This window comes from Halalkalibacter lacteus (genome assembly GCF_036663595.1).
Taxonomy (GTDB): domain Bacteria; phylum Bacillota; class Bacilli; order Bacillales; family Bacillaceae_D; genus Halalkalibacter; species Halalkalibacter lacteus.
The window spans coordinates 56,993-114,663 of record NZ_JAWRVL010000004.1; the positions used below are offsets into that span (position 1 = coordinate 56,993).

General features: G+C 37.3%; 47 protein-coding genes, 3 pseudogenes and 1 riboswitch (1 of these 51 cut by a window edge). Of the genes and pseudogenes, 2 read left to right on the forward strand and 48 right to left on the reverse strand.

Annotation, left to right across the window (positions count from 1 at the left end; translation table 11 throughout):
- The 35 genes and pseudogenes from SAZ04_RS04290 to gnd all read right to left on the reverse strand — a co-directional run.
- Positions 1-800, reverse strand: the 5' portion of a protein-coding gene (locus SAZ04_RS04290; RefSeq protein ID WP_332691586.1) for a PTS fructose transporter subunit IIABC. Its footprint begins 1,057 nt before the window's first position; 800 of the gene's 1,857 nt are visible here — the first part of the coding sequence; the start codon lies at positions 798-800; the stop codon falls past the left edge of the window.
- A gap of 1 nt (position 801) precedes the next feature.
- Positions 802-1,725, reverse strand: a complete 924-nt coding sequence (gene pfkB / locus SAZ04_RS04295) for a 1-phosphofructokinase (protein WP_332691588.1) — start codon at positions 1,723-1,725, stop codon at positions 802-804.
- Positions 1,722-2,477 carry a DeoR/GlpR family DNA-binding transcription regulator gene (locus SAZ04_RS04300; RefSeq protein WP_332691591.1) on the reverse strand — a complete coding sequence of 252 codons (756 nt, stop codon included), beginning with the start codon at positions 2,475-2,477 and terminating at the stop codon, positions 1,722-1,724. The genes pfkB and SAZ04_RS04300 overlap by 4 nt, the downstream gene beginning before the upstream one ends.
- Positions 2,478-2,646: 169 nt before the next feature.
- Positions 2,647-4,551: an ABC-F family ATP-binding cassette domain-containing protein gene (locus SAZ04_RS04305; protein WP_332691594.1), complete on the reverse strand. Its 1,905-nt coding sequence runs from the start codon at positions 4,549-4,551 to the stop codon at positions 2,647-2,649.
- A 187-nt stretch (positions 4,552-4,738) separates the two neighbouring features.
- Positions 4,739-5,044, reverse strand: coding sequence for a MerR family transcriptional regulator (locus tag SAZ04_RS04310; protein WP_332691597.1), 306 nt, complete (start codon positions 5,042-5,044; stop codon positions 4,739-4,741).
- Positions 5,045-5,230: 186 nt separating this feature from the next.
- Positions 5,231-5,710: a glutathione peroxidase gene (locus SAZ04_RS04315; RefSeq protein WP_332691600.1), complete on the reverse strand. Its 480-nt coding sequence runs from the start codon at positions 5,708-5,710 to the stop codon at positions 5,231-5,233.
- Positions 5,711-5,751: 41 nt separating this feature from the next.
- Positions 5,752-6,468 (reverse strand): trehalose operon repressor, encoded by a 717-nt coding sequence (gene treR, locus SAZ04_RS04320; RefSeq protein WP_332691603.1) that lies wholly within the window; start codon positions 6,466-6,468, stop codon positions 5,752-5,754.
- Between the two features lie 29 nt (positions 6,469-6,497).
- The gene (treC, locus tag SAZ04_RS04325) at positions 6,498-8,180 is read right to left on the reverse strand and encodes an alpha,alpha-phosphotrehalase (RefSeq protein ID WP_431308955.1); all 1,683 of its coding nucleotides are present in this window, start codon (positions 8,178-8,180) and stop codon (positions 6,498-6,500) included.
- A 214-nt stretch (positions 8,181-8,394) separates the two neighbouring features.
- The gene (gene treP / locus SAZ04_RS04330; RefSeq protein WP_332691609.1) at positions 8,395-9,804 is read right to left on the reverse strand and encodes a PTS system trehalose-specific EIIBC component; all 1,410 of its coding nucleotides are present in this window, start codon (positions 9,802-9,804) and stop codon (positions 8,395-8,397) included.
- Between the two features lie 317 nt (positions 9,805-10,121).
- Positions 10,122-11,435, reverse strand: a complete 1,314-nt coding sequence (locus SAZ04_RS04335; protein WP_332691612.1) for an oligosaccharide flippase family protein — start codon at positions 11,433-11,435, stop codon at positions 10,122-10,124.
- Positions 11,436-11,552: 117 nt separating this feature from the next.
- Positions 11,553-12,857: a HAMP domain-containing sensor histidine kinase gene (locus SAZ04_RS04340; RefSeq protein ID WP_332691615.1), complete on the reverse strand. Its 1,305-nt coding sequence runs from the start codon at positions 12,855-12,857 to the stop codon at positions 11,553-11,555.
- Between the two features lie 266 nt (positions 12,858-13,123).
- Positions 13,124-14,725: a PucR family transcriptional regulator gene (locus SAZ04_RS04345; RefSeq protein ID WP_332691618.1), complete on the reverse strand. Its 1,602-nt coding sequence runs from the start codon at positions 14,723-14,725 to the stop codon at positions 13,124-13,126.
- Between the two features lie 260 nt (positions 14,726-14,985).
- Positions 14,986-15,207, reverse strand: coding sequence for a hypothetical protein (locus SAZ04_RS04350; protein WP_332691621.1), 222 nt, complete (start codon positions 15,205-15,207; stop codon positions 14,986-14,988).
- Between the two features lie 28 nt (positions 15,208-15,235).
- Positions 15,236-16,654 (reverse strand): dihydropyrimidinase, encoded by a 1,419-nt coding sequence (hydA, locus tag SAZ04_RS04355; RefSeq protein WP_332691624.1) that lies wholly within the window; start codon positions 16,652-16,654, stop codon positions 15,236-15,238.
- A 15-nt stretch (positions 16,655-16,669) separates the two neighbouring features.
- Positions 16,670-17,947, reverse strand: a complete 1,278-nt coding sequence (gene preA, locus SAZ04_RS04360) for an NAD-dependent dihydropyrimidine dehydrogenase subunit PreA (protein WP_332691627.1) — start codon at positions 17,945-17,947, stop codon at positions 16,670-16,672.
- A 23-nt stretch (positions 17,948-17,970) separates the two neighbouring features.
- The gene (locus SAZ04_RS04365) at positions 17,971-19,341 is read right to left on the reverse strand and encodes an NAD(P)-dependent oxidoreductase (protein WP_332691630.1); all 1,371 of its coding nucleotides are present in this window, start codon (positions 19,339-19,341) and stop codon (positions 17,971-17,973) included.
- 360 nt (positions 19,342-19,701) lie between these two features.
- Positions 19,702-20,235, reverse strand: a complete 534-nt coding sequence (locus tag SAZ04_RS04370) for a chromate transporter (RefSeq protein WP_332691633.1) — start codon at positions 20,233-20,235, stop codon at positions 19,702-19,704.
- Positions 20,236-20,811 carry a chromate transporter gene (locus tag SAZ04_RS04375; RefSeq protein ID WP_332691636.1) on the reverse strand — a complete coding sequence of 192 codons (576 nt, stop codon included), beginning with the start codon at positions 20,809-20,811 and terminating at the stop codon, positions 20,236-20,238.
- A gap of 30 nt (positions 20,812-20,841) precedes the next feature.
- Positions 20,842-22,494 (reverse strand): gamma-glutamyltransferase, encoded by a 1,653-nt coding sequence (gene ggt, locus SAZ04_RS04380; RefSeq protein ID WP_332691639.1) that lies wholly within the window; start codon positions 22,492-22,494, stop codon positions 20,842-20,844.
- Between the two features lie 361 nt (positions 22,495-22,855).
- The gene (locus SAZ04_RS04385; protein ID WP_332691642.1) at positions 22,856-23,932 is read right to left on the reverse strand and encodes an alanine/ornithine racemase family PLP-dependent enzyme; all 1,077 of its coding nucleotides are present in this window, start codon (positions 23,930-23,932) and stop codon (positions 22,856-22,858) included.
- Positions 23,929-25,017 carry an N-acetyltransferase DgcN family protein gene (locus SAZ04_RS04390; protein WP_332691645.1) on the reverse strand — a complete coding sequence of 363 codons (1,089 nt, stop codon included), beginning with the start codon at positions 25,015-25,017 and terminating at the stop codon, positions 23,929-23,931. The genes SAZ04_RS04385 and SAZ04_RS04390 overlap by 4 nt, the downstream gene beginning before the upstream one ends.
- A gap of 539 nt (positions 25,018-25,556) precedes the next feature.
- Positions 25,557-26,402 carry a transglutaminase family protein gene (locus tag SAZ04_RS04395; protein ID WP_332691648.1) on the reverse strand — a complete coding sequence of 282 codons (846 nt, stop codon included), beginning with the start codon at positions 26,400-26,402 and terminating at the stop codon, positions 25,557-25,559.
- Complete coding sequence (locus tag SAZ04_RS04400; protein WP_332691651.1) at positions 26,399-27,361, reverse strand: alpha-E domain-containing protein; 963 nt, start codon at positions 27,359-27,361, stop codon at positions 26,399-26,401. Before SAZ04_RS04400 ends, SAZ04_RS04395 begins: the two co-directional genes overlap by 4 nt.
- Before the next feature lie 25 nt (positions 27,362-27,386).
- Complete coding sequence (locus tag SAZ04_RS04405) at positions 27,387-28,826, reverse strand: circularly permuted type 2 ATP-grasp protein (RefSeq protein WP_431308956.1); 1,440 nt, start codon at positions 28,824-28,826, stop codon at positions 27,387-27,389.
- A gap of 235 nt (positions 28,827-29,061) precedes the next feature.
- Positions 29,062-30,575, reverse strand: a pseudogene (locus tag SAZ04_RS04410) (ABC transporter ATP-binding protein).
- Entirely contained in the window at positions 30,568-32,304 is a 1,737-nt protein-coding gene (locus SAZ04_RS04415) for an ABC transporter ATP-binding protein (RefSeq protein WP_332691656.1), read from the reverse strand. The pseudogene SAZ04_RS04410 and the gene SAZ04_RS04415 overlap by 8 nt, the downstream one beginning before the upstream one ends.
- A gap of 172 nt (positions 32,305-32,476) precedes the next feature.
- Complete coding sequence (locus SAZ04_RS04420; protein WP_332691659.1) at positions 32,477-33,478, reverse strand: C-terminal binding protein; 1,002 nt, start codon at positions 33,476-33,478, stop codon at positions 32,477-32,479.
- A gap of 28 nt (positions 33,479-33,506) precedes the next feature.
- A pseudogene (locus SAZ04_RS04425) lies at positions 33,507-33,695 on the reverse strand (galactonate dehydratase); the annotation flags it as partial.
- Positions 33,696-33,726: 31 nt separating this feature from the next.
- Positions 33,727-34,362: a bifunctional 4-hydroxy-2-oxoglutarate aldolase/2-dehydro-3-deoxy-phosphogluconate aldolase gene (locus tag SAZ04_RS04430; RefSeq protein WP_332691662.1), complete on the reverse strand. Its 636-nt coding sequence runs from the start codon at positions 34,360-34,362 to the stop codon at positions 33,727-33,729.
- Positions 34,363-34,386: 24 nt separating this feature from the next.
- Positions 34,387-35,337 (reverse strand): annotated as a pseudogene (locus tag SAZ04_RS04435) (sugar kinase).
- Between the two features lie 70 nt (positions 35,338-35,407).
- Entirely contained in the window at positions 35,408-35,668 is a 261-nt protein-coding gene (locus SAZ04_RS04440; protein WP_332691665.1) for an HPr family phosphocarrier protein, read from the reverse strand.
- A gap of 219 nt (positions 35,669-35,887) precedes the next feature.
- The gene (locus SAZ04_RS04445; protein ID WP_332691668.1) at positions 35,888-37,159 is read right to left on the reverse strand and encodes a TRAP transporter large permease; all 1,272 of its coding nucleotides are present in this window, start codon (positions 37,157-37,159) and stop codon (positions 35,888-35,890) included.
- 13 nt (positions 37,160-37,172) lie between these two features.
- The gene (locus SAZ04_RS04450; RefSeq protein WP_332691671.1) at positions 37,173-37,724 is read right to left on the reverse strand and encodes a TRAP transporter small permease; all 552 of its coding nucleotides are present in this window, start codon (positions 37,722-37,724) and stop codon (positions 37,173-37,175) included.
- Positions 37,725-37,865: 141 nt separating this feature from the next.
- Complete coding sequence (locus SAZ04_RS04455; protein ID WP_332691674.1) at positions 37,866-38,906, reverse strand: TRAP transporter substrate-binding protein; 1,041 nt, start codon at positions 38,904-38,906, stop codon at positions 37,866-37,868.
- Between the two features lie 532 nt (positions 38,907-39,438).
- Positions 39,439-40,332: a phosphogluconate dehydrogenase (NAD(+)-dependent, decarboxylating) gene (gnd, locus tag SAZ04_RS04460; RefSeq protein WP_332691677.1), complete on the reverse strand. Its 894-nt coding sequence runs from the start codon at positions 40,330-40,332 to the stop codon at positions 39,439-39,441.
- Between the two features lie 295 nt (positions 40,333-40,627).
- On the opposite strand from gnd, the gene SAZ04_RS04465 reads away from it, so the two are divergent.
- On the forward strand, positions 40,628-41,485 hold the full coding sequence (locus SAZ04_RS04465) for a MurR/RpiR family transcriptional regulator (protein ID WP_332691680.1): 858 nt from the start codon (positions 40,628-40,630) through the stop codon (positions 41,483-41,485).
- A gap of 27 nt (positions 41,486-41,512) precedes the next feature.
- Positions 41,513-43,054: a gluconokinase gene (locus SAZ04_RS04470; protein ID WP_332691683.1), complete on the forward strand. Its 1,542-nt coding sequence runs from the start codon at positions 41,513-41,515 to the stop codon at positions 43,052-43,054.
- Positions 43,055-43,109: 55 nt separating this feature from the next.
- Here the strand turns inward: SAZ04_RS04470 and SAZ04_RS04475 are convergent, their stop codons facing one another.
- From SAZ04_RS04475 to uraD, 13 genes are all read right to left on the reverse strand, one after another.
- Complete coding sequence (locus SAZ04_RS04475; RefSeq protein WP_332691685.1) at positions 43,110-44,294, reverse strand: ATP-binding protein; 1,185 nt, start codon at positions 44,292-44,294, stop codon at positions 43,110-43,112.
- Between the two features lie 104 nt (positions 44,295-44,398).
- The gene (locus SAZ04_RS04480; protein ID WP_332691687.1) at positions 44,399-45,085 is read right to left on the reverse strand and encodes a Na-translocating system protein MpsC family protein; all 687 of its coding nucleotides are present in this window, start codon (positions 45,083-45,085) and stop codon (positions 44,399-44,401) included.
- Positions 45,086-45,454: 369 nt separating this feature from the next.
- A complete protein-coding gene (locus SAZ04_RS04485; protein WP_332691690.1) occupies positions 45,455-46,150 on the reverse strand; it encodes a Na-translocating system protein MpsC family protein in 696 nt (231 codons plus the stop codon).
- 233 nt (positions 46,151-46,383) lie between these two features.
- Entirely contained in the window at positions 46,384-47,379 is a 996-nt protein-coding gene (locus SAZ04_RS04490; RefSeq protein WP_332691693.1) for an ABC transporter permease, read from the reverse strand.
- A 3-nt stretch (positions 47,380-47,382) separates the two neighbouring features.
- Complete coding sequence (locus SAZ04_RS04495; RefSeq protein ID WP_332691696.1) at positions 47,383-48,888, reverse strand: sugar ABC transporter ATP-binding protein; 1,506 nt, start codon at positions 48,886-48,888, stop codon at positions 47,383-47,385.
- Between the two features lie 175 nt (positions 48,889-49,063).
- Entirely contained in the window at positions 49,064-50,176 is a 1,113-nt protein-coding gene (locus SAZ04_RS04500; protein ID WP_332691699.1) for a sugar ABC transporter substrate-binding protein, read from the reverse strand.
- Positions 50,177-50,306: 130 nt separating this feature from the next.
- Positions 50,307-50,413: riboswitch (SAM riboswitch) on the reverse strand.
- Positions 50,414-50,620: 207 nt separating this feature from the next.
- A complete protein-coding gene (locus SAZ04_RS04505; RefSeq protein WP_332691702.1) occupies positions 50,621-51,478 on the reverse strand; it encodes a fumarylacetoacetate hydrolase family protein in 858 nt (285 codons plus the stop codon).
- 16 nt (positions 51,479-51,494) lie between these two features.
- Positions 51,495-52,685 (reverse strand): amidase, encoded by a 1,191-nt coding sequence (locus SAZ04_RS04510; RefSeq protein WP_332691705.1) that lies wholly within the window; start codon positions 52,683-52,685, stop codon positions 51,495-51,497.
- A gap of 18 nt (positions 52,686-52,703) precedes the next feature.
- Complete coding sequence (locus SAZ04_RS04515) at positions 52,704-53,948, reverse strand: pyridoxal-phosphate-dependent aminotransferase family protein (RefSeq protein WP_332691708.1); 1,245 nt, start codon at positions 53,946-53,948, stop codon at positions 52,704-52,706.
- Positions 53,949-53,977: 29 nt separating this feature from the next.
- Positions 53,978-55,222 (reverse strand): Zn-dependent hydrolase, encoded by a 1,245-nt coding sequence (locus SAZ04_RS04520; RefSeq protein ID WP_332691711.1) that lies wholly within the window; start codon positions 55,220-55,222, stop codon positions 53,978-53,980.
- Positions 55,223-55,500: 278 nt separating this feature from the next.
- Positions 55,501-56,496, reverse strand: a complete 996-nt coding sequence (locus SAZ04_RS04525; protein WP_332691713.1) for an ABC transporter substrate-binding protein — start codon at positions 56,494-56,496, stop codon at positions 55,501-55,503.
- A gap of 54 nt (positions 56,497-56,550) precedes the next feature.
- Positions 56,551-56,907, reverse strand: coding sequence for a hydroxyisourate hydrolase (gene uraH / locus SAZ04_RS04530; RefSeq protein WP_332691715.1), 357 nt, complete (start codon positions 56,905-56,907; stop codon positions 56,551-56,553).
- Positions 56,908-56,951: 44 nt separating this feature from the next.
- Positions 56,952-57,479: a 2-oxo-4-hydroxy-4-carboxy-5-ureidoimidazoline decarboxylase gene (uraD, locus tag SAZ04_RS04535; protein WP_332691717.1), complete on the reverse strand. Its 528-nt coding sequence runs from the start codon at positions 57,477-57,479 to the stop codon at positions 56,952-56,954.
- Between the last annotated feature and the right edge of the window lie 192 nt (positions 57,480-57,671).

The window sequence follows — 57,671 nt, forward strand, 5'->3', positions numbered from 1 at the left end:
TTTCCTGACTTCGCTTGTTCCACTAGCTCTTTAGGACGTCTGATCCCATCCGTTACAGGCACTTCAATGACTTTTTTGCCCGAAAAACGATCCATTTCAACTTTCGTACTTGCTGCAACTATGATGGCTTGCGCGTTCTTAATTTCATCCGGTGTCAATTGATCCTTTACTCCACCTGAGCCATTTGTTTCAACTTTTATGGTAAGCCCTTGCTTTTTCGCTTCATCTTTTAACGCATCTGCAGCCATAAATGTATGGGCAATCCCTGTAGGACATCCAGTAACGGCTAGAATATCATAGCCATCTTTGGCAGGTGCTTTTTCTGCAGCTTCTTTTTCTAATTGCTCTTGCTCTTTCTTATCAATTGCAGCTATGATGTCCTCTTCTGACTGAGCTTTTAATAAAGCTTCACGAAAAGCTTCGTCCATTAGGAAAGTAGATAAACGTGAAAGTGTAGCAAGATGAGCTTCATTGGCCCCTGCTGATGCAGCGATCATAAAGAATAGATGAGTTGGTTGCCCATCAAGCGCTTCATAATCTAATCCACTCTCTGAACGTCCAAAAGCAATTGCTGGCGTTTTCACCGCTTCACTTTTTGCATGTGGAATAGCAATTCCTTCGCCAAGACCTGTTGTACTTTGCTCTTCCCTTGCCAAAATCGCTTTCTTATAGTCAGCTGCATTGTTTAATCTTCCGGCTTTATCTAAATTTTTTACTAACTCGTCAATTGCAGACGCCTTATCATTCGCACTCATATTAAGTATGATTGTATCTCTTTTTAATAAATCGGAAATTCTCACACTACTCACCCTTCCCTATATCAACTATTTTAATTTCCTTCATAAGTGTCTCTATCTCTTCTCTTTGAGCAAATCCTTTTGAAAATGCCGTTGCACTTCCTGTCGCCACCGCAAATTTAAATGCATCTTCTAAGGACAATTTTTCTTCTTTCGCAGCCAAGAAACCAGCTACGACCGAATCACCTGCACCTACTGAGTTTTTCACAACCCCTTTAGGTGTATTAGCATACAAAATTTGTTCTTTCGTTCCTAAGATCGCTCCATCTCCAGCAAACGAAACAAGAACATAGGTAATTCCTTTCTCTACCAGTTTTCGAACGTACGGAACAGCTTCTTTCGGCTCTTTCAATTCCACCGAGAATAATTCTCCAAGCTCATGATGATTTGGCTTGATGAACGTAGGTCTTTTCTCAAGAGCCTTCTTCATTGGCTCCCCACTTGAATCAATGAAAACTTCTGCTTTTCGATCAAGAGCCCCTTGGCATAATGTTTCATAAAAATCATCAGGAATAGTCGATGGTACACTTCCAGCAAGTACTAGTGCATCTCCTTCGGTAAGAACAGATAATTGTTTTTGCAATTGCTCTAAGTGACCCTTTGTAATGTCTGGTGACACACCATTTATTTCCGACTCAATTTCCCCCTTTACCTTAATATTAATTCGTGTATCCCCATTAACTTGAATAAAATCCGTTTCGATGTCTTCTTTTTCAATAACATCTCTTACATATTCACCGGTAAATCCGCCGATAAAGCCTAGCGCCTCACTTTTGTGTCCGAATCTTTTTAAGACTCTTGAAACATTGATTCCTTTTCCACCTGGAGCTTTGTAATCATAGGTTGAACGGTTTAATCCACCTACGTTCAACTCGTCAATCTCGACAAAATAATCAAGTGCAGGATTTAATGTGACAGTATAAATCATAAGGTAACCACCTCTACGTTTGTAATTGTACGAAAATCGTTGTAATATTCATCATCTAATTGTTTGCTTGTGATAATTGTGACATTTTCAGCATTGCTAAATTTGCTAAAAGACACTTCACCGAACTTGGAATGATCCGCCAAAATATAACTTTGGCGTGAACGCTTTATTGCATGTTCTTTGATAAACGCCTCTTCCGGATCAGGTGTTGTACACCCATCCTGCACCGTTAGTCCATTTACCCCGAGAAATGCTTTATCAAATCGAAATGACTCAAGTGTTTGAATGGCACTCCGTCCAACAAATGCTCTTGTTCCTGACTTAACATATCCACCAATAACATGTGTCTCAATATTTAGATCAATTAATAAGGAGATATTCGTAAGTCCATTCGTAACTACAACCACTTCCTTCCCTTCTAAAAAAGGAATGATCTCAACTGTTGTTGTACCCGCATCAAGAAAGATACACTCTCCATCTTCTATTAACGAAGCAGCTTTTTCAGCAATTCTCTTTTTTTCATGACTGTTTTTTATTGTTTTTTCTGCTATTGTTGGTTCATCTAATTTCTTTTGAAGAAGTGTTGCCCCTCCATGAATACGCTTTAATTTTTTCCCCTTTTCAAGGTCGGTTAGATCCCTTCTAATAGTTGATTCAGAAGCGTTCGTTTCATCAACTAGTTCTTGCATTTTTACCGTCATTTTTTCTTTTAATAGCGAAAGGATCTTTTGATGCCGTTCAATTGTGAGCAATCTTTATCACCTCATCTACAAGTCTATTATACAATCAAAAACATTTATAATCAATCATTTTCGTCCATTTGTCGAAAAAAAGAAAGCGTTACCCATCCTATAGGTTACCGCTTCAAGAAAATTATTATAAGTATCACCACCAACTTTCTTCGACACCATTCTACTTTACTCAATTTTTACGACCGTTTTCTATTTCTTCAACTAAGAGTGATAATTCTGTCCATCGTTCAATTGTCGTTTCTAGATCCTTTTCTAGCTGTTCCTTTTCTTTCATCCGATCTTGAATGACTCCATAATCACTACCCGCATTAATAATTTGTTGCTCAACTGTTTCAATTTTCATTTCAAGTTCGCTGATCGTATTTTCAATTTCATTCCATTCCAATTGATCTTTATACGAGAGCTTTTTACGCGTTTCTTTTTCCGACACTTCTTGACGACGAGATTCTTTTTCCTCTATTTTTGAATGCTCTAATTCAATCTGCTTTTGCGCTAGATAATCTGTATAATGCCCTTGAAATCTAGATACGATACCTTCTCCTTCAAAAACGAGCAAATGATCGACTACACGATCAAGAAAATAGCGATCATGAGAAACCGTAATCACAACGCCTGGAAATTGCTCTAAATAATCTTCAAGCACCGATAGTGTTTCTGTATCTAAATCATTGGTTGGTTCATCTAAAAACAATACATTCGGCTCTGTCATTAACACTTTTAGCAAATAAAGTCGCCTGCGTTCTCCTCCTGACAACCGACGAATATACGTATATTGTACCGACCTCGGAAAGAGAAAGCGTTCTAACATTTGTTCTGCCGTAACAACCGTCCCATCAACTGTATAAACAACTTCTGCAATTTCTTTTATATAATCGATCATACGTAAAGAATCGTCTATTTCTCCATCCTCTTGCGTGTAATAACCGATCTTAACGGTTTCACCTGTTGTGATTGTCCCGTAATCAGGAGTAATTCGACCAGCTAACATATTTAATAACGTTGTTTTCCCACTTCCATTCGGTCCAACAATACCTAAGCGTTCTCCCTTAACGATTAAATAATCTAATGACTGAATGAGCACGCTTTGATCATAGCTTTTGGTTACATCAGTAAGTTCGAGCACTTGCTTTCCTAGCCGTTTTGACCCAATGGCAAAATCAAATTCTCCTCGTTTCGATACACTTTCTTCCTCTTGTAATGATTCAACCCTTCCAATACGTGCTTTTTGCTTTGTTGTTCTCGCCTTGGCTCCTCTTTTTAACCAAGCTAATTCGCGCCTTAAAATGTTTGCACGCTTCTGATCTCTTTGCACTTCCTGTAACTCACGCTCAGCTTTTTTCTCTAAAAACAATTCATAATTGCCGACGTATGTAAATAACCTCCCTTGGTCAAGCTCATACATATTGTTAGTAACTCGATTTAAAAAATAACGATCATGCGTAATAAGGATAATCGACCCTTTATATGTAGATAAGAAACTTTCAAGCCACTCAATCGTTTCATGATCAAGGTGGTTAGTAGGTTCATCTAATAGGAGCAGATCTGCTGGTTGAATCAATGCTTTCGCAATTGCAACACGCTTCTTTTGTCCACCAGAAAGTTGGTTAATGGTGACTTCAAAGTTCGTTATGCCAAGTTTCGAAAGTATTGTTTTGGCAAGTGTATTCGCTTCCCATGCATCTAATTCATCCATACGTTGTTGCCATTTCATAAATTGCCTTTGACACTCATCACGTTCAGGTTCTTTCTCAAATAACAAAAGGCTTTGTTCATAAGCACGCATTGCCTTCATTATTTTTGAATCACCGAAATAAATTTGTTCCATTACAGTTAAGTCTTCGTTTAATTCTGGCTGTTGTGGCAAATATTCAATTTGAAAATCATTGGCATGAATTAACTCGCCTTTATCTGCCGATTCAATTCCTGCAAGTATTTTTAAAAGGGTAGATTTTCCCGTTCCATTAATTCCAATTAGACCAATTCGTTCTTTCTCCCCTATCGTAAAAGAGAGATTATCAAACAATGTCTTATCGCCATATGTTTTCATTAATCCTTCTACTTGTAGCATACTCATATGTTTTCCGCCCTTTTTTGTAAACTTATTTATCTATCTTATCGCAACTTAGACTTTGTTGCATCTTCTTAAAACAGCTTTCTATATTTAAAAGGCTCTTTTCGTAATGATTGTTGTTTTCATGCTACAATAAAGTAAAAACAAGGGCAACGAATTGATTCGTTGCCCTTGTTTTTACTTTATTATTTTATTTACGAATTTTAAACGCTGCATTAATTTGACCACGAAGCATACGGTTTCTATCTTCTTCTTTGGTTTTTACTTTTTTCTCGGTTTTTCGAATTTCAAAAGTTCCCATACCATCCTCGATTTTGTTAGCGATGTCAACCAGTCTCTCGACATCATTAAATGAATACTTCCGAGTCCTGCCATTAGACCGAACAGGAAAAATCAATTTCCTTTCTTCATAATAACGTATCTGCCTTTCTGATAATCCGGTCAATTCACTGACAACACCGATAGTAATAACCTTGTTGTCTTTGTATGATGACACCCACTCCCCCCCTTTTGTTAGGTGAGAATCACCATATTTTGCTCTTGCTCTTTTTATCATAACTCATTCTTATTTTCCAAATACAAAGAAAGATATAGATTGTAGGGAAAAAATATACAAAAAAGGATTTGTTATAATGAGACTATTGAAAAAGGTCGGTTTTTCGAGGCTACTGAAACGACATGTTTAATCTAAGAGTAACTTACGAATGTCCTCTCCTATTTTCTTTGGGGCAACATTTGGTCCATAACGCTCGATGACCTTTCCTTCTTTATCAACTAAAAATTTTGTGAAGTTCCACTTTATTTCCGAAGATAATAGCCCCTTTTGTTCTTTCTTTAAATACTTATATAAAGGAGTAGCATCACTGCCATTCACATTAATTTTCGCAAACAATGGAAAGGTGACCCCGAAATTAAGCTTACATACTTCCTCCATTTCACTATCACTTACAGGCTCTTGGCCCATAAACTGATTGCAAGGAAAACCGAGTACAGCCAGTCCATTCTCGCTATACTCCTGATATAACTTTTCGAGTCCATTAAATTGAGGAGCAAACCCACATTTAGTTGCCGTATTGACAATTAATAGAACATTGCCCTTGTAATGCTCCAATGATAACTCATTCCCACTTGGCTCCAAAACTGAAAATTGGTGGACACTCATCCTAACTCCTCCTCTCGAACAATTCGCTTATGGACGAGCTATTAGCGCGTTCTCCTAGCAAAATCGACAAACCGAAACTTGTCAGGACGATGTTTTGACTCCGTATATTGAAACATCGTCGCATCATCCAAATACACATGGCTTCTAACAACAACAATCGTATCGTAGCCTACTAAATCGAGAAGTTCACGGTCTTCTTCTGTCGGGGTTTCGACGGTAATTTCCTTTTTAGCAAAGCTTATTGACAGGCCAAGTACTTGTTCAATGTAAGCGTAAATGGAACGCGTACAAATGTCCACTGTTAAGCCAGGAACAAGCGAGGAAAGCAAGTAATCTTTATCTAAGATGATTTTTTCTTTATCGATCTCTCGAATTCGAACAACCTTCCATATATCCGGTTCTTCTCTTGTTTGAAAATGTTCTTGTATATCTGTCGGTATGACTTGTTCCTCAAGGGACACGACATCCGTTTTTGCCCTTTTCCCCATCTTATCTGCTAATTCTCGAAAACTAACAAGACCCGAAATCGGAAAATTAATTTTTGTAACGTCTAATACCACGGATCCTTTCCCTTGCATCTTTTGAATATACCCATGTTCAGACAATAGCTTTAGCGCTTTTCGTATTGTTTCTCGTGAAGCTTTATAAGTATCAGCCAACTCGTTTTCTGAAGGCAGAAGCTCATTTGCTTTTAAAATTCCATTTTGGATATTCCCAGCTAAGTCATCATAAATCATTCTAAATTTATTTTTTGTCATGATAAACCACCCAATTTAGTGTATCACGTTTATCTCACGTAATAAATGAGCGACTCATACGGGCGTAGTCTCATCGTTTTTTCTAGTGAGATTGAGTCCTGATAATTTGAAAGCACTAGCTCACTATTGGCTTTATCATCAACCCACTCTCCAGGCAACGTAAATACTGCATCATTCCCATAGAAGTTATTAATAACAAGAGCTTTTTCAGTCCCATTTGTACGCTCATATACAAACAGTTGTGGATCTTCATCCAGCAAAAGCTGATAATCTCCCACTGTGAAAATGTTGTACTCCTTACGTAACTGAATTAACTTTTTGTAATGATAAAAAATAGATGATTGGTCTGCGACAGCTTTTTCCGCATTAATCTCTTTATAATTTCGAGCAACTGGAATCCAAGGAGTTCCTGTTGTAAATCCCGCATTTTCTTGATCATTCCACTGAACAGGAGTACGTGAGTTATCACGCGATTTCCGTTTAATAATTTCCATAATATTCTCTTCTGGAATACCTTTTGCTTTCATGATTTGATAATAATTAAGCGTTTCAACATCACGATAATCATCAATACCCTCAAACCCTGGGTCCGTCATTCCAAATTCTTCACCTTGATATATATAAGGTGTCCCTTGCATCAAATGAATCGTTGTTGCAAGCATTTTCGCTGATTCTTTATGATAGGTTGTGTCGTTTCCATAACGTGTCACAACTCTTGGCTGGTCATGATTACACCAGAAAAGCGCATTCCAGCCTCCACCTTTATTCATTTCAACTTGCCATTTTGTTAAGATTTTCTTCAAAGCAAGAAAATCAAAATCAGCTAACGCCCACTTCTCCCCATTCGGATAATCGACTTTTAGGTGGTGAAAGTTGAAGGTCATGCTTAATTCGTTACGCTCTGGATTGGAATACTTAATGCAGTGCTCAATGGAAGTTGAGGACATTTCTCCAACCGTCATACTATCATATTTCGACAACACTTCATGATTCATCTCTTGCAAAAATTCATGGACCCGTGTTCCATCTGTATAAAACTTCCGACCATCACCTGGTGCGACAGACCCATCATCATTTAGGAAAGATTGATCTTTTGAAATAAGGTTAATGACATCTAAACGAAACCCATCAATCCCCTTATCAAACCAAAAATGCATCATATCATAGACATGCTTTCGTAAGGTTTCATTTTCCCAATTTAAATCAGCCTGGGTAACATCAAATAGATGTAAATAATATTGACCCGTCTCTTCATCATATTTCCAAGCATTACCCCCAAACTTCGATTGCCAGTTTGTTGGTTCTTCGCCATTAACAGGGTCCTTCCAAATATAGAAATCACGATATTGATTATCTATTGCTTTCCGCGACTCTTTAAACCAGTTGTGTTCTATAGATGTATGGTTCACCACAAGGTCCATAATTAATTTCATCCCGCGTTTATGGGTTTCTTCTAATAAACGTTCGAAATCGTCCATCGTGCCGTATTCCTCATGTATTGAATAATAATCTGAAATATCATATCCATTATCTTTTTGAGGTGACGCATAAACAGGTGTAAGCCAAAGTACATCTACACCTAGATCATTGAGATAATCTAGTTTCTCAATAATCCCCTTTAAGTCTCCAACACCATTTCCTATTGTATCATTGAAACTTTTTGGATAAATTTGATAAACGACTGATTTTCTCCACCATTCATTCATTCTCATTGCACCTTCCTTTTACCTTTTGTAATATTCCCTTCCAATACATTCAACCATTATCCGATGATATTATCCGTTGTCACCCACCGAAAAACTTGTATATACAAGACAAGTTTAAATGTTCTATTTTAAAAAAACAAGGGTGCAACCAGCATAGCAGCTCCCAAATCTTGGTCACTGAGATTATAAATGCACCCTCTTTTCTTAAACAAACGATTATTTAAATATTTTTACGTGTTTTTGCAAATATAAACGTTAAAACCAATGGTACAACTACTGCGATCACCATTCCAATTGCAAAGACAAGCCATTGACCTGCTTGAATTGAGAAAATACCTGGAAGGCCACCTACACCAATTGACGATGCAACAACTGAGTTTAAGGTAATCCACATTGCCGCAATAGCTGAGCCAATCACCGCACATATAAATGGAAAACGATAGCGTAAGTTCACCCCAAACATCGCTGGTTCAGTAATACCAAGATACGCTGAGACAGCAGATGTAAAAGATAATCCTTTTACCTTTTCATCTTTTAATATGAAGTACATCGCAAGCGCCGCTGACCCTTGCGCAATATTAGAAAGAGCAACAATCGGCCATAAGAACGTTCCACCAATACTTCCAATTAGCTGAAGGTCAACTGCTAAGAACGTATGGTGCATACCCGTGATGACTAATGGAGCATAAATCGCACCGTATAAAAGACCACCTAAAAAAGAAAAATTATCAAAAATACCGACAAATATCGCGGTAATTCCATTTCCAATCGCAAACGTAACTGGACCAATAGCAATAAATGCTATGAATCCTGTAACTAGTAAAGCAATTGGTGCTACAACTAATAATTGAAAACCATCGGGAACACGTTTTTTTAATGCGATTTCAATTTTAGCTAGCACATATGCAGCTACTAAAATTGGTAGAACTTGACCTTGATATCCTACCTTTGCTACATCAAATCCGAACAAATTCCAATATGGAATCGTTCCAGCTTCTTGAGCTTCCCCATATGCCCAAGCATTTAACAAGTCAGGATGAACAAGCATTAACCCTAGAACAATACCTAGCAACTCATTTCCACCAAATCGTTTCACTGCTGACCATCCAATTAACCCTGGTAAAAACACAAAAGCAGTATTAGCAATTAAATGAATAATATTAGCAAAATCAGCCCATTGCGGAAACATCTCTACGACAGATTGCTCTCCGAAAATTCCAGGCGCTGTTAGAATATTGTTAATCCCCATTAGTAAACCTGCTGTTACAATGGCAGGTAAAATCGGAATAAAAATATCTGCGAGCATCTTTACTGCTCTTTGTAATGGGTTCAAATTCTGGGCTGCCGCTTTTTTCGTCTCTTCTTTCGTTGCCTCAGAAATTCCAGCAAGTGAGATAAACTCTTTATAAACTTTATCAACCGTCCCTTGCCCGATTACTACTTGGAATTGACCATTTGTTGAAAACGAACCTCGTACTACATCAATGTTTTCTAACGCCTCTTTATCTACTTTGCCTTCATCTAATAATGCTAGGCGTAAGCGTGTAACACAATGCGTTGCAGACGCTATGTTTTCCTCACCACCTAATGCAGCGAGTATTTGTTTCGCTGATTCTTTTAACTCACTCATCGTTATTCCCCTCTCAGTGAACGTTTCCATATTTTTACAACTTTTTACAATCGATCTTGTATATACATGTTGGTTACGGTTTCATTCTAACTTGTATATACATATTAGTCAACAACTTTCCTCTTCTTTCTAAGATTTCCCTTCCTTGTTTGAGCTACTCCTTCAAAAAGTAGGCCGCAATGGCTCCGCACGCTGCTTCGAGTCTGTTCAAAAAGAAAAAACCAAACCTAAAACAAAAGAAGGTACTGAAAAACAAAAGGGTCTGACTCTAGTGCACACTATGCACTAGAGTCAGACCCTTTAAAAGGTTGTTCATGCTATTTTTTTGTCAGTAACAACGTCACCCCTATTTTATTACATATCGTTACATAATGAAGAAGTGTAAGGAGGACCGCCCCCATATTCATTCCAAGGATAATACCATCCATTTGCAAAGCTGGCATGGAACCAAGGAAATACATCGTTACAAATGAAAAAACAGTCGAATATAGAGCATGGAGAAATGCATCTCTTACTAATCCAAGTCCTATCAGATAAGCTTGCATAGGAATAACAAAAAAGTGAAACAAAAAGTAAGGCACGAGCAATTGTAAATATCGAATAGCAGGAGAATTCTCAAAAAAGAGACTCGTTAAAGGTTCAGCAAAGAAATAAAAGATTACTACAGCGGGGATTCCATAACACACTGTTACCAACATAACTCTTCTTAGTAGCGAACGCAATCTTGCTATATTCCCTTTCGAATATGCCTCAGAAACAGTTGGTATTAACACAATTAATAAAGAATGTGCAATAAATGCTGGAAAAAAGCCAATCGTAAAAGCTACCCCAGCCATTTTCCCATATTGCACCATTGCAATAGAATCGACCATTCCAGCTCTAACTAATGTTTCTTTAATAAAGAATGGCTTTACCGCAAAAGTGGCCGCATGGAATATGCGCAAACCTGTTGTAGGAATCGATACTTCGAGCAAACTTTTTCGAACCTTACTACCAGACAAGGCCGCTCGTGGTCTTCTTTTTAAAATACGCATTTGAATTAAAAAAGCAATAAATAAATAACTCAATACAAGAAATTCACTCGCAATCAATGTAGTAAGAGCAACTAGCAAGGCAACTTCTGCTTCAAATGAAGTAAGCATAAAGAGTACGATTAATAAGACAAGCTGTCCAGCTCTTCTTAGAAAATTAGCAAAGGCAATTTTCCCCATCCTTTGCGCACCCATGAAATAACCCCTAGCAACTGATGAAAATGAAATAATTGGAATTAGCAAAATGAATAACCATGGCACAAGTGGATGATAGCGGTCAAACACCGGAATAATAGGGAGTAACCATAAAGCCACCACTGAAAAAACTACCGTGCAAAGGATCGCAAATCGCAAGGCATGCATTAACATACTCCGATGAAAGATAACATCTTTTTCTGCAACAAACTTAGAAATCGATATTGGCAGCTCTAAGCTAGCTATGACGACAATAAAAAGGATCGTTGGCAAAATAGACATATATAAGCCGAGACCTTCTTCTCCTAATTCTCGAGCCAATATCATATTTATTAAAAACTCGATACATTCACCTAAGAAAGCAACAACTATTAACAGTAATGCACTTTTCAAAAAAATATTCATCGCTTCTCTCCCTTATTCCCTGTCCATAATTTATATGAGACAAGTTCATGAATTATGGGTAAGAAAAGAAAGAATACGCTTACATAGTAAAAAAAACCCAACCATCATCAGGCTGGTTTACTCATTATGTAGTATGTCTGTTGCACATAACAAACTTAACTCAACGGGCAAGACAATTGTCACTTTTGTTCCAATATTAACCTTGCTTTCATACCTAATCGTGCCACCCATTTCCTCAATGATGCGAAACGAGACCATTGTCCCGAGCCCCGTTCCTTTATCCTTTGTAGAATAAAAAAGCGTACCTATATTGGCCAATTGTTCATTTGACATCCCTTTACCTGTATCCGTTATCGTTATTTTAACGACCGATTTATCATCTTCAAGTTTTACATTTACTTTGCCGTTTTTTGGTGTTGCTTCAATCGCATTTTTGATCAGGTTTATTAATACTTGTTTAAATTGATTTTGGTCACTTCGTACACTTGTCTTATTTGAACCCACAATCGTCAATTCTACATTTTCTTTTAATGCATAAGGAGTTAGAATGTTAATTATTTCCTTCAGCACCTGATTTACTTCCATAACTTGAACATTTTTGAACTGCGGTTTGGCAAAATTTAAATAATCACTTATTATTTCTTCTGCCCGATTCATTTCACAAAGTGCAATCGAAAAAAATTCTTTATTCTCCCCCTTTTCATCCTTTTTCATCAGTTGGAGAAATCCTTTTACAACAGTTAATGGATTGCGTACTTCATGTGCAATTGATGCAGCTAATTCACTAATCGCATGCATTTTAACTGCCCTTTCCATTTCCTCCTGCATCTGCTTTCGTTCCAACATTTGCTCAAGAAGAAGCGTCGAGAATCCCACTGCAACGATCAAAGTCAACATAAACACAATGGTGTAAAATATAACATGTCCAAATTGATAATAGAGATCACCTATCAGTTCTAAATAAACGATGAGTAACGTCAATTGAACAATAGCTGGCCAAAAAACCAGATTTATCGCAAAACGTACCCTTTTCCACTTTTGCTTGATCTGCTGATATTGACTCGTATACAAATAAAAAATAGTAGACAAAGCAAGCACTACCACATAACCGATAAAGAGGTGCTCACCACCTATATAGGTTCTAGTTAGCAATATAACGCCACAAACAACCCATCCTGCTCTGGCTCCTCCATATAAAAAAGCAAGCATAAGCAAGACATAACGCAAATCCCAATATAATCCTTGTTCTTCAAACGTAAACACCATACATAAAATTGCTGCTATTGCTAGCAAAGCAACTAAAATTGTCTTCGATTTCCTTCCCTTCCTATCATTGACAAAAAAACTCACAACCAATAGTGGTATTAGTACGATTAACACATGTAAAAGGAGTTTTTCAGCAATCATGTAAAGGTTCGCCACCTTTTTGTCCACCCTGTGGATTCTTTTCTTTTTTATTACAGCACTATTCGACACATTCTATCAAAATCCTGCAAAAAACTAAATATTAGTAAAAGAACAGGAAAACGCAAGAACACACCATCTAGTAGATGTTGTTAATCAATCCCCATGAGGTGTAGATTATCCTCCTTTAATCATTAGACACATTGTCAACCAAAAATGAATTCAGTTGCAAACTTCGAACCAAAGAAATGAAAAAACTAGTAAGAATAGAATCCTTACCAGCTTTAAATCGTTCTGCTTAATTCACTTATCTTTTCATCCTGACACAACCGCTCATAGGCAAATAGCATCCATTCAATCATAAGACGACGTTCTCTATCCATAAAGTCTGATCCTAAAAGAGTTTCTAATTTTTCAATTCTATGATACAAAGTTTGGCGAACAATATATAATCTTTTAGCTGTTTCCTGCTTTGACCCTTGACAGGCAAGGTACATTTGAAGTGTATCTAATAGTTTAGCATTATAACGAGCATCATAATCTAAAACAGGCTTTAGACTTGTTTCCATCATTTCACCAAGATCGGTTTTATTATGAAAAACACTAAGCATTCGATAAAGTTGAAGATCTTCAAACACATACATTTCCTTTTTTTCTTTCACAAGAGGAATGAGAGAGTGTGCTTCCTTTGCTGTTTCAAAACTTTTTGCTATATCCTTCCACAAGGAAACAAATTTCCCTACTCCTACTGCTGAAATACGCCCATGCCACTCTTGTCGTTCCATCTGATTTAACTTATTTATTGCTCTATGAACTCTTTCTTTCCAATCAGTAACAGACCGATTATTGACTAAAATCCAGCCTAGTTGCATGGGCATTTCAGTTAAGAATGTCGTAAATCCTTCTTGTTCAAATGTCGTCCGTATTAGCAACTTTTGATAAGCTAATTCAGTTTTATAAGAATTCGCTTGCGCCTTCGCTAAAACGCAAACAACAGCTCCATTTTCACTTATATCCGAATCATAATAATACATGTATTCATGAATCATTTCCTCGGTATGTTCCCCTTTTAACCAACCATTTAACCAATGCCCTTCTTCTACTCCTCTTCTTTCCTCTATATACAATTCACGGAGAAGGTGTTGCGCGAGAGCCGTAACGGTTTTGTCTAACAAATGGCAGTCAATTTCTTGAAACTTACCTTGATCTTTTACGAGAATGATTTCTAACTGATTCCCGCCAAGTATATGAACATGTTTCTTTATGATATTGGTATTTTTATTAGATTGACTAGTTACCACCTTCTGAAGTTTGTCTTTTTCATACTTCGTACAATTTGGGAGATAGATCGTTTCTTGCTGACTCCTCATGATAACTTGAACATCTGTATAGCGTTGGAGCAACGATACAAGTTCCGTTCTATTGGCCATTCGTAGTAACAATTCATTTAGCTTTTGCGAAAACGTTTCTAAGAGGGTTAAAGAAGTAACCTGTTTATTTATTATAGAAGCATGTAAATCTTGCGTAATTTCAACAAAAGGCACTTCTTCTCGAAAAAGAATAATAGGCAGTTGATGACGATCAGCGAATTCTATCGCTTCGTCAGGGAGACTGTTCATACGCGTTCCAAGCTCAATACATAAACCTGCGACCTGGCAATCAATTAATTGTTGTAAAAAAGACAATAACGATGACGTATTTCCTTTCCACCAAAGACCTGTTGTCAAGATTAATTCCTGCCCTTTCAAAAGGTGCTTGATGTCCATAATTTCCACAACATGAACCCATTTAATTCTATTGCTTTTCCCATTAAAACCGGCTACAAAATCTGCATGACGAAATTGTTTTCTTTTGAGGGCCGTTTCAATCGTTATCTCTTCTTCCATTTCGTTTCCCCCTATCATTTGCCTCTTAGACTCAATTATATAAAAGGAAATGTTAGTTACGGGATATTTTGTAATGTATTCTCACAATGAAATAGAGACTGATTATCGTTTAATTGTAAGAAAAAGTTTAAGAAGAGGATGTCTCAAGGATCCGGCCCTGGCAAGTCAGCTCAATATACTAGGTGCTGATTTTTAAAAAGCTCCCTTATATTTTGCTCATGGGGTCAGACCATTGGGTTTTGAGTCAGCCTCTTTTGTTTTCACCTACTTTGTTGAATCATAAGTTTTGTAGAAAAGTACTTACGTGCTTCCACTGTCTGTATATGAAGTTGAACGGTATCCTTGAGGTTTTCTGATGTTTTCAGCGAGAAGTCAACATAAGAACCATTGAAATTTTCAGTAACAGAGTCAATTTGATAACCTTTCTCTAGTAAATAATCAACTTTCTCACGTTCACTTAAAAATTGTTGGTAATCAGACAACTTTCACACCTCCGCCTACATGTATTATCTATACGGTTATCGTCTTATTCATTACAGACTCTTCTGGAGTTCCAAACTTTTGACGCTTAAGATATCGTCCCTTTCCTTCTTTACCAACAAATGTTTTATCACGAATTACAAACTCACCACGAGATAAAACGCTTATTGGCTCTCCTGTTACTTTCATCCCCTCAAACGGATTATAATCAACCGCCATATAATGAGTAGTCGCTGATATTACTCGTTCTGCATGAGGATCAAAAATAACTAAATCTGCATCAGTACCAACAGCTATCGTTCCTTTTTTCGGGAATAACCCGAATAATTTTGCAGCTCTAGTTGACGTGAGGTCTACAAATTGTTGTAAGGAAATTTTCCCCTTCTTCACACCCTCTGAGAAGAGTAAACTAACACGATCTTCAATAATGGGTCCTCCATTTGGTATTTTTGTGAAGTCGCCTTTCCCTAAATCTTTTTGTCCTTTGAAATCAAATGAACATTGGTCTGACCCTACTGTTTGAAGTTGACCTGTTTTCAACGCATTCCAAAGGACGTCTTGATGAAACTTTTCTCTTAGTGGTGGTGACCACACATATTTTGCTCCTTCGAAATCCGGTTTTTCTAGATACGTTTCATCCAAAACTAAATATTGAGGACAAGTTTCTCCATATACTTGAATGCCCTTTTTTCTTGCTTCCATAATCTTTTCAACGGCTTGGGCACACGAAACATGAACAACATAAAGCTGAGAATCTGAAAGTCCTGTTAACTGGGCCGCACGACCAGTTGCTTCTCCTTCAATTTCAGGTGGCCGCGTCTTTGCGTGATAAATCGGTTCTGTTTGGCCATTGGCTAATGCTTGATTTGTTAAATATTCGATTACATCGCCATTTTCAGCGTGAACCATAACAAGACCGCCTAATTCTTTTGCTGCTATGAGCGTACGAAACAACGTCTCATCATCCACTTGAAAAACGTTTTTATAAGCCATAAATACTTTAAAAGATGTTATCCCTTCGTCATTAATAACGGCAGGCAGTTGCTTTAATACTTGTTCGTTCATTTCTCCGATCATTAAATGGAAGCTATAATCAATGACTGCCTTATGTTCTGATTTAGCGTGCCAACGATCAATCGCAGCTTGTAATGGCTCTTCTTTATTTGTTAAACAAAAATCAACTACTGTTGTCGTCCCACCAAAAGCAGCAGCTTTTGTTCCAGAGGCGAAGTCATCTTTTGTCACGGTTCCTCCAAATGGCATTTCTAGATGGGTATGTGGATCAATTCCACCTGGAAACACATAACAACATGTAGCATCAACCAGTTCAGCCCCCTCTGCTTGTAAATTTAATCCAATTGCTGAAATGATTTCTCCTTCGATTAAAATGTCAGCAGCATATTGATCTGTAGCTGTGACAATTGTGCCATTTTGAATTAACTTTTTCATTCGCTTCCCTCCATATTAGGCTTTTACTGTTTTATCGATTCCACTAATTATAGCTTGTCGCTCATTCCAACTCATCCTAGGTAACTCGGTTTGAAGTTCGACCATATCAATGGCTCCATCTACAGGACAAACAATGGAACACAGGTTACATCCAACACAATCTTCTTCTCTTACTTGTAAGTATTTATTTCCTGCGGGATCTTTCAACATATCAATACATTGATGAGATGTATCTTCACAAGCGATATGACACTTGTTGCAATTAATACAGGTGTCCGTGTTGATTCGCGCTACCACTTTATGGTTTAAATCTAAATCACCCCAATCAGAGTACTTTTGCACAGATCTGCCAACTAATTCACTTACTGAAAACAACCCTTTCTCTTCTAGATAATTTGAAAGTCCATCAATCATGTCTTCAACAATCCTGAAACCATGGTGCATTGCAGCTGTACATACTTGTACATTTGAAGCTCCCATAAGCATGAACTCCACTGCGTTCTTCCAATCAGAAACTCCACCCATTCCAGAAATTGGTACATGGATCAGTGGATTTCTCGCACAATCTGCAACCATGTTAAGAGCAATTGGTTTCACAGCTGGTCCGCAATAGCCACCATGGGCCCCTTTCCCAGCAACATGAGGAATGGTATTCCAAGAGTCAATATCAACTCCGGCTAAACTATTGATCGTATTTATCATACTTACAGCATTCGCCCCACCTTTAACAGCTGCTTCAGCTGTAATGGTAATATCAGTAATATTGGGGGTTAACTTAACAATGACTGGTGTTTGCGCCACCTCTTTTACCCAATACGTCTGTTTTTCCACTAACTCTGGGATCTGACCAGAAGCTGATCCCATGCCACGCTCAGCCATTCCATGAGGGCAGCCAAAATTAAGCTCTAAGCCATCAACTCCAACAGCCTCTACTTGTTTAACGATTTCGTGCCATTTGTCCTGGTTCGGTTCAACCATTAATGAAGCAACAATCGTATGATTCGGAAACCGCTTTTTCGTCTCAGCTATTTCTTTTAAATTCACTTCTAATGGACGATCTGTTATTAATTCGATATTGTTGAATCCAGCTATTCTTTGACCGTTAAAACTCACTGCAGCAAATCTAGACGATACGTTCAAAATAGGGTCGCCTAACGTTTTCCATACAGCTCCTCCCCACCCAGCTTCGAATGCTCGCTGTACTTGATATCCTGAGTTTGTTGGTGGAGCAGACGCTAACCAAAACGGGTTCGGTGAGGTAATTCCCGCTAAATTCGTACGTAAATCGACCATATGATAACCTCCCTTATTTACGTCTATACAGTCTCGCTTGCCAATTCACTTGTCTTCTTATGGATTTGATAAGCGACTAGTTTTCCTTGTTGAGCTGCGGATACAACCATTGCTTCTCCTTGTCCTTTCCCAAAGATGACATCCCCACAGGCAAATACGCTTTCGTTCGACGTTTGAAAGGTTTCTTGATCAATTGTCACTACGCCATCTTTATGATTTAAACCGAACTGTTTGATCAAGTTGATGTATCGTGATTGTCCAATTGCTCGGATAACTATGTCCACATCAAGCAAAAATTCAGATCTATCAACTACAACTGGTCGTCTACGTCCATCTTCACTTGCTTCACCTAGGTCCATTTTCACGCATTCAAGACTTTTGATGTTTTCTTTTTCATCAAGAAGTATCCTTTTTGGTGCGGTCAACCAGCGGAACTCAACTCCTTCTTGTTTGGCAAATTCAAATTCAAATGGATAGGCTGTCATTTCTTCAGCCGTACGCCGATAAACAATTGAAACACTTTCTGCACCTAAACGTACAGAACATGTTGCCGCATCAATTGCTGTATTCCCAGCACCAATGACGGCTACCCTTTTTCCAATATATTGATCAGATAAAGGGTTCGACTTTGTTGCTTTTACAAAGTCAATCGCATCAAGAACTCCCTCTACCTCCTCACCTTCTATGCCAAGATATGGTACAGTCGCCATTCCGATAGCAAGTACAACTGCATCGTAGTTATCGACTAAATCTTTTGGTTGTATGTCTACTCCAACTCTTGTATTTGTTCGAATTTCAACATCTAGACTTTGCACTTGCTCCACTTCCCAAAATGAAACTGATTGAGGCAATCGAAACGAAACAATCCCGTACGTATTAAGACCACCAGCTTCTTTTTCAGCTTCAAAAATCGTTACTTTGTATCCTAACAATGCGAGTTCACGAGCAGCTGACAACCCAGCGGGCCCCCCACCAATGATCGCCACTGATTTTCCATTTTTTTGTCCTGCTTTAAAAAGTGCTTGCTCATTTTTTATCGCCCAATCCGTTGCATATCTTTGTAAGTTACCAATCATAATAGGTTTTGTTGAATGATTCAAAACACAGGACCCTTCACATAACTCTTCGGTTGGACATACTCGCGAACAGCTTGCACCAACGGGATTTTCCATCATTATTGTACGAGCTGATCCCTTCAGATTACCCGATGCAATTTTTTTAATAAATGATGGGATATCAATCCCAGTCGGACAAGCCTCAATACAGGGGGCATCATAACAATACAAACAACGGCTTGCCTCTTCTAAGGCCTCTTGCGCAGAGAGTCCGTTTTCTACTTCTTGAAAATTTCGTTCAAGATTATTATTGATTCGAGATTTTAGGTCTAGATTCATATAATCAACCTCCTTTTTAGCATAGGAAAGAGAAGTGATAAAAAACGTACTTATGTTTCGTGTCACTTCAAGAAAACAAAATAGTTAGATTTTTCAGAATCTACTTTCTAGTTTACTCACAATAAATAGAAACGTCATCAGACACAATGTTAAATACTACTCAAATAAAGAAGATCCTTTTTTACAACTTGTTACCTGATTTTTCTGAATTGTTTGTTCGTATCCTATCATGTCTTCCAACATCTTACTTTTACTTAAGAAGGTTTTCTAACACACTTTATTAACAAACCAATCCTTTTTAACAGAAAATTGTCATTTTCTCCAAACAAAAAGAGAGTGACCTAAGTCACCCTCCTCTTATCAAAAACTTAAAAATATAGCTCCGTACCCTAACCCGCCTAATATTACAAAAGCAGGATGAACTTTCCATTTTTCTAGCAACAAAAAGCCTAACACTAACAGAAGTAACGTATGCCATACTCCTGCTCCTTCATAAGAACTTTCTAAAAAGCGAAACGTTAGGACAGCTAATAAAATAGCAATAGTAGGACGGACAAGTGCTGTCATTCGTTTTACTTTTGGTGACTCTTTAAATTTATATAATATTCCAAGAAGCGTAATCATTAAAATCAACGATGGAGCTACAGTTGCAAATACTCCAACGACAGCGCCTAATACTCCACCAACCTCATAACCAATATAGCCAGCCATTTTCGTAGCAATAGGACCTGGCAATGCATTTCCCAACGCTAACACCTCACTGAACTCTGAAACCGTCATCCATTGATAACGAGTGACCACTTCATACTCGACTAACGGAATTGATGCTGGACCTCCACCATATCCAACAATTCCAGGGATGAAAAACGCAAGAAATAATTCCCAATAAATCATCTAGCTCACTCCCCTTTTCGCTCTTTTTTCTTCTTTTTTCTGTTTATTGGGCTTTAACAACGCATAAGAGAGCAAAAGAGCAATCAACAAACCTGGGTGTACATGCAACAGTTCTATTAGTAAAAAACTAGCTACTAAAAGTACAATGCTACCCTTATAACCGAGTCCTTCTTTCGATTTTTTGAAAAAGTCCCAAGTTAGAACAGCCATTAAGACAACAACAATTGGCATGACACCTCTAGTCATTCCAGCAACCCAAGGTTGATCTTTAAAAGATGCCAAGGTCGTTAACAACACGATCATCATAAGGATAGAAGGTACGATCGATGACAGCACCGCGTTAATCATTCCAAGCACACCAGCAACACGATAACCGATGTAACCAGCCATCTTTGTATTAATAGGACCTGGCAATGTATTCCCTAAAGCTAGAACATCACTGAATTCATCATCGTTCATCCACTTAAAAGTTTGGACTACTTCTTTATGAACAAGTGGAATTGCGGATGGTCCACCACCAAAACCTAACATTCCCGACCGAAAAAACGCGATAAATAAATGCAAATGTGTTTTCATTTATATGCCCCCCACATTGTATTGACTCCATTAATAACCAAGTGCAGAACCATCTCCTCTTGGATCAGATCCTCCAAGCTTCACATTGTTATTATTAATTAATATCGCACCTGCATGCCCCATAATATCCGTAAATTCGTCTACCACTTCTACATCATGACCTCCCTTCTCAAGCGAAGCGATCGCTTCCTTTGAAACACGCGATTCAATCTTTACATTGTTTGAACCCGCTCCCCAAGTTCGACCATATAACCACCTAGGTGCTTCAATGGCCGCTTGCACATCAAATTTGTAATCAATAATCCGTGTAACAAGTGCTGCTTGAGTTTGCGGTTGACCTTCTCCACCCATCGTTCCATAAACAAGATGAGGAGCATCTTCTTTTAACAACATGGCTGGGTTTAACGTGTGAAACGTTCTTTTATTTGGTTCTAAACAATTCACATGATTTCGATCTAATGAGAAGAAGCTTCCTCTATTTTGTAATAGAACACCTGTATTTTTGGGAATAATACCAGAACCAAAGTCGTGATAAATACTTTGAATAAACGATACCGCATTCCCTTCTTTATCGACTACACCAAACCAAACTGTGTCACCTTTGGGATCTAACTTTTTTTCCATTGCTTTTGAGAACTGTTTATTGATTTGATTTGCAAGTTCCATCCCATGTGATTTGGACAATAAATCCTCTAATGGTATATGTGAAAAGTCAGGATCAGTCAGCCAGTGGTCACGATCAGCAAATGCTAGTTTCGTAGCTTCAATCAACAAATGGTAATACTCACTTGACCCTTCTTCAATAGAAGATATATCAAAATTATTCAAAATATTTAAAATCGATAACGATGCCATTCCTTGTGTATTTGGCGGGAGGTTATAAGCTGTGTATCCCCTGTAATCAACAGATAGTGGATCTACCCAACTGGACCTGTGATGTTTAAAATCATTGAGCGTTAACAAACCCCCATTCGCCTGAAGATCGGCAACGATTTGACTTGCTATTTCCCCTTCATAGAAGGCTTTACTCCCCTGTTCAGCAATGATTTCCAACGTTCTTGCTAAATCAAGCTGCTTCATTCGGTCTCCTTTTTTGTACAAGGAACCGTCTTCTTTTAAAAACGTACGAGAAAATTCTGGGAAACGTTGCAGATTTCTAAAATCTCGATCTTTTTCATTTAGATTCACTTTTGTCCAATATTCTTGACTTGGTGTAACTCCAAACCCTTCTTTTGCATAAAGGATCGAGGACTGCAATAGTTCCTTCCATGAGAATGTGCTTGATAATGCTTCACTTGAATATCGATAGGCTTGGTCCCAGCCAGCTACTGCTCCAGGAACGGTATTAGCCGATAAATATCCTCTAGCAGGGATAGTACCTAATCCGCGCTCTTCATATAAAGAGATCATAGCGTTCTCCCCAGAACGGCCACTGCTATTCAGCGCTTTCACTTCTTTTGTCTTAGCATTATAAATTAACCAAAAATTGTCTCCTCCAATGCTATTCATATGAGGATAGACAACCGCAATGGTAGATGCTGCTGCAACAGCAGCTTCAACAGCATTTCCTCCGTTTTGTAACACATTCATCCCTGCTTGCGAAGCTAAATAATGAGGGGTTGTAATCATTCCATTTGGAGCCATAGTTGTTGCACGGTATGCTTGATCTCTTTTATAAGTCATTATGGACCACCTTTCTCCCTTCTCTCTCATATACACCATTATAATATCTTTTGTTAATTATTTTAAGTACTTTAATGAACAAAAAGTAACAAAAATTAAAAATACCATTACAAAAAGTTTATTATTAGTCACAATCAATTCCAAAAGAAAGTTGAATCGTTGTGACCTTAGAAGCAAGGGAAACTTCCTCTGCTATTTTTTAAAATGTGCTGTAGCAAGATTAGCTACTGAATTATTTACTATTATCACATTTGAACCACTTAGATCATGTACCTGCGTCGCATAAAAAAAGACCAGCCCTAAAAGGACTGGTACATAAATAGTACAAACTTGATTAATATGTGGGACTGTTTAACCAACCTTAAATGGCGCTACAGTACTTTTTATATACATAAGGAGAAGTCATTACGGAAAGAAGTGCACCATAGTCAAGGTTGAACGTTACTTCGTCCCCTACCAGTAAGTTACATTTTTTGGAATCGAGAACGGTGTGGTCGCTGCTTGAACCAAGAATTTCAATATCCAACATTGGTATTAGTCCTGCCACGAGTACGTCTTGATTTCCTACTCCAAGAATAACTCTACTCATTTGTCCACGATCTTGAAACTCTGGAAAGACTCCAAAAGCATTCTGTCCTATTTCTCCGTAAGGTAAAGATGGTTTTATTTTCGATTCAATAACTTCTGTAACGAAAGTAAACGCGTCTGTATATAATTCTGGAATAGGCATTCGGTTTAAGGTTTCACGTCCCAAATAAAGAGATTCGCCCAACCGTAAGTTATTAACTTTCCCAACACTTTCAGCTGTCATAAACCAATTATAATTAGCTGAGTTTCCACCTGATACATAGGAAAGAGGAAGAGAAAATTTCGTTTCAACTGCACCGGCTAGTGTAGATAATTCAATCATTTTTTGTTCGTTTGGTTTGACTCCGCCAAAACAAGCAAAGTTTACACCTATCCCTACAATGCTAATCCCTTGAAGTTTCAAGACCTCTTGAATAAAAGCTTCAAGATTTACAGGCATGATCCCTTCTCTTAAATCTCCCATTTCGATCATGAGAATAATCTTCTGCACAGTGTTGTATCCCAAAGCGGCTTCAGATAATTTTGTAATAACAGAAAGTTCGGTATTAATGCTAATATCAGCATTTTCTATAACCGAATCAATCTCACTTAATGCAGGTGATCGTAATAAAACAAAGTTTGCCTTAATTCCGGCATCACGCATTTTTTGGAGATTAACCAATTTCGAATCTGCGAGCATATGAATACCTTGTTCCAATAATATCTTTGCTATTTTTGGAGCTCCGCAAACGGTTTTTGTAACGCCCATTATCCCGATATTTTTAGAGCCATATATTTCGACTAGCTTCGCTGCATTATGGGCAATTTTAGCAAGGTTAATTTCGACACGTGGTGTATGGGGCTGGGTCAATTAAATAATACTTTTTTCTGTTTGCTTTTCAAGTTTGGATAAGTATCAAAGATAGAAGTGATCAGTTTGTCGCATCCAAATTTGAGAGCATCTGTCGTTGGAAGCTTAAGATCATCTTCATATTCTAAAATGGTGTTAGCAAGCTCTTCATCAGACATGTTTTCATGGTTGATCGTCACCGCGATCACTTTTGACTGTGAAAAGTTTTCAATGAGGTCGATCTCACTTTTTACCGTTGGCACTTTCATATAGCTGAAATCACCTAAATGTTCTCGTTTTGGCGCGTGTTGAATGATGACTGCCCCAGGCCTTGAACCTCTTATAATCCCACACGAACTTATATACGCAGGATGACTTAACGCTCCTTGACCTTCAACGATAATAATATCGGGTTTATCAGTTTCATAAGCTTTCATGATCTGGTTTTCAATTTCACCGGTCATAAACTGAGATGGAATCGCATCAATGGCAACACCGTATTTCGCGCCTTGTATTAACCCTGTTTGTCCCGTTGCAATAAAAGCGACATTTAAGCCCCTTTCAAGCAAGGCATCTTCAAGCAGTACCGACGTTGTTCGCTTACCTATTGCGCTATCGGTGCCAAGTACGGCTACGATCGGTGTATCGATGTTTAAAATCCGCCCTGAAAAAAGATGCATGTCCTTTTTTTGCGCAGGCTTTCTTATGTCATCGATTGTAATATTAAACTGTTTAGAAAGCTTTATAAATTCTTCATCATCTGTAAAAAATTCATGAAGAGGGTTTACGATATTCATTCCATGTTCCATCACTTTAAAAAGAAGATTTCTCTCATCCTCTTTCAAAAATGCTTCAGAAGGAGCTATTCCATATATGAATTGATTAGGGACACTCGGTAAATGTTCCAGCGCATGATTAAGGTTTTCGAATATAGGAATTCCATTTTTCTCTCCTAAAAGATAGTCACCAGAATCCATACCAACCTTTGTACTATCAATAACTCCAACAATTTCAAATTTCCTTGAGCTTCTAACCAATCCATTAGCCGTCTTTCCATCCATTGTTCCAAATTTATTTTCACAATATACTATTGCTGTTTCTTTCATAAGGCTTTTCCTCCCAAAATCTATTTTTACTGCTGTATCTCCGCGTAAAAGAGATTTTACATTTGGTCAAGAAAAAAACACCTGACCCGTATAGAAAATAGCCTATAAGTAAAAAAATGTAATTTTTTTCAGAATATACATAATATTCATACGTGTGTACAAGTATAGCATAGTAAACGAATAAGAGTTGGTTTTTTATTTCAAAGACTTTTTATAAAATCAAGTTCTAGCTAAAAAGCCCGGTTCATTTTAAGGATATAGTATTTAGAGGAACGGGTAACTCCATTATTATCCATAATTCCTCCTTGAATTGTCTTAGGAAATTGAAATTATAATAGGAAGGTCGTCTTTCTTCCTCATCCTCATAATGAGAACAATTACTGCCTTTTTCACTGTTATTTTGGAAATACAAAATAGCATACCAAAACTTATAAGATTTGATATGCCATTATGATGTTAGGATTATTTTCTCTGCAAATGAACTCAGTAGCCTCTTCCTCGTGAATCTTTCAAAGGTCAATTTTCATCCGGCTTAAGCATCATATAGCTTTTACTGATATTGACACAGTCAGCTCTTGTTCCGCATTTCCATAATATACACCCTTTAAAGGAGATACATCTGCGTAATCTCTCCCTGTCGCTACACAAATATGCTGATCCCGCGCTAGCATATTATTGGTTGGGTCAAATCCAACCCAACCATGCTTAGGAAAATAGACTTCCACCCAAGCGTGAGTCACTGAATCGCCACGCATTGCTACATCCTCCCCAGAATAAATATAACCACTTACATAACGCGCCGGAATCCCTTCATTCCGACAAACAGCAAGCATAAGATGGGTAAAATCCTGACAAACTCCTGTTTTCTTCTCAAAGGCTTCAGCTGCAATGCTTTTGACATCGGTTGTTCCTGGAACATATGCGAAATTTTCATAGATGTAAGTGTTTAACCTCTCCATAAACACATATCGGTTTACAGCAGTTCTATTCAATGTTTCGCTTATTATGTGTAACGCTTCTTTAGAAAGAAAGGTATAATTTGTCGGCATTAAAAATTCTGCAAAATCCTGTTTAAATTGAGGACTATTCATAATTTCTTCACTCTCATCACTCATGCTTATCGCTGTACTTCGATGATTTAACTCAATAACCGATCGCGTTTTCACATGCAGTTCTTCATGAGGAGCCCATATATAAAAAGTAACAACATCATTCTGCCAGTAATCACTATGTTCTGAACAAAAAGCTTCAGGACTAATCGTTTGTTCATATGAAAGAACCTTTTGATTTTCACTTGATATTGGTTTAAAGATGCTTTGATTAATACTCTGCCTTATCGGCATACTGTATTGGTAATGAGTGCTTTGAAGCACTTCGTATTTCATAATGATTTAATCTCTCCTAAGTAGTAAGTATCCATAATAGCAATTCCTACATCATCACATAATTGTTGAAGCTTTTGGAAATAGTCATGAATGGCAAGAGAGCTATGGTCAAGTGATTCATAACTAACTTCATTTAATAATCCATGTAACTTATTATGTAGTCCTTCTGTATAGCGATTCACTCCATCCCTTTCTAATTTTTCAAATGCATATAATAATCGTTTTACATTAAAGTTTGCCGAACGCGGGAGGCTCTCATCAAAAATCAAATAATTAATAACCTGTATCGGCTCAATAAAAGCATGGTACTTTTGCAAATAAGATTCATACCCTCCCAATGTATTTAAAACAGCACTCCAATAATGATAATTTATACTATCTTTATTATCTCGTGCACTGATTTTTTTATGATAATAAACGTCAAGAGTTCTCGATAGTTTCCTTAACCTTTCTAAATGTTTTCCGAACATAATAAATGAATACGATTCGCCTCTAGGCATTAGTCCAGTAATAATCCCTTGAAATTGAAAAGACTTCTCAAGTATCATCTGAAAAAAGTCATTTAATTGTTCGATCGTTACATCTTTTACCGGAAATGCTCGGATTTTCAAATAAAGATCATTAATGACTTCCCACAATTCGATTGGAATAATTTCTCGAATTCCCTTTGCATTCTCTCTTGCAATTGAAATGCACGAGTTAATCGAACTTGCATTCTTCTTCGAGAAGGCAATATATTGAATAACAGATGAGCGATTGCACTCAGAATACGATCCGTAAAAATGAGTAATATCTCCTGATATTTTTACTAAATCCTCCCAATTATCTTCTCCTTCTATTTTCTGGTTATTGTTCTCTAAAATACTAACTAATCGAACTGATAACAATTTCGTGATATTATCCGCTCGTTCCATGTTTAGTGACAACCAATACAATGAATCTGCTACACGACTTAACATATGCATCCCTCTTCTCTATTGTAACTTATTCTAACACCCACGTATCTTTCCCTCCGCCACCTTGCGAGGAGTTCACTACAAGTGACCCTTTTCGTAAGGCTACACGCGTTAATCCACCAGGTACGACATGCGGAGTTTCATTGAGTACGACAAAAGCTCGCAAGTCAATATGTCTTCCTTTTATTCCTTCATCTGTAAAGGTCGGTGATTGAGAAAGGGAAATCGTTGGCTGAGCAATAAAAGCTTCAGGATTTTTGATTATCTTCTTACGGAAAATTACTTTCTCTTCCTCTGTGGCTTGAGGACCAATCAGCATGTTATAACCACCTGATGAGTTTCGCTCTTTAAACACTAATTCATCAAGATTAGCTAGAGCATACTCATAATCTGCCTTGTTTGACAACTGATACGTTTTCACATTTTGTAAGATCGGCTCTTCCTTTAAATAGAATCGGATCATATCTGGTACGTACGCATAAGTTGCCTTATCATCGGCAACCCCATTGCCAACCCCATTGGCTACCGAAACATTTCCAGCTCGGTATGCATCCATTAAACCTGCAACTCCGATTAATGAATCTTCTCGGAACACAAGAGGATCCAAGAAATCATCATCAATCCGTCGATAAATCACATCTACTTGCTTTAATCCTTTTGTCGTTTTCATATAGACGACTTGGTTGTTTACAATTAAATCACGGCTTTCTACTAATTCTATTCCCATTTCTTTAGCAAGGAAACTATGGTCATAATAAGCTGAATTATAAACACCAGGAGTGAGTAAAACAATCGTTGGCTGCTTTTTTTGATTAGGTGCAATATATTTTAAAGCTTCATGCATTTCATGTAATTGATTTTCTAATGACTCAATCGAATAATCGTTAAAAAGATCAGGAAATAACTTTCTCATTACAAACCGGTTTTGAAACACATATGAAAGTCCAGACGGGTTTCTAATATTATCCTCTAGAACTAAATAGTTTCCCTCATCATCGCGAATTAAATCAATGCCTGCTATAAAGATATGATTTTTCTTCGGCACTTTAATGCCATGCACTTGGTGATAAAAATGAGGCGAGGTAACGACTAAGTCTCGAGGGACTACTCCTTGTTTTAAAATTTCTTGTTCCGTATATATATCTTCTAAAAACGCATTAAGCGCTAAAACCCTTTGTTGCAAACCTTTTTCAACGACATTCCAATCTTCTTTTGAAATAATTCGAGGTAACGGGTCAAATGGCATCGTTCTCTCTGTACCTTCTGAATTATTGTAGACCGTGAAGGTAATTCCTTGACGAATAAAATTTTGTTGTGCTAATTGATAACGTGACTCCACAATCTTTTTGTCTAGTAGCGAGATATTATCATACAACGCTTGATAATGTGTATGGGGAGATTCTTTTTCAGCAAACATTTCATCATAAAAATCAATTGAAACATCGTAATTTTTTATCAAAAGAAGCACCTACCTTAGGAGTTTACTTTAAAGAATTCGACAATAAATTTAGTAACCCTCTTCATTTTTTTCAATATTATGTAAGATCTTTTAACAAAAAACATACCTACAAAAAGAAAAAAGCTCAGTACAAGACTGAACTTCAATAAAGTATTAGGTGGAGACAGGCAATGGACGTAGATAATCTTATTTATCAAATAACTTGCTATCGTCCCTTTATACCAAGTAAACTTTCTTATTTCTCTCAGCCTCTTTCATTCACTAGCTGAGTACACATTCCAAAGTAATAGCCTTTTTCTTTCAGTAGCTGATTATGCGTTCCTTTTTCAAATAATTGACCATCCTTTAACACCAATATTTGGTCTGCTTGTTTAATAGTGTTTAGCCTGTGAGCTATAACAAAACTTGTCCGTCCTCTCATGAGCCTATACAGGGCTTCTTGTATCTTGATTTCAGTAATGGTATCAATACTACTCGTCGCTTCATCTAAAATGAGGATAGAAGGACTAGCTAACATAACCCTTGCAATTGAAAGCAATTGCTTTTGTCCTTGACTTATTCCACTTCCATCTTGATCAAGAACGGTATCATACCCTTTTGGAAGTTTATGAATAAATGAATGTGCATTGGCAAGCTTAGCTGCCTCTTCTACTGCTTCATCACTTGCTTCTAATTTACCATAACGAATGTTCTCCCTAATTGTTCCTTGGAAAAGGTACGAATCTTGAAGCACAAACCCAGTATGTTGACGAAGAGAATTTCGGTTCAAATCTCTAATATCATATCCATCGATCGTAATAACACCATCCTCAGGTTCATAAAACCGTGAAAGCAAATTAATAATCGTTGTCTTGCCTGCTCCCGTTGGCCCTACAAGAGCGACTGTCTCACCTTCAGTCACGTCAAAACGAACATTTGATATCGTCTTTTGATCTTCTTCATACGAAAATGACACATTCAAAAAGGAGACGTTTCCTTTTATTTCTTTCAGCTCAATGGCCCCAATCTTATCTTTCTCCTCTTCTTCATCAATTACATCAAATACTCGCTCCGCACCTGCCACCGCTGAAAGAAGCGTATTAAACTGATTAGCAAGATCATTTAAAGGGCGCGTAAATTGTCTGGAGTACTCCGCAAAAATAACAATAACTCCAATCGTAATCATGTCATTAAATGCTAGAATCCCACCAATTCCAGCTATGAAAGCAAAACTTAAATTATTTAAAACGTTCATTAATTTCGGAATAAATCCTGAATACGTTTGCGCCCAAAAACTAGCGCCTTTAAGACGCTCATTTTTCTCTTTAAAGCGCTCAATCACATGTTGCTCTTTTGAAAAGGTTTTAACTATTTTTTGCCCTGTAATTGTTTCCTCAATATAACCGTTCACTTCCCCGAGATGCCTTTGCTGCTCTTTAAAAAACAAACCAGTTCGACGTGTAATCCACTTCATCCCAAAAGCCATTAAAGGAACAACAGCTAGTGTAACCACTTATATTATTTGTTATTAAATAATTATCAATCGCCATACCGATCAAGAAAGGCCCTAGCAAACTAAAGAAGGAACTTAAAACAACCATCAAAATACACTAAAAGTAAATAGCGCTTATGTACAGCAAGGTAAGCCCATATCCGCTTCAACGTACTTTTCCAGTTCTTTGGTTTTGATTTCGCACTTGAGTTCTTTTCGCTGTTCACACTAGAATCAGTCAATGCAATCCTTCTATATTGAAAGGGCTTCGTTAGTTGATTAGACATCTTGAAATACCTCCTCTCTCATTTGCGATTGATGGATTTGCTGATAAAGATGAGACTGTTGCAATAGTTGCTCATGATTCCCTTCTGCTACTTTTTGTCCGTCATCAAGAAGAATAATCTTATCTGCGTTCATTGCTGTACTAAGTTTTTGTGTAACAATTAACGTTGTACATGTATAGTTTTTTAATGCTTTTAGGAACTCCGCTTCTGTCTTAACATCTAATGCACTTGTGCTGTCATCTAATAACAACACTTTCGGCTTACGAATTAGTGCTCTTGCAATCGATAGACGCTGCTTTTGACCACCAGATAAGTTCACTCCTTTTTGACCAAGTTTTGTCTCATATTGATTTGGTAATGATTCAATTACATCATGAATTTGCGCATGCTTTGCGGCTTCAATTACCTCATCTAGCGTCGCTTCATCATGTCCCCATTGTATGTTCTCTTTGACGGTACCTGAAATCAGAAAAAATTCCTGCGGGACATATCCAATTTGCCGACGTAAATGCTCTGGCTCGAACGTTTTAATATTATTGCCATCTAGTACTATTTGACCTTCACTTACTTCATACAACTTAGGGATAAGTTGAAAAAGAGTTGATTTCCCTGATCCTGTTGCTCCTAAAATAGCCAATGTCTCTCCTTGATTTGCGGTAAAAGAAAGATCATTAAGAACATTCATTTTCATGTCAGGGTAATGAAAAGATACATGGTCAAATTTAATTTCCCCACCAACTATTTTCAAAGAAGGATCCTGTCGTTCTTTTACTATATTCATTTCAGATTTATCATCGTCTAATACATCAGCAATTCGCTCTGCTGATGCCTTTGCTCTAGAAAACACAATAATAATCATAGAGAAAACCGTTAAAGCAGATGTGATGCGAGTTGCATAGTTAACGATTGCTACAATTTCCCCAACTTTGGCACCACCTGAATTCACTTCAAAACTACCAAACCAAAGGATCGCCATAATTCCTACATTCATTAACAACAATAATATTGGCATAGCTACTTCCATTAATCTGAGAGCCGACACCGTTTTTTCCATCAACGCTTCATTGCTTTTTTTGAATCTCTTGCCTTCATAGTTATGCCTGACAAACACTTTCACTAACCTCATCGCAGTAAGGTTCTCACGCATCACATGGTTTACACCATCCAACTTTGCTTGGACTAGACTAAAAAGAGATCCTCCTTTTTTCATCATCCAAATGAGAAACAGAACAATGAGCGGAATCATGAAGACAAGAATTAACGCTATTTTCGCATTCACAAAAAGGGCCATTATCGTCCCGCCGATAATAAGCAGCGGAGCCCGTAACATGATACGCAAGCTCATAAAGATCGTATTTTGTATTTGCGTTACATCATTCGTTAACCTTGTAATGAGTGATGATGTTTGAAACCTTTGTAACTGAGTAAAGGAAAAGGTTTGAATTCGTTTATACAAGTTTGACCTTAGATCAAATCCAGTACTTTGGCTAACATGCGCTGCATAAAAAGAATTAATCACACCAGACACAAAAGCGAGCAATGACATTCCAATCATTAAAGCTCCCCATCGTGTAATGGCAGCTAAATCTTCTTGCATAATGCCATCGTCAATGATTTTGGCAAGTAATAATGGATGGATAAGTTCGACTGTTAATTCAATCAACATTAATGTTAATGCTATGAAAACGGGAAATTTGTATGGCCTTAAAAAGGAAAAAACATTTGACATAACTTTCCTCCAGCACTAGTATCTATATACAGTTTATTTTTCGTTAAGCGAAATAACGACGTCTCTCATATCATAGCGTATTTATAGATTCTCTAACAATAATTTTGAATTATTAACATTTAATCCAAAAAAACAGCAGCATTGTCCCGCTACTGTTTTTTTGGATTAAATGTTAATTTTCCACCTTTGATAAAGCGCTTTCTTTTACATCTTTATTAAATAAATACGTTGGGTAATATCCACTTAAAACATCAGCAACATTCTCGGCAACTTTCCGTTTTAATTCAAGTTGTGCCTCTTCTGAATACCATGCTACATGAGGATTTAAAATAACATTGTCCATAGAAAGCAGTGGATTATTTTCTTGAATTGGCTCTTCCTCTACAACATCAAGGCCAGCTCCGGCAATTTTGCCTTCTTGCAAAGCAGCAATTAAAGCTTTTTCACAAATAACAGGACCCCTTGATGTATTAATAATAAAGGCTTCTTTTTTCATCGCATTAAATTGTTCTTCACCAATCATCCCTTTTGTGCTTTCAATTAAAGGTGCATGAACCGAGATAAAATCAGCACGGGTACATAAATCATTTAATTCCAATAGTTCAACATGTAATTCATCAGCGACATTCTTTGGAACAAATGGGTCATATGCAACTACTTTTAACCCAAATGCCTGTGCCTTTTTCGCTAACGATTGTGGGATTCTTCCAAGACCAATCAACCCAAGCACTTTGCCTCTCAACCTAAAAATCGGCATACTAACTTTAAAATCCCAATGATGATTTTTGACAGCTTCGTTTAAAAGTACAACTTTTCTAGCACATGCCATGAGAAGAGCAAATGCATGATCTGACACTTCATCCATACAATAGTCTGTTACATTTCCTACAATGATTCCATGTTCTGTTGCAGCATCAACATCAATTGTATTCACGCCTACTCCGTAACGAGATATCACTTTACAGTTTGTCAGATTTTCAATTACTTTTCTCGTAATTGGTGCGTACTGATTAATGATTCCATCAGCATCTTTCGCCGCCTCTATCACTTCTTCCTCCGTTTTGCATTGGACGGCTACAAATTCCACACCAATTTTCTCTAATACTTCTTTTTCTGGAGCTAATGAATCATATTCAAAATCAGTCACAACGACTTTAAAAGTATCTTTACTCATTTGTCCCTCCTTCTACTTACTATAAACTTTACCATTCTGCTACTGTTCCATCCTTATGACGCCAAACTGGATTTTTCCAGTTATGACCTACTTCCGCCATTTTTCTAACGTGCTCTTCATTGATTGATATTCCGAGTCCTGGCGACTGAGGGATTTTCACATGACCATCCTCGTAATCAAAAACAGTCGCATCTGATAGGTAATCCAATAAGTCACTTTCTTCTTTAGTCATTCCCATCTATTGTTTCTTACGAACGTACATTTTTAATAGCTGTAACAAACTCCTTGGATTTAGCAGTAAGTTCAACTAAATACTCATCGTTTATTTCACGTTTCGTGTCCACAAGCGAACTTCCTAAACCAACAGCTACTCCTCCAGCTTTGATATATTCTGAAACATTTGATAAATCAACTCCACCTGTTGGCATAAGAGGAATATGCGGGAGTGGACCATGGACATCTTTTAAATATTTTGGCCCAAAAACATTGGCTGGGAACACTTTTATGACATCGGAACCGTTTTCATATGCTGTTAAAATTTCTGTAGGCGTTAACGCCCCAGCAATACTAATCACCCCATATCTCTTTGTAAGACGAATCGTCTCTACATTAACCGTTGGAGAAAAAATAAATTTTGCCCCTGCCATAATTGCTGCTCGAGCTGTTTCTGGATCCAGTACCGTTCCTGCTCCAACAATGACATCGTCTAATTCTTCAGAAACTTGTTTGATTAACGTTAAGACATTAGGTGTCTCTACCGTAATTTCTAATGTTTTAACTCCCCCGTCACGCAAAGCCTTCGCTATTGAAAGAATCGTTTCCGGTTTTGCCCCTCTGATTATCGCTACAACACCATTGTTTTGAATCTCTTGTAATAAACTCATCTTTGTTCTTCCTCCATTTCTGTATTAACGGCTAACATCGTCTGCAGGCTTTTGAATAAATCTATCTATCTCTTCTTTTTCAGGCAATCCTTCAACATCCCCATTTACCATCGGCACAATGGCACCAACTGCGTTACCTCGTTGAACAGCTTCATATATAGGTAAGCTATCTAACATCCTAGACATAAACCCTGCAGCAAATCCGTCCCCCGCACCCACTGGATCAATAACTCTATCGACATGAAATCCCAGAACTAACTGACTCTCTTTATTCGTAAAGTAGTAAGCTCCTTGGGCCCCGACCTTAAGGGTTACCAAGTCTGCACCATGATCGAGAAACAATTGTCCTAAAATTTCAGGATCCGTTTCTCCGAACAAAAACTCTCCTTCAGCTACTCCTGGGAGAACAATATCTGCTTGTGCAGCAATTTTTAATAGAACTTCACGTGCTCGGTCTTCACTCCAAAGTTTTTTTCGTAAGTTTCGATCAAACACAATCTTGAGCCCGTGTTTTTTTGCAACAGTAATCGCCTCAAAAATCATTTCAGCACAATTTTCACTAAGGGCTTGGGTAATTCCTGAAATATGTAAATACTTCGCTTCTGCGATATAGCTTTCATGTAAATCTTCTTTTGTTAACTGACTTGCAGCAGAGCCTGTCCGATAATATTGAATTCTAATATCAGATAAATTTCTAATCTCTTTAAAATAAAGACCTGTCGGCGCTGTCCGATCAACTTTCACTTTACTTTCATCAACGCCTTCCCCTCTAATAAAAGTAAGCATCGCCTTTCCTAATTCATCATCCCCCTACAGCACTAATCCATCCAGCTTTATGACCCAATCTGGAAACACCAATGGCAAAATTAGATTCTGCTCCACCAAACTTCCTTAAAATTGGTTTGCATATCTCATCGCTCCGGTTGTATCCGGTGTAAATAAAACCATTGTTTCACCAATTGTTACAATGTCCACGTTTCTCTCCTCCATATTGTTACATTATCAATTTCTAAAAAGAAATGGTTAAGATAACCATTTCTTTTTATCATGTTAAAAACGCTACAACTTCGCGTAATGCTACCTCACTATCTTCACCTATTGCTCGGACAGTTAGACGATCTCCATTACGAAGTTGCAAGGTTATAAGACCAAGAAAACTTTTCAAATTCACTTCAACGACTGTTCCACGCACGAGCTTTTTCAAAAAAATCTCTGACTGAAATGGTTGGATTAGTTGACTCAAACCTATGATTGTTTGTTCTTCAGAAATATTAACCGTAACTTCCTGCGCATGTTCATTTGACATATGTTTTCCTCCTTATGGTTAGGGTATGATCTCACTTAGTAAGCTTAATGTCTTAATCCCAGTTTAATACACCCATATGTGCAGATACAAAAGACGGGCAACTTTCCTTGATGCGTATGCCCCCCCCAAAAAAAAGGGAAGAAAACTCTCGGGGGTAGACGCGATTGTATTCATCTCCCGCGGTGTTTGACTTAGGCATGGAATTTTCGAAAAACCTCTTTACCTTAAAAAGAATAAAGACAACTGTGGAACAAATACAACGATTAGCAATGTAAGAACCATTGCAATAAAGAATGGAACAATCGCTTTAGATAGTGCTTCAATCGATAATCCTGAAATACCAGAACCAACGAATAAATTAACTCCTAAAGGCGGTGTAATAAATCCAATTGCCAAGTTGAGTACCATAATAATACCAAAGTGAATTGGATCATAACCTAAATTTATCGCAATCGGTAGTAAAATCGGTGTCAAGATAATAATGGCTGCAATAGTATCCATAAAACAACCGACTATTAATAGGAGAAGCGTAATTAGTAAAATTAACACAATTGGATTTTCTGAAATAGCAAGCATTCCTTCGGCAACTTGGTTAGGAATTTGCTCAATCGTTAGTAATCGTCCGAAAGCTGTTGCCGTACCAACAATGATTAAGACAGTTGCTGTTGTTAATGCTGAGTCAATGATTACTTTTGGTAAATCTTTGATCTTAAGCTCTTTATATAAAAGCATACCTGCAACGAGTCCGTAGACGACAGCTATAACAGCTGCTTCTGTCGGAGTGAAAACCCCTCCATAAATTCCTCCTAAAATGATAACAGGGATTAGTAATGCCCATTTTGCTTCCCATACAGCCTTCGCAATAATCGAAAGTGACGTTTTCTGCCCTGAACCTGTATACCCTTTTTTTCGTGAATAGAAATACGTATAAATGATTAAGGCAACTCCCACTAAAACCCCAGGAATTATCCCAGCTATAAACATATCCCCAATTGAAACACTGCCTACTACTCCGTACATAACCATTGGAATACTCGGAGGAATAATAACCCCTAATGATCCAGCTGCTGCAACCACGGCTGTTGCAAAGCGCTTATCATAGCCTTCTCTAACCATAATAGGAATCATAATTCCACCAATCGCAGCAACAGTTGCTGGTCCTGAACCTGATATAGCAGCGAAAAACATACAAGTAATAATGGTTGCAATCGCAAATCCACCTGTTTTGTTTCCTACTAATGAGTTAGCGACTCGAAAAAGGCGATCTGAGATTCCCCCCTTTCCCATAATCTCACCCGCAAGGATAAAAAAAGGAACAGCCATTAATGGAAATGAATCTAGCGATGTCACCAATTCTTTAGATAAAAATTCTACCGGCAATGATCCCGAATACATGATGGTAATCAATGTTGCGATTCCTAATGAAATCCCAATTGGAACACTTAATAACAAAAGTATCGCAAATGCTCCAAATAATACTGCTGCAGTCATTAATTTCTCCCCCCTATTTATCCGTTTGGATTTCTTCTTTTATTTCTTCTTGAACTTTTTCTAGCTCCGTCTTCACTTCCGTATCACCATTACCCAAAAGAGCTTTAATATGTTTGAACAAATTTTGAATCAAACGTATTAACGTTAATCCCATCCCTACAGGTGCTGCCATGTACACCAAGCCCATTGGAATTTGATTAGCAGGAGACTTTTGACCAAATGCAAGTAACTGATTCGCAATACTATATCCGTAGTAGATAACAAAAATAGCAAATGCCATGAATAGTAAATTAGAAATAATATTAAAAACAATTCTCCCTTTATCTTTAAAAAGCAGAAGCATAATATCAACTTTAATATGTCTTTGTTTTTTCACTCCATAACTAATACCGATATACACTAACCAAATAAAACTATACCTAGCGAGCTCCTCTGACCAAGGAAGTGAATTTCCAACGACATATCTCATAATTACTTGCAAGAAGATAACACTCACCATTAAAACAGAGAATAAGACTAAAAAGACTTCCTCAATATGATCATCTAACCACTTTAGAGTTTTCATTTATTGTTACCTCTCTTTCTATTATCAAAAAGGAAAACAAAACTACATTCACTTGAGCAACTTGACCTACACTTTTGTTTTCCCTTTTTTAAAAAAGGAAAAGGCTCGAAAGGATTCAAGCCTTTTTCCAAGGGTTTTTAATTATTGTGCTGCCTCAATAGCGCTATACACTTCATCAACGATATCTTGTCCAATTCTTTCAGCATACTTATCAAGAACCGGCGTAACAAGTTCAACCATTTCGTCACGTGCTTCTGGAGTAATTTCAGTAAACGTCATACCTTCTTCTTGTAGGTCTGCAAGGTATTGTTCATTTGCTTCACGGTTCAGTTCACGTTGATAGTCTCCTGCTTCAAGAGCTGCTTCTTTAACAATTTCTTGTTGTTCTTCCGTTAGGCCATCAAAGAAAGATTTGCTCATCAAGAAAACAAACGGGCTGTAAATGTGATGTGTATTGGAAACATGGTCTTGTACTTCATGATACTTTTGTAAGTAAATCGTTGCATATGGATTTTCTTGTCCATCAACTGTTCCCTGCTGCATTGCAGCAAATAGCTCTGTAAATGCCATTGGTGTTGGATTTGCTCCAAGTGCTCGGAACGCTTCTAAATGCAAGTCATTTTCCATCGTGCGGATTTTTAACCCTTTAAAGTCTTCAGCTGTTGCCACTGGACGTACGCTGTTTGTTAAATCACGGAAGCCATTTTCCCAATATGCTAAACCAACTAAATTTTGATCAGGAAGCATGTCTAGGAACTTTTGTCCAATTTCACCATCTAATACAGTGTCAGCCACTTCCTCACTAGGGAACAAGAATGGAAAATCAAACACGCTGTATTCAGGAACAAAGTTAGCAATAGGAGCAGTAGAAGGAATCGTTACTTCTTGGGATCCTAATTGTAGTCCTTCCGTCATAGTACGGTCATCACCTAATTGTCCACTGTGATACGTTTGAACTTCAATAGCGCCATCTGTTCTTTCTTCAACAACTTCCTTGAATTTCAACAACCCTTTATATTGTGGATGCGCGTCATTTAACCCGATACCAGCACGTATTGTCTTTTGCTCACTCTGTTCTGTAGGTTCAGTACTATCATCTGTTGCCACACCGCCACCTCCACAAGCTGTTAACATAACTGCTAATGCAGGTACTAAAAATAATGATAATTTGTTTTTCTTCATTGTAAATCCCCCTAAATATGTTTTATATTTTTTCTTTAAAAGAATTAATTCTCTTAAAGATATTACAGAGGTTAGTAATTTTATTAATGCAAACTAAACTCGGTTGAAAGCGCCGTTATTAACGTCTAAAGAAAACGCTTACCATAATAGCCTAAAATAACACTTTACCATTTGGTATATAACAACTTATGCATCTAGTTTATTAGATCACTAGTTTTCGACCTTATGTATCCCCTTTCATTTCAAAATAAGAAATCTTATTTCGATTTCATTATAGAATAAAAAAATATTTTTTTCAATATTTTTTTACAAAATAAAATTCCTCCCTTCGTTTTCCTTCACAATCAGCCATTCTAATAGCTAAACTTTTAACATAAGTAACATATTATTCAGAATACTACGTTTTTTGTTCATATCGAGCTGAATTTCCTCATAAATAAAATATCCTTTAAGAAACATAATCAAAAACAGTCATTTTTGATTATATCCCTTCACGCTCACCACTACTTTTATGAGAGGAAATACTCATTATTTATCTCTTCTCAACAGCGTGTCCACCAAACTCATTTCGAAGTGCAGCGACAACTTTTCCGGTAAATGTATCATTTTCTAATGAACGATAGCGCATTAGTAAGGACATCGCGATCACCGGAGTCGCTGTTTGTAAATTTAATGCCTCCTCGACAGTCCACTTTCCTTCACCTGATGAATGCATAACGCCTTTGATTTCGTCTAACTTTGCATCCTTAGTAAAAGCATTCTCGGTTAATTCCATTAGCCATGAACGGATAACTGAACCATGATTCCAAACTTTTGCTACTTGCTCATAATCGTAATCAAACTCGCTCTTTTCTAATACTTCAAACCCTTCACCGATCGCAGCCATCATGCCATACTCAATACCATTATGAATCATTTTTAAGTAGTGGCCGCTTCCTGCTTTCCCTGCATAAAGATATCCATTTTCCACAGCTGTATCTCGAAAAATCGGTTCAACAACAGTCCAAGCATTTTCATCTCCTCCGACCATATAACATGCTCCAGTTCTTGCACCTTCCATACCTCCCGAAGTTCCTGCATCCATAAAGCTGACACCCACTTCTTTCAGTTGCTCGTAACGACGGATCGACTCTTTGTAATGGGAGTTTCCAGCTTCAATCACAATATCTCCTTCCGATAAAAACGGAGTGAGTTCGCTAATGACTAAATCTACAACATTATGAGGGACCATCACCCAGACGATTCTTGGTGTTTCTAGAGATTCAACAAGTTCCTTATAACCGTCTGTCTTCTGCGCACCATATTGAGCGATTTCGACCACAGCACCTGCATTCACGTCAAATGCCACTACTTCATGTTTATGATCAATTAGGTTTTGCCCAATGTTCATACCCATTTTCCCTAAGCCAATTAGACCGATTTTCATAATAAAAAGCCTCCAATATATTTTTTTTATAACAGATTTAAGCTTTTACACTATTGATATAGCTAAGTGAACGCTTCCAATATACTTAGCCACGATACAGACGATCTTCCAAGCGAATCGTTCTGAAACAAAGAACTTTTTCATGTCCAATAAAAAAGAAAAAAATTTTCTTTCATTTTTGATTATATGATAAAAATTATCTTTTTCAAGCTTTTTTATGAAAAAATATTTTTTTATTTGTACTTTTCGTTTATGCTTAGAATGTATGACATCACCAAATGAAGGGAGTAGTACTATGCCATTTACTGAGTCTCATCCTACAATTACGAGAATTTCTTCTTCCTACTCTTCATTTAGTAGCAAAGAACAAATGATTGCTGACTATATATTAGAAAATCCAAAGAAAATCATTCACTCCACCATAAGTCAAATTGCCGAAGATTTAGGTATTGCTGAAGCGACTGTGTTTCGTTTTTGCAAGAGGATTGGTTATAAAGGATATCAAGCGATGAAAATTGCATTAGCTTCTGAAATTGTTACACCTATTGAGGATATCCATGAAACGATTAGTGAAGATGATGATGAAAGTACAGTGGCCGAAAAAATATTCAAATCAAATATTAGAACTCTAGAAGAAACGAAGCAAATCATTGATCAAAACTCTTTCAAAAAAGCAGTAGATGCATTTTTATCTGCCGGTAAGATAGAATTTTACGGATCTGGTGGTTCTGGAATTATAGCAAACGATGCTCAACACAAATTTCTGCGTATCGGTATTAAGACATTTTTTTATAGTGATACACACTTACAAATAATGTCGGCGTCTCAACTAACTTCAAATGATTTAGTCGTCTTAATTTCGCACTCAGGCGCATCCAAAGACATTCTAGAAGTGGCAGAGGTCGCCAAAAAGGCTGGAGCAACAACGATTGGCATTACAAACTTAGCAAAATCTCCTCTAAGTCAAACAGTTGACATTGCTTTGTATACTGTTTCGGCTGAAACAGAATTTCGCTCAGAAGCACTTGCCTCTCGGATAGCTCAATTAAGCATTGTTGATGCTTTATTTGTTAACGTTAGTATGCAACGTCAAGAAAGTGTGAAAAATTCACTTCAAAAAATGAGAAACGCCATTTCAATTAAGCGAGTTTAATGAACTGTTTTGAAAGGATTGTTTAAAATGACTGCAAAAAATTATGTTTTAGGTTTAGATATTGGAACCACTAGTGCTAAAGCTGTTTTATTTCAAAAAAATGGTTTAGTTATAGCAGAAAATGAAAACGCATACCCTGTGTACCATCCTAATCCTTCTTGGGTTGAACAAGATCCATATGAAATCGAACAAGCTGCCATAGCTGCTATTTCTGACGCTGTTCAAAAAAGTGGAATTGATAAAAATGAAATCCTTTGCGTCGGTATATCCAGTGCTATGCATTCATTAATTTGCATGAATCACGAACATGAACCTATCTCCCCTTCTATCACATGGGCAGACGGTAGAAGTGTCGAACAAGCTGCCCGAGTTAAGGAAACAGTCGGTGAAAGTCTTTATTTAAAAACTGGAACACCCATTCACCCGATGTCTCCATTATGTAAGTTAATCTGGATGAAAGAAACAAATTATTCCGCTTATCACCAATCAGCCAAGTTTATATCAATTAAAGAATTTTTAATTCAAAGATGGTTTCATAAATACATGGTTGACTATGCAGTTGCCTCAGCCAGCGGTTTATTTAATATTCATACGTTTGAATGGGAAGAAGAAGCTCTTTCTGCTGCTGGTATTACGAGAGATCAGCTCTCAGAACCAGTCCCTTCAACTACCATTTGCCAAGGACTTACTAGTGAGTTAGCGAATCAATTTCATCTGCCCCACGATATTCCGTTTGTAATAGGATCTAGTGATGGTCCACTTGCAAATTTAGGAATTGGCGCGATCGATCCTGGAGATGTTGCCATCACGATTGGGACAAGTGGAGCAATTAGACAAATGGCCTCAAAACCTCAAACCGATGAATTGCAAGAGATCTTTTGTTATGGCGTGACGAAAGATTTATGGATTATGGGTGGCCCGACAAATAACGGAGGAATTGTATTTCAGTGGCTAAAAGACGTACTTGGTGAAACGGAAGTACAAAGAGCACTTGAAACAAATAACAGTGCGTACGATTTACTCACCAATCTTGCTAAAAGTGTAAAACCGGGAGCAGATGGACTCTTATTCCTTCCTTTTCTAAATGGTGAAAGAGCACCTTATTGGGATGCAAATGCTCGTGGAAGCTTTATCGGTTTAACCCTTGCTCATAAGAAGCAGCATATGATTCGAGCAGGATTAGAAGGAGTTATATTTAGTTTATACAGTATCGGTGAAACACTTGAACGTTTAGCAGGACTGCCAGCTACTATTTTTGCAAGCGGTGGGTTTGCTCGCTCCCCTTTATGGTTGCAAATCTTATCAGATATATTTGGACAAGAAGTACGAGTACCTGCTAGTCATCAAAGTTCAGCATGGGGAGCAGCTTGGTTTGGGATGTATGCACTTGGTGAGGTTCCATCCTTATCAGCTATTAAAGAGTCCATTCCGATGAATAACACATATATTCCAAATAACACCAATCATATGAATTATCAGGAGTTATATCAAACATACCGAGAACTTTATTTTGCCCTTAAACCTCATTTTAAAGCTCTCGCTGCCATTCAAAGGAATGAACAAAAGTAAAAAGCTTTCATAGATGACTCTTCTCCTTTCATACTAGAGGCCTGAGTCATCTTTTTTATGTACTAGCTGGTAACATGATTTGCACGGTTGCCCCTTTCCCTTCTTCACTTTCAATATGTATTTTCCCACCGTGCTCTTCAATAATCGTAGAACTAATCATAAGTCCTAAACCTGTTCCATTCTCCTTAGTTGAGAAAAATTGCTTACCTAGTTTCAGGAGCTTCTCTTTTGGGATTCCTTCACCCTGATCAATTATATTTATGACGACAAAACCATTATTCATGACTACGTTAACACTAATCGTACCTTCTTGTTTCATTGCTTCAATTGCATTTTTAATAATATTTATAAAGACTTGTTTTAATTTATTTTCATCGCAGCTAACACTGGTTTGACTAAGATCAGAAGGAATAGTGAGATTGATTTCAATGTTATACAAAATCGCCTGTGTTCTTGTTAACGTTACTACGGTTTCAAGGATATTGGATATAGACTGGTTATGTATCTTCAATTCTTTTGGCTTACCTAGTATCAGTAATTCGCTAACGATCATATTAATTCGGTCAATTTCTGAAAGCATGATCTTCGTATAGGCAGATGAGTTTGAGTTTGAACTCTCAATCAACTGCAAAAATCCTTTTAAACTTGTAATTGGATTACGAATCTCGTGAGCAATCCCCGCTGCTAATTCACCTAATACAGACAATTGTCCATAATGTTGTAGCTTTTCTTGATCCTCTTTTTGATCCATGCATTTTGTTAACACCATCAAACAGTTTGTTTCACCTTTCCCATAAAGAGGTTGAGCCTCTACTTTTACATCGATTGTATTTCCCTTTAAACTCGTTAACCGACCATACCAGCTTCTTTGTTTGTTGGTTATTGTTTCCGCTTCATCATCCATATCAGTTACCGCACAAAAAAAATCCGAAATAGCCCTACCTTGTATCTCTTGTTTACTATTTGCTTCTAACATATGCATTACTTCTCGATTACAATATGTTATTGAATTACTACATAGAAATGCAACCGGTACAGGCAACACCTCAACAATCTCGTTATCTTCTCTTTCTACATGAAACCTTTTTCGCCAGGAGCTATTAAATATTACAAAACAAACAACCAGTAAACTACAAACTACCATCCCTTGTATAAGTAAGTTTTCAATAACATTAATGAATAATATTAATACTGAACTTACAACGATACTAACAAGTACATATCCTAAATTGCGCTTCATAATTATTTCTCCTCCTCCATTTAAAACAAAAAAAGACCTAACTCCCGAAAAATCAAGAAGTTAGGCCATGTGTGACTTTTCATTCCCCACATTTACCTAAAAATTTATTGTAAGATAAACACCATAAGTGACTTATCTTCTTTCAGATCCCAGTCAATAAAAATGTCTTTTACTTTCCGAGAGAGAATATCATCAAATTTACCAAATCGGTGAAAATACTCTTTCTCTAACTCATCTTTTGTTATGATAAGTTCTTTTTCGAAGCCTTTTTTAACCAATGCCTTTTCAATCGGGATTAATAGTCCATCTCTTTTTACAATCATAACTTTTTCTGAAAGAATGATTGTTACAATCTCATCAGGAACTTTTTGAACGAGCTCACTTATTCGAGCAATTTCCGCTTCAAATTCAGGAATAAATGCTGATTGTGCAACAGGTAACGTATGATGGCACTCTTCGGATAATATAAGAATAATAGCACCAGTGTTATTAGGGAAATTCCAGTCGTGATAAAATTCTGTCACTTCCACATCGAATGATACTTGCACAACACCCTTAAGCTCCTCTAACACATTCGCAATGATTAATGTCCTTGCGTTATCAACATCTTGGTACTTTCCCTGTAATAGTAATACTTCTTCCATAGGTGACACAAAACCACGTATATGTAACAGTAGAAAATTTTTAGAAAGAGTAGCCAAACAAGCTTCAGGTCCCCGGCCAAATTTCTTCCTTAACAGTTTACTTGTATAACTACTAATATGCTTTAATTTTTCTTGAAAATCTGTCATAACAACCCTCTTTTCAAAGGAAACAAAATCAATACCGGCATTGCTTCCTTACTTTTATGAGTATATTATGAACCTAAAGAATTACTTTTAATCTTTTCATTAGTATAGTACTTTTATCTGATTATTTCTAATAAAAAGTCTCTTCCACATTCAAATAATTTGCAATCTATGTTGTTATTGCAATACATTTTCTTTTTTCTCCATTAGAATCCTTCTTTAGTAAGATATTCTTATTGAAAGGGTAAAGATAAAAAGACCAAAACAGGAGATGAAGACGTCAATACCTGTTTTGGCTCATTTTAAACTAATTACCTAAAGTCTAATATGTAACTTTTACAACAAGTTACAAAAAAATTCCTCGGCTAAATTTTATTTCAAATATATAATAATGTAATATTTATCTTCGACATAATTCCATGGCATAAAAAGGTATTGAATCGGACAATTAAAAGTAGATTCTAATTCCTTGATAAATTGATTGTATTTTTTCCGAATTTCTTGAGACTTCTCAACTAGAAGATTTTCATAACCATTTTTATACAATAAGCGCTCTTTTTCCGTTAATACATCTACACATTCAACTATACAAATAGTAGGATTAACTATCATAACATTTACAAAATTTGGTCTATTATGTACTTTGCTACTAACCTTTTTCACTTGGTCACGTAAAGCTGCCTTAAACACATTTCCCTCATTTTCTTCATCCAATCGCAAACCCGTTCCAGCAACAAATATGAGTAATCCATGATTACCTTCATAATCCCAATCATGATAAAATGAGCCCACCTCTAAATCAGACAACATCGATATGTCGGATTTCGTCTCTTCAAAGAAGGCTTCAAGTAGTGTCGCCCGAAAGTTCAGTGCTAAGCCCAATTCATTACGATTTACTAACACTTCTTCAGCAGGTGTGATAAAATGTTGAACCTTGGCAATAACGAGGTTGTTTTTTCTCGCAATCGTGCACGATTCTGGACCTTTCCCAAACATCTTTTTCATCACCTTACATATGTAACTACTTAAATACATTAAATCTTGTTGTTTACTACCTTTTTTAATCATTTATTCCAATTCCTCCTCCTTACAAAAAACCGAACACAAAAAATGACCTAACTTCACAAATGTGAGAAGTTAGGTCATGAATAAGACTTCTATACTATGTATATATTCTTTCATTTACCATCTAGATAATATTTGATTGTAATAAACGTAATATAAAAAGGTGATTAGTGACAGCTAGACAATAATCAACTTAATAATACCATACTCTTCATTATTATTCAAACTATACTTATTTATGATTTTATTTTGTAGTACGTTAATCCAAGAGCAAACGCCAATACGGTCCCCTTTACGATATCCATAGCATAATACGGCACCGACATCATAACTAAACCATTTGATAGAATACCAATTAACACCGCTCCAAAAAATGTCCCAAGTGCATTTGGTTTTCCCGCACCTAATACTGCAAAGCCAATAAAGGTAGCCGCAACAGCATCCATTAAATAAGGTGTTCCCGCTCCAATTTCGGCTGTCATCACTCGAGATGCAAGTACAATGCCTCCTATAGCAGCAAACAACGCAGATAACAAATAAGCAATCATTTTATATTTATTAACCGGTATCCCTGAAAGTCTTGCTGCTTCTTGATTTCCACCAATCACATACATATAGCGACCATGCTTTGTAAATTCTAAAAAGATATGAACAGTAATCACGACAATAATCATAATAACAATAATCCATGGCACTTGTCCTATTTTCGAAAACGCAGGACTTATTTGACCAGTGGAAAACGTCCCATCAGGCATGACCATATTTTGTGACACAGTTGCGCCTCTCGTATAGGTCAAGGCGATCCCTTGCACGATAAACATAGTTGCTAAAGTAAGAAGCATATCTGGTATTTTCACTTTTACAATCATGAACGCATTAAATGCACCTACTATCAGTGCAGCAGCAATCGCTGAAAAAATAGCAATCGTTGTATTTTCTGAAAACCAAACAAACATAGAAATAACGATTGCATTTGATAATGAAGCTACTGAACCCACGGATAGATCGAATCCATTAACAGATAACGAAATCGTGATCCCAATGGCTATGATCGTGACAATTGAAATAGAGCGTAAAATATTGATAATATTATTACTTTGTATGAAAGTTGGGTTTGATATAGCAAATACAATGATTAGAATAACAATAGTTAAAAGCGTTCCGTATTTATAGAGGAAATTAAACAGGTCAAAGTTTTTTTTCTGTTTATCGATTGTTGTACTTAATGCCATTGTCTACTTACCTCCTGTCGAATAGTTCAATAATTCTTCTTCCGTTGTATCCTTGGTTTCAAGCTCCTTAACAACTTGTCCATCGTATAAAACATAAACACGATTTGTAATTCCCTTCACCTCTGCAAGCTCAGCCGAAGCGTAGATAATTGCTTTTTTTCGCTTCGCCAATTCCACAATTAGATCAAAAATATCTTTCTTTGCTCCAACATCTACACCTTTTGTCGGTTCATCAAATAGATAAACGTCAGCATCGGCAATCAACCATTTCCCAATAGCAATTTTTTGTTGATTACCACCAGAAAGGTTTTGAACTTTCGCTTCTTCAGTTGGCGTTTTAATTCCGAGACGACTAATTATTTCTAGAGATTGTTTCTTCTCAGCTTTTGTGTCTAAAAAACCAAATAACTTCGTGATTTTTTTTATGCTTGCTGCTGTAAGATTTGTTGCTACAGATTCTTCAACCAATATCCCTTCTTTTCTACGTTCCTCTGGTACTAGTGCTATTCCTTTTTTAACAGCAGCGTATGGGCTTTTTAGCTTTACTACCTCTCCTCGAATTTCAATTTCACCAGAAGTAATCTTTGAATAACCAAAAATCGCTTTACACAATTCGGTTTTCCCTGCCCCGACTAGCCCAGCCACGCCCACGATCTCTCCTTCATTTACGTGCATATTCAATTGGTGAATAACACCTGTATCAGAAAGTCCTTTTACATTCAGGACTGTATTTCCAATTTCAACATTGTAGTCTGGAAACTGCTCTTCAAGCTTTTCGCCTAGCATATGCTCAACTACACTACTTTGATTCATCATAGACGTTTTCTCTCTTGTGACAAATTGACCATTTCGCATAATCGTTAGTTCATCACATATTTCAAAAATTTCTGGCAACCTGTGTGAAATAAAAATAACACCGACATTTTTAGCTTTTAAGTCGCGAACAATTCGAAATAATTCACTTGTCTCTGTATGACTTAAAGGAGCTGTTGGTTCATCTAATATAAGAAACTTACATTGAGTTGAAATCGCCCTAGCAATTAAAACCATTTGTTTTTCTGCAAGAGTCAACTCACTAACTAGTTTTTTTGTCGATACGTTAATATTTATACTTTTTAATATATTTGTTGCTTTTCTATGAAGTTCGTTCCAATGAATAATTTGTCTTCTTCCCATATTATTTACTGTTTCATTTAACATGATGTTTTCAGCAACCGATAAATAAGGAATAAGCACAGTATCTACTTCTTGATAAACAATTTGAATCCCATGGTCTTGCGCATCCTTTGGCGTCCGAATATGTATCCTTTTCTCATCTATTAAAATATCTCCTGTATAGTGACTGTATGCTCCAGATAACACTTTCATAAGCGTTGATTTCCCTGCCCCATTTGCTCCTAAAAGGGCATGAGCCATACCGGTTTCAGCAAAGAAATCAACTTTATTTAAAGCTTTTACACCTGGAAATGAAATCGAGATATTTTTCATTTCTAATAAAGCCATGATCATGCCTCCCTCCCAACTTAATCTCTTATACCCTACCAGTAAACAAGTTCATATTAACCAAGTAAAAAGGACAACTCTTATTTAATGAGACTGTCTTTATCTTTCTTGTAGACAGAATCAGAGTAAATAAGAGCCATCCTATGGGCAATGATTATCATTCTTTTCAATCTACTAATAACTATTTTGTATAATGCTCCTTCAATGTCTGCATCCAATCTTCTTCGAACGCATCAGTTTCTCCCCAACCTTCAACTGTATTAGCAAGGTTGACCATATTTATTGCCTCACCTGCTTCTAGTAATTGATCTTGTGAAATCAGAGATGCCTCTAGGTCATAAGTTTGTGGTGTTTCTTCTCCAGCTAATTTCTTTGCAACGAGTCTCATGTTAACAGCACCAATCAATTTCGGATCAACGGCAGCCGTATATTTCCATGGATTCCCATCCTCCTGAATTTCTTGTAAGTCTGCATTTGAAACATCAATACCGTAAATTTTGATTTCATCTCTTCCTGCTTCCTTAATAGCTCGAGTTGCACCAATTGCAAAAGCATCCCACGTTGCAAAGATGGCATCGATTTCACCTTTAGGATGTTTGGTTAGCATTGCTGCTACAGCATTTTGGGTTTGAACAGATGTATCAGGGGCCGCTACTCCAAACCTACCAATTTCTTGAATACCGGGGTATTGTTCAAGAACATCTTGATACACATTATTACGTCTTACCATTGGAGGAAACCCATCTACCCAAAGATAAATAATATTCGCTTCTCCATTTTGGTCTTTAACTAATTGATCCAATGCCAATGTTGCAAGCGCCTCATCATCCTGTGAAGTAAGGGTTACACCTTCGATTTCAGTTAAATCATCAATCGAGTCAAATGTAACAACACTCTTTCCCTCATCCGTTAACTGTTTAACACTCTCAACAGTAGCAGCATCATCACCATGTGAAATAATAAATCCGTCATAATTCTCTGCTAATGCTTGTGCAATCGCGTCATGAAATCTAGCAGAATCCCCATTAGCAGTTATGACATCAACTGTAAATCCTAAACTCTCTCCTTCTTCTTTAGCCCCTGCCAAAAACTGTGCCGTATGGTCGTCACCACCGATTTTACGAATAACTTTAATTTTTGTTTCTTCTCCATTCGCAAACCTTTCAGGTACATTTTCAAACGATATATTCTCATCTGTAGAAACTTGTTCAGTAGAACTTTCCGCTCCACAACCAGTTAATAAAACGGCAGCAATAGCTGGTATTAGTGCTCTTTTTAAGAATCCTTTTTTCATCTCTCCATCTCTCCCCTTTTTGAACTACATCTTATCTCTTTTTGATAGTTTAATAACATACCGGACCAACTATCCCACAAAAAACCTCTCTATTGGATAGAGAGGTTAGTTATATGTATATACTTTTCCTCCCTTATCTTTCAAAACAAAATTATTTTGCAGGATTTAGCACCAATTCTTAATTAGAACGGTTGCTGGGCGTCATCGGGCCAGTCCCTCTGCCACTCTTGATAAGAGCTATATTATTAAATTATCAATTAAATCAATATACTCACTTTAATCCTTTAGTAGTATAATGTCAACAATAGAACTGGACTTTTATAAATAAACCAATTGGGATACTTGGATATAACAAATCTCTTACTTAACAACCATTCCTTTATTTCTCTACCCCTTTTGCCAAAATAGAAATTCAAAGAAGAATATTCATTTACCTCAAATTCCCTATTGCACAACAGAGTTTAAAAGAGGTTCAAACCCATCAATTCTACACTCTACAACATCGCCTTGGCGAATAACGGTTGCTCCTGGTGTTCCCGTCATAATAATATCCCCTGGTAACAGAGTCGTCACTTGCGATAGAAATGAAACAATATAGGCAGGATTATAAATCATGTTCTCTACTTTATTTTCATGTTGTATTTCTCCGTTTAGTACTGTTGCCACCTGTAAGGCTGGCACGTTTGAAACTTCATCCTTCGTTACTATGACTGGACCAAAACTAAAGAATGTATCAAAGCTTTTGGCCCTTTGCATAAACCGTGGATTTTCAGCATGAATATCCGCAGCCGTCGTATCTAATGCCGTTGTATATCCAGCAATCATATATAAAGCCTCTTCTTCAGGAATATTTTTGCACTTCTTCCCAATAACAATAGCCAATTCTGCCTCTGCTGTCGTTTTCTTTGATTGTGAAGGGATCTCAATCGTATCACCCGCGCCAATTATACTCGTGTCAGGTTTCATAAAAAAGACAGGATCACCACCTGCCGCACCACCTAATTCAGATCTCATCTTGACATAGTTCATTCCGATTCCCCAGATCTTGCGCGGATTTCGGTATATCGGGGCATAGGTAACATCATCGAATGCGAAAGCTGGTAGTTCCTTAACTCTTTCTTTCCCTCTACCTTTATACCATTCTTGCATATCTTCAAGCTGTCCTGATTCTATTAATCCAAAAACAGACTGAGACCAATTTCTCTGTTCAACCTCATTGATAGTCTTAATTAGAACGATTCCGTTATCATGCACCAGTCCAGCTACTTCTTTTCCACCTATTTTTACTGTCGCAAGCTTCATCGATATCACCTTAGTTTCAATTATTTAGTTGAAATTGTTCTATATTTTCATTTATCCATTGAAGTAGCCGGACATCCTGATTCGGTCCTGCTATGAAAGAAAGAGCAATCGGCAGTCCATCCTGCCCGGTAAGTGGAACTGTTACTTGCGGCAACCCTGCCAGCCCCGCAATACAAGACAATTGCATCGTTTGTGATCTACGCTTCTCAATCTCTTCTCCTGACAAATTACGAAGCGGAGCTTTTCCAGGTGTCGTCGGAATGATTAATAATCCACCTTCTCCTATCATCTCGATCATTCTTGTCCGAATATCTTTTCTAAGGATTTGCTCACTTGGACTCTCTTCTGCCTTTAACGTACTGGCCCATTCAAATCTAGCAGCAATCTCTGGCCCAAAGCTTGGATTCACTTTAGAGATCCAATCACCATGTGTCTTCCAAATTTCAATTCCTTGCAACGTTCTAAAACAATTCGCCCATCTTTGCAGTCCCTCTTGTGCAATAGTCACCCATTTCGATTTGGATGATTGCTCTAATGGCTTAACAACCAAAGAAAGAACTTCCTTGCTTTCCTCATCAGCCAATTCCCAACCTTCTTTTCCGAATAGAAAGTTTGTAAAAGGTTTTTCCTCTAAAGAAAGAGAAGTTTCCCCAATTAATGCATTCCCGGCTTCTAACAATAATTTTGCATTCCTTGTCATCCACCCGACTGTGTCAAAGCTTTCAGCAAGGGGAATGACTCCTTCAATCGGCACAAGGCCATGCGTAGGCCGAAATCCATAAAGTCCGCAGTAAGCTGATGGAATTCGCACTGAACCGCCCGTATCGGTACCTAATGCTAAATCGACTAGCTCTGCTGAAACACTAACAGCAGATCCACTTGATGAACCGCCTGGAATATGGGCAGGTGCTGTTGGATTAAGCGGTGTTCCATAATGAAAATTCTCACCATTTAAACTGTACATCAATTCATCCGTAATCGTTGTCCCTTGTAAGGTGGCTCCTGCTTGCAACAAGCGTTCTATTGCAAGCGCATTTTCTTTTGCTGGTTTATGCGTCCGTAGCCAATCTGGATTTCCAGCACTTGATGTAACTCCTTTAATATGAAATACGTCTTTCACTGCAAATGTAAGTCCTGAGAGGTCTCCTGATTTCAATGGTTCTACAATGATATCTTCATCTACAAACGCATTATAGTTATCTTTCACTTGAGTACCTCCCTTGGATTAAACACTCTCGATTCGTTCTTTTTTTTGATAAACGTCTAACGCTGCTTGAACGCCATCCCCAACATTTATTTTTGCTTTATGTCGTAGTAATACTGCTTCTAGTGATGCTAGTGTTAAGAGAACATTGCGTTGCTGACAACTATATCCCATCGTTCCTATTCTCCAAATCTTCCCATGCAGAGGTCCGAAAGAGCTCGCTATTTCAATTCCAAACTCCTCTAGAAGCATTGATCTCACCGAATCGCCATTTACTCCATCAGGGATATTCACACACGTAACCGTTGGCAGTTTATAACCATTATCCCCAAATAATGTAAGGCCCATAGCCTCAACACCGGCTACTAGCGCACGTTCATTTAAACGATGACGTTCAAAGCGATTTTCTAACCCTTCTTCTAGTATCAGACGCAAGCCTTCGTACAAACCATAAAGCATCGTTGTTGCTTCTGTATGGTGATTCAACCTTGCTGGGCTCCAGTAATCTTGTAATTGACTTAAATCTAAATAATTGCTGCGGATTTTCCTTGTGTTTGAAGCAAGCTGATCTTGAGAAACCAGACCCTTTTCAATTGATTTTCTCTCTAATAAAATATTCTCAATGCGTTCATTATACGTCAATGGTGCCATTCCAGCCGGTATTGATAAACATTTTTGCGTTCCCGTAATAAGACCATCTATGTTCCATTCATCTGTTAACACATTAGTTCCTGCGACGGTCGCTACCGCATCTACAATTAGTAGGATGTCTTGTTCCCTACAAGCACGCCCAATCTCTTCTAATGGCTGCATTCTCCCAGTTGACGTATCACCATGAACCATCGCAACAACTTTAGGTCGAATGGTTTTCATTTCGTCAATTACATTCTTAGGATCAAAGACACTTCCCCACTCGCAATGCATCAAATGGACTTTAGCACCACAGCGTTCTGCAATCTCTGTCAGCAATCCTCCAAAGCGTCCAAATGAAGGAATCAATACGGTATCTCCTTCTTCAATTACACTGCACAACATGGCTTCAATCCCTGCTCTTGATGTTCCATCTACCGGAAACGCCCAATGATTGTCCGTTTGCAAAACCTTCCGTAATTGATTCATTGTTTCGTTCATCAATGACGTAAAAGTTGGGTCAAATTGACCTAAAATTGATGAAGACATTGCTTGCAAAACTCTAGGATCGACCTCTACAGGTCCTGGTGTCATAATTGTTCTTGCTGGAACATGTAATCTATTTGTTGGTTGCATAATTTCTACCCTCCCATTATTCAAAAACGCTATTTAGCTAGTTTCACTAATGTATTTATTAAGACTTGTGTACCAACGACACAATCTTCTTTTTCAGTCCATTCTTTAGGATTATGACTAATCCCATCTTTAGACCTAACAAAAATCATCCCCATATTAGTAATATTCGTCATCATCAATGAATCATGACCAGCCCCACATTGCAGCTTCATAGTTGGAACTTGTAATTCCTCACATGATTTTTCAATTACTTCAACAATTTCGTTAGAGCACGTGGCAGGATCGACTGCTTTCTTAATATCAATCTCAGATTCAATCAATCTCTTATCTGAGATATCTCTAATAGCGTTTGTCACTCCATTGACCATCTTAGTTCGAAGTTCTTTGTCAACATGTCTTAAATCGATAGAAAATGCAGCTTTTCCAGGAATAATGTTCACGCCACCTGGTTCTACTTTCATCTTTCCTACTGTTCCTACACCTTTATATTTTATTGCAAGTCTTTCAACTTCTAGCATGATTTCTGCCATTGCAAGAGACGCGTCTTTTCTCATATTCATCGGCGTCGCACCAGCATGATCTGGATGACCTGTTAACGTAACCTCTAACCAAACAGGACCTTGTATATCTGTCACTACTCCTACTGCTAATTCGTGCTCTTCAAGCACTTTTCCTTGTTCAATATGCATTTCGACATATGCTTTTAATTCTTTGGATTGTCTAATTGCTTGTTTATAAAGAGACGGATCAAATCCAGCTTGTTCAAATGCTTCACCGTACGTTATTCCATTTGCATCTTTTAAAAGGAATGTTTTCTCATCTAGGTAACCGCTCATACCTTTGCTTCCAATGTACCCTGTCCCAAACCTGGTCCCTTCTTCATCCGTAAAGGATACAACTTCTATGGAGTGAGTCAATTCAACTCCAGATTCTTTAATCGAGCGAATCGCTTCCACAGCGCCTAACACTCCAAGAGCTCCATCAAACAATCCTCCATGAAGAACCGTATCGACATGAGAACCCGTCATAACAATCGGCGCATCTGGGTTCATCCCTTCTAATTTCCCAATAATATTTCCGACCGAGTCCACACGCACTTCTAAACCAGATTCTTTCATCACATCTATAACGTACTGTCGTGCCTTTAAATCTTCTAAACTAAGCGAGAGTCTTGTAACACCTTCTTCCGTTACATTTGAACCAGCGCCAATCTCTCCTAACTTCATAAGCGTTTCCCATAGCCGTTGTTGATTTATTTGATGTATTGCGATCATACTAATCATTCCTTCCAGTTGTCACTAACCGTTTATTGTTTCTTCATTGTAGTTATTTGAGCACCAATAGTCATTATTCACACTGTCTAACAATAACCATTTTAATTGTTTATAATAACTAATTATTTTTATTTGTTTCCAATATCGGAACCGGATGATTTGATGTAGCTACGATCTCGAATGTAAGATAATATTCCTTTGTCAGTGGCAATAAGTATTGCATACAAATATTAACACCAAAAAAGGGCAACCAGATGATTGGCCCTTTTTCGGTAGGTTTAATTAGATGGCAAAAACTCAGTAGTGAAAATATCTTTGGCTTCAAATTCATCTTCTAGTAATCCTAATTCTAGAAGTTGCTCAATAAGCGTTTGCCAACGTTCTTCAGACATGTAACCAAAGCCATGCTCTTTAGCATCTCCACTATAAATGAATTCCTTTTGTGAATCTGTTTCAAATTCGAGGTCTTCTAATGCTAAATTCGGATTCGCTTCATGAATCGCTTCATTAATCTCGTATGGAGACTCTTCGTAGAAGTTCCAACCTTCTACAAAAGACGTTACGAAATTTTGTACCGTTTCTTCATTTTCGGCAATGTAATTCTTAGTAGCAAACAACACAACATTATATGGATCAAACCCGGATTCAGAAACCAAGATTGTTTCCGTTGCAACACCTTCTTTCTCTAAAAAGAATGGCTCTGATGTTACAAATGCTTGACTAACTGACTTCGGGTCATCAATGAAATTAACATGCTGACCAGTATAACCCATTTCAGTTACTCCACTTAAATCATATCTACTAGTCAAGAAGTCCCAATAAGGAATACCTGGTTGAATGTAAGAAGTTCTTCCATTCATATCTTCAAAATCACTAATTTCTTCCCCTTCATGGAACATTAGTGCAGCTGGACTATTCTGCATTGTTGTAGCTAATGTAACGAGTTCGATTCCCTCATTTCTAGCAATCACAATTTGGTCAGCATGCGCTAAACCAAACTCAGCATTCCCAGATGCAACAATTTGAATAGATGATACTTGTGGACCGCCAGTTTCTAATTCAACATCCAATCCATGTTCAGCAAAAATCCCTTCTTCCTGAGCTGCATACACCCCACCATGCTGACTTTTCGGAAACCAATTTAAAACGAGCTTAACTGATTCTGTACTTTCTCCACTTGATTCTTCTCCTCCACACGCAGCGAGAAACATAACAACCAATACACTAACAACTAGCAATCTCATCTTGTATAATTTCTTAATTGTAACCATCATTTGCCCCCTCTCGTCTATACCTCTTTTTTATATAGTGTTTAAATCAATACATGTTTAACTTCCTCGATATGTACTATAACCACCTGGAGCAATTAATAACGGAACATGATAGTGTTCATCTTTATTTGAAATGACAAACTGTACTGGGACGATATCCAAGAAAAGTGGATCTTGATTTAGATTATTCGTTCGATAATATTCACCGACATGAAATTGTATTTGATAAGTCCCCTCCTTCATTTGGTTATCTTCTAGTAATGGTTGAGAAACTCTACCATCCGCATTTGTTCTAGTCTCTACTATCTTCTCTAGTTGATTTGCTCCTTTCATTTTCCATAGCACAATAACGACATCCTTTGCGGGCTTTCCTGTACTTATGTCTAATACATGAGTTGTAAGTTTTCCAGTCATTTGATTACTCCTCTCCTGCCAAACGATTCATTCCGATAGAATTACTATTTTATGCTCCTATATTCATCCGCTACCATATCCCAGAGCCTAAACTTTGCAATTTTACCAACTTGAGCAAGCGCCGTCTCGAACTCCTCGTCATATTGATTATCCACTCTCGTCTTCATGTTTTCTTTTATTGAATGTTTATCTTGCCCTTTCACTGCCATGATAAAAGGGAAATCAAACGTTTTAACATACTGTTTATTTAACAAAGAAAATTCATGATACTCTTCTTCTGACAATTGACTTAATCCAGCATGCATCTGTTCTTGTTTCGACGATTCGGAAACTTCAAACCTTGTCCCTAAATCAGGATGCGCTCTAAGTAAGGATAGCTTCAAAGAAATACAAGCCTTCTCCATCTCCTCAATCAGCGTTTCATACATTTTCTCAAGGCTCGAAAAGGGATGGTGCCCCCAAGCACGTTTGGCAACCCATGGTGAATGTTCAAATACAGTTCCAACAGAATCAACAAATTCCTGTTCCGTCATCTTATTTACTTGCGCCATCGAAAGATTAATCGTAAACACCTACCTTCATTATTTCCGAAACTTTTGAACCACTTTACTAAGTTATAGCCACATCATAAATTGTTACAACCATTCAGTCATTGTTCGTATTAACCAAAACAAAAAACATATAATGTTTAATACAACTAATGCTAACAAAATGAAAGCTCATAATTGGCATTTTATTTTGAGCTACTTATCATAACAAACCGT

What these genes read in the sequence shown, in the direction of transcription:
- pfkB (WP_332691588.1), bottom strand. Translation starts at nt 1,725, where the DNA reads ATGATTTATACTGTCACATTAAATCCTGCACTTGATTATTTTGTCGAG.
- SAZ04_RS04305 (WP_332691594.1), bottom strand. Translation starts at nt 4,551, where the DNA reads ATGAGTATGCTACAAGTAGAAGGATTAATGAAAACATATGGCGATAAG.
- SAZ04_RS04315 (WP_332691600.1), bottom strand. Translation starts at nt 5,710, where the DNA reads ATGAGTGTCCACCAATTTTCAGTTTTGGAGCCAAGTGGGAATGAGTTA.
- treR (WP_332691603.1), bottom strand. Translation starts at nt 6,468, where the DNA reads ATGACAAAAAATAAATTTAGAATGATTTATGATGACTTAGCTGGGAAT.
- treC (WP_431308955.1), bottom strand. Translation starts at nt 8,180, where the DNA reads ATGAGAATGAATGAATGGTGGAGAAAATCAGTCGTTTATCAAATTTAT.
- treP (WP_332691609.1), bottom strand. Translation starts at nt 9,804, where the DNA reads ATGAGTGAGTTAAAAGAATCAGCGAAACAAATACTCGCTGCATTAGGT.
- SAZ04_RS04335 (WP_332691612.1), bottom strand. Translation starts at nt 11,435, where the DNA reads ATGAATATTTTTTTGAAAAGTGCATTACTGTTAATAGTTGTTGCTTTC.
- SAZ04_RS04345 (WP_332691618.1), bottom strand. Translation starts at nt 14,725, where the DNA reads ATGGAAGAAGAGATAACGATTGAAACGGCCCTCAAAAGAAAACAATTT.
- hydA (WP_332691624.1), bottom strand. Translation starts at nt 16,654, where the DNA reads ATGAAAAAGTTAATTCAAAATGGCACAATTGTCACAGCTACAGATCAA.
- preA (WP_332691627.1), bottom strand. Translation starts at nt 17,947, where the DNA reads ATGGTCGATTTACGTACGAATTTAGCGGGAATTACCTCACCGAACCCG.
- SAZ04_RS04365 (WP_332691630.1), bottom strand. Translation starts at nt 19,341, where the DNA reads ATGAATCTAGACCTAAAATCTCGAATCAATAATAATCTTGAACGAAAT.
- SAZ04_RS04370 (WP_332691633.1), bottom strand. Translation starts at nt 20,235, where the DNA reads ATGATTTATTGGGAATTATTTCTTGCGTTTTTCATCCCTGGAATTGTT.
- SAZ04_RS04375 (WP_332691636.1), bottom strand. Translation starts at nt 20,811, where the DNA reads ATGAAAACACATTTGCATTTATTTATCGCGTTTTTTCGGTCGGGAATG.
- ggt (WP_332691639.1), bottom strand. Translation starts at nt 22,494, where the DNA reads ATGACTTATAAAAGAGATCAAGCATACCGTGCAACAACTATGGCTCCA.
- SAZ04_RS04390 (WP_332691645.1), bottom strand. Translation starts at nt 25,017, where the DNA reads ATGAAAGAAACAGCAATAGTATATTGTGAAAATAAATTTGGAACAATG.
- SAZ04_RS04395 (WP_332691648.1), bottom strand. Translation starts at nt 26,402, where the DNA reads ATGAAATACGAAGTGCTTCAAAGCACTCATTACCAATACAGTATGCCG.
- SAZ04_RS04400 (WP_332691651.1), bottom strand. Translation starts at nt 27,361, where the DNA reads ATGTTAAGTCGTGTAGCAGATTCATTGTATTGGTTGTCACTAAACATG.
- SAZ04_RS04415 (WP_332691656.1), bottom strand. Translation starts at nt 32,304, where the DNA reads ATGTCAAATGTTTTTTCCTTTTTAAGGCCATACAAATTTCCCGTTTTC.
- SAZ04_RS04420 (WP_332691659.1), bottom strand. Translation starts at nt 33,478, where the DNA reads ATGAGTAAAGATACTTTTAAAGTCGTTGTGACTGATTTTGAATATGAT.
- SAZ04_RS04430 (WP_332691662.1), bottom strand. Translation starts at nt 34,362, where the DNA reads ATGAGTTTATTACAAGAGATTCAAAACAATGGTGTTGTAGCGATAATC.
- SAZ04_RS04440 (WP_332691665.1), bottom strand. Translation starts at nt 35,668, where the DNA reads ATGTCAAATGAACATGCGCAGGAAGTTACGGTTAATATTTCTGAAGAA.
- SAZ04_RS04445 (WP_332691668.1), bottom strand. Translation starts at nt 37,159, where the DNA reads ATGACTGCAGCAGTATTATTTGGAGCATTTGCGATACTTTTGTTATTA.
- SAZ04_RS04450 (WP_332691671.1), bottom strand. Translation starts at nt 37,724, where the DNA reads ATGAAAACTCTAAAGTGGTTAGATGATCATATTGAGGAAGTCTTTTTA.
- SAZ04_RS04455 (WP_332691674.1), bottom strand. Translation starts at nt 38,906, where the DNA reads ATGAAGAAAAACAAATTATCATTATTTTTAGTACCTGCATTAGCAGTT.
- gnd (WP_332691677.1), bottom strand. Translation starts at nt 40,332, where the DNA reads ATGAAAATCGGTCTAATTGGCTTAGGGAAAATGGGTATGAACATTGGG.
- SAZ04_RS04465 (WP_332691680.1), top strand. Translation starts at nt 40,628, where the DNA reads ATGCCATTTACTGAGTCTCATCCTACAATTACGAGAATTTCTTCTTCC.
- SAZ04_RS04470 (WP_332691683.1), top strand. Translation starts at nt 41,513, where the DNA reads ATGACTGCAAAAAATTATGTTTTAGGTTTAGATATTGGAACCACTAGT.
- SAZ04_RS04475 (WP_332691685.1), bottom strand. Translation starts at nt 44,294, where the DNA reads ATGAAGCGCAATTTAGGATATGTACTTGTTAGTATCGTTGTAAGTTCA.
- SAZ04_RS04480 (WP_332691687.1), bottom strand. Translation starts at nt 45,085, where the DNA reads ATGACAGATTTTCAAGAAAAATTAAAGCATATTAGTAGTTATACAAGT.
- SAZ04_RS04485 (WP_332691690.1), bottom strand. Translation starts at nt 46,150, where the DNA reads ATGATTAAAAAAGGTAGTAAACAACAAGATTTAATGTATTTAAGTAGT.
- SAZ04_RS04490 (WP_332691693.1), bottom strand. Translation starts at nt 47,379, where the DNA reads ATGGCATTAAGTACAACAATCGATAAACAGAAAAAAAACTTTGACCTG.
- SAZ04_RS04495 (WP_332691696.1), bottom strand. Translation starts at nt 48,888, where the DNA reads ATGATCATGGCTTTATTAGAAATGAAAAATATCTCGATTTCATTTCCA.
- SAZ04_RS04500 (WP_332691699.1), bottom strand. Translation starts at nt 50,176, where the DNA reads ATGAAAAAAGGATTCTTAAAAAGAGCACTAATACCAGCTATTGCTGCC.
- SAZ04_RS04505 (WP_332691702.1), bottom strand. Translation starts at nt 51,478, where the DNA reads ATGAAGCTTGCGACAGTAAAAATAGGTGGAAAAGAAGTAGCTGGACTG.
- SAZ04_RS04515 (WP_332691708.1), bottom strand. Translation starts at nt 53,948, where the DNA reads ATGCAACCAACAAATAGATTACATGTTCCAGCAAGAACAATTATGACA.
- SAZ04_RS04520 (WP_332691711.1), bottom strand. Translation starts at nt 55,222, where the DNA reads ATGATCGCAATACATCAAATAAATCAACAACGGCTATGGGAAACGCTT.
- SAZ04_RS04525 (WP_332691713.1), bottom strand. Translation starts at nt 56,496, where the DNA reads ATGATGGTTACAATTAAGAAATTATACAAGATGAGATTGCTAGTTGTT.
- uraH (WP_332691715.1), bottom strand. Translation starts at nt 56,907, where the DNA reads ATGACTGGAAAACTTACAACTCATGTATTAGACATAAGTACAGGAAAG.